This window comes from Prevotella melaninogenica ATCC 25845, from assembly GCF_000144405.1.
Taxonomy (GTDB): domain Bacteria; phylum Bacteroidota; class Bacteroidia; order Bacteroidales; family Bacteroidaceae; genus Prevotella; species Prevotella melaninogenica.
In genome coordinates, this window is record NC_014371.1 from 865,074 (window position 1) to 922,744 (window position 57,671).

General features: G+C 41.8%; 49 protein-coding genes, 1 tRNA gene, 1 rRNA gene and 2 pseudogenes (2 of these 53 cut by a window edge). 27 read left to right on the forward strand and 26 right to left on the reverse strand.

What is annotated here, in order from left to right; genetic code table 11:
* The 7 genes from HMPREF0659_RS10390 to HMPREF0659_RS10420 all read right to left on the reverse strand — a co-directional run.
* Positions 1-379, reverse strand: the beginning of a protein-coding gene (locus HMPREF0659_RS10390) for a site-specific integrase (protein ID WP_013265098.1). The gene continues 887 nt to the left of window position 1, outside the view; only the first 379 of its 1,266 coding nucleotides appear in the window; its start codon is at positions 377-379; its stop codon lies off the left edge, out of view.
* Between the two features lie 13 nt (positions 380-392).
* Complete coding sequence (locus tag HMPREF0659_RS10395; RefSeq protein WP_013265246.1) at positions 393-1,631, reverse strand: site-specific integrase; 1,239 nt, start codon at positions 1,629-1,631, stop codon at positions 393-395.
* Between the two features lie 278 nt (positions 1,632-1,909).
* Positions 1,910-6,523, reverse strand: coding sequence for a DUF2958 domain-containing protein (locus HMPREF0659_RS10400; RefSeq protein WP_013265346.1), 4,614 nt, complete (start codon positions 6,521-6,523; stop codon positions 1,910-1,912).
* A gap of 93 nt (positions 6,524-6,616) precedes the next feature.
* Positions 6,617-8,704 carry a type IA DNA topoisomerase gene (locus tag HMPREF0659_RS10405; protein WP_013265186.1) on the reverse strand — a complete coding sequence of 696 codons (2,088 nt, stop codon included), beginning with the start codon at positions 8,702-8,704 and terminating at the stop codon, positions 6,617-6,619.
* A 21-nt stretch (positions 8,705-8,725) separates the two neighbouring features.
* On the reverse strand, positions 8,726-10,135 hold the full coding sequence (locus HMPREF0659_RS10410) for a DUF4099 domain-containing protein (RefSeq protein ID WP_013265766.1): 1,410 nt from the start codon (positions 10,133-10,135) through the stop codon (positions 8,726-8,728).
* A 236-nt stretch (positions 10,136-10,371) separates the two neighbouring features.
* Positions 10,372-11,076 carry a TetR/AcrR family transcriptional regulator gene (locus HMPREF0659_RS10415; protein WP_013265702.1) on the reverse strand — a complete coding sequence of 235 codons (705 nt, stop codon included), beginning with the start codon at positions 11,074-11,076 and terminating at the stop codon, positions 10,372-10,374.
* A complete protein-coding gene (locus HMPREF0659_RS10420) occupies positions 11,077-12,309 on the reverse strand; it encodes an aminotransferase class I/II-fold pyridoxal phosphate-dependent enzyme (RefSeq protein WP_044046205.1) in 1,233 nt (410 codons plus the stop codon).
* A gap of 503 nt (positions 12,310-12,812) precedes the next feature.
* Here HMPREF0659_RS10420 and HMPREF0659_RS10425 point away from each other — a divergent pair.
* From HMPREF0659_RS10425 to HMPREF0659_RS10455, 8 genes are all read left to right on the forward strand, one after another.
* Positions 12,813-13,739, forward strand: a complete 927-nt coding sequence (locus tag HMPREF0659_RS10425) for a hypothetical protein (protein ID WP_013265695.1) — start codon at positions 12,813-12,815, stop codon at positions 13,737-13,739.
* A 131-nt stretch (positions 13,740-13,870) separates the two neighbouring features.
* On the forward strand, positions 13,871-16,465 hold the full coding sequence (locus tag HMPREF0659_RS10430) for a DUF7689 domain-containing protein (RefSeq protein WP_013265812.1): 2,595 nt from the start codon (positions 13,871-13,873) through the stop codon (positions 16,463-16,465).
* Between the two features lie 3 nt (positions 16,466-16,468).
* Positions 16,469-17,776 carry a C10 family peptidase gene (locus tag HMPREF0659_RS10435; protein WP_013265853.1) on the forward strand — a complete coding sequence of 436 codons (1,308 nt, stop codon included), beginning with the start codon at positions 16,469-16,471 and terminating at the stop codon, positions 17,774-17,776.
* 189 nt (positions 17,777-17,965) lie between these two features.
* Positions 17,966-18,793: a hypothetical protein gene (locus HMPREF0659_RS10440; RefSeq protein WP_013265776.1), complete on the forward strand. Its 828-nt coding sequence runs from the start codon at positions 17,966-17,968 to the stop codon at positions 18,791-18,793.
* A gap of 142 nt (positions 18,794-18,935) precedes the next feature.
* Positions 18,936-20,777 (forward strand): B12-binding domain-containing radical SAM protein, encoded by a 1,842-nt coding sequence (locus tag HMPREF0659_RS10445; protein ID WP_044046095.1) that lies wholly within the window; start codon positions 18,936-18,938, stop codon positions 20,775-20,777.
* 1 nt (position 20,778) lies between these two features.
* On the forward strand, positions 20,779-20,928 hold the full coding sequence (locus HMPREF0659_RS12665; protein WP_155812157.1) for a hypothetical protein: 150 nt from the start codon (positions 20,779-20,781) through the stop codon (positions 20,926-20,928).
* Positions 20,929-21,202: 274 nt separating this feature from the next.
* Complete coding sequence (locus HMPREF0659_RS10450) at positions 21,203-23,089, forward strand: outer membrane beta-barrel protein (protein ID WP_226893209.1); 1,887 nt, start codon at positions 21,203-21,205, stop codon at positions 23,087-23,089.
* 60 nt (positions 23,090-23,149) lie between these two features.
* Positions 23,150-23,812: a hypothetical protein gene (locus HMPREF0659_RS10455; protein WP_013265535.1), complete on the forward strand. Its 663-nt coding sequence runs from the start codon at positions 23,150-23,152 to the stop codon at positions 23,810-23,812.
* A gap of 157 nt (positions 23,813-23,969) precedes the next feature.
* On the opposite strand, the gene mobC is transcribed toward HMPREF0659_RS10455, so the two are convergent.
* The 3 genes from mobC to HMPREF0659_RS10470 all read right to left on the reverse strand — a co-directional run bounded on the left by mobC (position 23,970) and on the right by HMPREF0659_RS10470 (position 27,717).
* Complete coding sequence (mobC, locus tag HMPREF0659_RS10460; protein WP_013265483.1) at positions 23,970-25,973, reverse strand: conjugal transfer protein MobC; 2,004 nt, start codon at positions 25,971-25,973, stop codon at positions 23,970-23,972.
* Positions 25,974-26,039: 66 nt separating this feature from the next.
* Positions 26,040-27,314 carry a conjugal transfer protein MobB gene (gene mobB, locus HMPREF0659_RS10465; RefSeq protein WP_013265531.1) on the reverse strand — a complete coding sequence of 425 codons (1,275 nt, stop codon included), beginning with the start codon at positions 27,312-27,314 and terminating at the stop codon, positions 26,040-26,042.
* Between the two features lie 19 nt (positions 27,315-27,333).
* Positions 27,334-27,717: a plasmid mobilization protein gene (locus HMPREF0659_RS10470; protein ID WP_013265619.1), complete on the reverse strand. Its 384-nt coding sequence runs from the start codon at positions 27,715-27,717 to the stop codon at positions 27,334-27,336.
* A gap of 642 nt (positions 27,718-28,359) precedes the next feature.
* Here HMPREF0659_RS10470 and HMPREF0659_RS10475 point away from each other — a divergent pair.
* The 17 genes from HMPREF0659_RS10475 to rrf all read left to right on the forward strand — a co-directional run bounded on the left by HMPREF0659_RS10475 (position 28,360) and on the right by rrf (position 40,823).
* Positions 28,360-29,070 carry a P-loop NTPase family protein gene (locus HMPREF0659_RS10475; protein WP_394330198.1) on the forward strand — a complete coding sequence of 237 codons (711 nt, stop codon included), beginning with the start codon at positions 28,360-28,362 and terminating at the stop codon, positions 29,068-29,070.
* Positions 29,067-29,597 (forward strand): DUF3408 domain-containing protein, encoded by a 531-nt coding sequence (locus tag HMPREF0659_RS10480; protein ID WP_013265790.1) that lies wholly within the window; start codon positions 29,067-29,069, stop codon positions 29,595-29,597. The genes HMPREF0659_RS10475 and HMPREF0659_RS10480 overlap by 4 nt, the downstream gene beginning before the upstream one ends.
* Entirely contained in the window at positions 29,594-30,376 is a 783-nt protein-coding gene (locus HMPREF0659_RS10485; RefSeq protein WP_013265784.1) for a hypothetical protein, read from the forward strand. The genes HMPREF0659_RS10480 and HMPREF0659_RS10485 overlap by 4 nt, the downstream gene beginning before the upstream one ends.
* Positions 30,377-30,530: 154 nt before the next feature.
* Positions 30,531-30,830, forward strand: coding sequence for a DUF4134 domain-containing protein (locus HMPREF0659_RS10490; protein ID WP_004374803.1), 300 nt, complete (start codon positions 30,531-30,533; stop codon positions 30,828-30,830).
* A gap of 4 nt (positions 30,831-30,834) precedes the next feature.
* On the forward strand, positions 30,835-31,170 hold the full coding sequence (locus HMPREF0659_RS10495) for a DUF4133 domain-containing protein (protein ID WP_044046097.1): 336 nt from the start codon (positions 30,835-30,837) through the stop codon (positions 31,168-31,170).
* On the forward strand, positions 31,167-33,680 hold the full coding sequence (locus HMPREF0659_RS10500) for a TraG family conjugative transposon ATPase (protein WP_013265376.1): 2,514 nt from the start codon (positions 31,167-31,169) through the stop codon (positions 33,678-33,680). The genes HMPREF0659_RS10495 and HMPREF0659_RS10500 overlap by 4 nt, the downstream gene beginning before the upstream one ends.
* A 27-nt stretch (positions 33,681-33,707) precedes the next feature.
* Positions 33,708-34,337, forward strand: coding sequence for a DUF4141 domain-containing protein (locus HMPREF0659_RS10505; RefSeq protein WP_004353763.1), 630 nt, complete (start codon positions 33,708-33,710; stop codon positions 34,335-34,337).
* Positions 34,338-34,391: 54 nt separating this feature from the next.
* On the forward strand, positions 34,392-35,429 hold the full coding sequence (gene traJ / locus HMPREF0659_RS10510; protein WP_013265738.1) for a conjugative transposon protein TraJ: 1,038 nt from the start codon (positions 34,392-34,394) through the stop codon (positions 35,427-35,429).
* Positions 35,430-35,474: 45 nt separating this feature from the next.
* Positions 35,475-36,098, forward strand: a complete 624-nt coding sequence (gene traK / locus HMPREF0659_RS10515; RefSeq protein ID WP_004353758.1) for a conjugative transposon protein TraK — start codon at positions 35,475-35,477, stop codon at positions 36,096-36,098.
* A 4-nt stretch (positions 36,099-36,102) separates the two neighbouring features.
* On the forward strand, positions 36,103-36,405 hold the full coding sequence (locus HMPREF0659_RS10520; protein ID WP_044046098.1) for a hypothetical protein: 303 nt from the start codon (positions 36,103-36,105) through the stop codon (positions 36,403-36,405).
* Positions 36,398-37,666: a conjugative transposon protein TraM gene (gene traM, locus HMPREF0659_RS10525; protein WP_013265860.1), complete on the forward strand. Its 1,269-nt coding sequence runs from the start codon at positions 36,398-36,400 to the stop codon at positions 37,664-37,666. The genes HMPREF0659_RS10520 and traM overlap by 8 nt, the downstream gene beginning before the upstream one ends.
* A 47-nt stretch (positions 37,667-37,713) precedes the next feature.
* Complete coding sequence (gene traN / locus HMPREF0659_RS10530; protein WP_044046207.1) at positions 37,714-38,664, forward strand: conjugative transposon protein TraN; 951 nt, start codon at positions 37,714-37,716, stop codon at positions 38,662-38,664.
* The gene (locus HMPREF0659_RS10535; RefSeq protein WP_013265268.1) at positions 38,658-39,248 is read left to right on the forward strand and encodes a conjugal transfer protein TraO; all 591 of its coding nucleotides are present in this window, start codon (positions 38,658-38,660) and stop codon (positions 39,246-39,248) included. Before traN ends, HMPREF0659_RS10535 begins: the two co-directional genes overlap by 7 nt.
* 12 nt (positions 39,249-39,260) lie before the next feature.
* Positions 39,261-39,719 (forward strand): DUF3872 domain-containing protein, encoded by a 459-nt coding sequence (locus HMPREF0659_RS10540; protein WP_013265744.1) that lies wholly within the window; start codon positions 39,261-39,263, stop codon positions 39,717-39,719.
* A gap of 11 nt (positions 39,720-39,730) precedes the next feature.
* Complete coding sequence (locus HMPREF0659_RS10545) at positions 39,731-40,237, forward strand: glycoside hydrolase family protein (RefSeq protein ID WP_013265521.1); 507 nt, start codon at positions 39,731-39,733, stop codon at positions 40,235-40,237.
* Positions 40,238-40,355: 118 nt separating this feature from the next.
* A complete protein-coding gene (locus tag HMPREF0659_RS10550; protein ID WP_009012708.1) occupies positions 40,356-40,706 on the forward strand; it encodes a hypothetical protein in 351 nt (116 codons plus the stop codon).
* 8 nt (positions 40,707-40,714) lie between these two features.
* Positions 40,715-40,823, forward strand: a 5S ribosomal RNA gene (gene rrf / locus HMPREF0659_RS10555).
* A 625-nt stretch (positions 40,824-41,448) separates the two neighbouring features.
* On the opposite strand, the pseudogene HMPREF0659_RS13000 reads toward rrf, so the two are convergent.
* A pseudogene (locus tag HMPREF0659_RS13000) lies at positions 41,449-42,753 on the reverse strand (IS1380 family transposase).
* A gap of 174 nt (positions 42,754-42,927) precedes the next feature.
* Here HMPREF0659_RS13000 and HMPREF0659_RS10570 point away from each other — a divergent pair.
* Positions 42,928-43,554 carry a hypothetical protein gene (locus tag HMPREF0659_RS10570; protein WP_226893212.1) on the forward strand — a complete coding sequence of 209 codons (627 nt, stop codon included), beginning with the start codon at positions 42,928-42,930 and terminating at the stop codon, positions 43,552-43,554.
* 174 nt (positions 43,555-43,728) lie between these two features.
* Here the strand turns inward: HMPREF0659_RS10570 and HMPREF0659_RS12540 are convergent.
* Positions 43,729-43,950, reverse strand: a pseudogene (locus tag HMPREF0659_RS12540) (IS1380 family transposase); the annotation flags it as partial.
* Positions 43,951-44,089: 139 nt separating this feature from the next.
* On the opposite strand from HMPREF0659_RS12540, the gene HMPREF0659_RS10575 reads away from it, so the two are divergent.
* On the forward strand, positions 44,090-45,103 hold the full coding sequence (locus HMPREF0659_RS10575; protein WP_013265477.1) for a hypothetical protein: 1,014 nt from the start codon (positions 44,090-44,092) through the stop codon (positions 45,101-45,103).
* Between the two features lie 109 nt (positions 45,104-45,212).
* Here HMPREF0659_RS10575 and HMPREF0659_RS10580 read toward each other — a convergent pair whose 3' ends face one another.
* The 14 genes from HMPREF0659_RS10580 to HMPREF0659_RS10645 form a co-directional block, all read right to left on the reverse strand.
* The gene (locus HMPREF0659_RS10580) at positions 45,213-45,431 is read right to left on the reverse strand and encodes a hypothetical protein (protein ID WP_044046100.1); all 219 of its coding nucleotides are present in this window, start codon (positions 45,429-45,431) and stop codon (positions 45,213-45,215) included.
* A gap of 4 nt (positions 45,432-45,435) precedes the next feature.
* A complete protein-coding gene (locus HMPREF0659_RS10585) occupies positions 45,436-45,690 on the reverse strand; it encodes a hypothetical protein (RefSeq protein ID WP_044046101.1) in 255 nt (84 codons plus the stop codon).
* Positions 45,691-45,715: 25 nt separating this feature from the next.
* Positions 45,716-46,990 (reverse strand): PcfJ domain-containing protein, encoded by a 1,275-nt coding sequence (locus HMPREF0659_RS10590; protein WP_013265324.1) that lies wholly within the window; start codon positions 46,988-46,990, stop codon positions 45,716-45,718.
* A 4-nt stretch (positions 46,991-46,994) separates the two neighbouring features.
* Positions 46,995-47,414, reverse strand: coding sequence for a PcfK-like family protein (locus HMPREF0659_RS10595; RefSeq protein ID WP_013265106.1), 420 nt, complete (start codon positions 47,412-47,414; stop codon positions 46,995-46,997).
* Positions 47,415-47,436: 22 nt separating this feature from the next.
* Positions 47,437-47,868, reverse strand: coding sequence for a hypothetical protein (locus HMPREF0659_RS10600; protein ID WP_013265685.1), 432 nt, complete (start codon positions 47,866-47,868; stop codon positions 47,437-47,439).
* 354 nt (positions 47,869-48,222) lie between these two features.
* Positions 48,223-48,570 carry a hypothetical protein gene (locus tag HMPREF0659_RS10605; protein WP_013265457.1) on the reverse strand — a complete coding sequence of 116 codons (348 nt, stop codon included), beginning with the start codon at positions 48,568-48,570 and terminating at the stop codon, positions 48,223-48,225.
* A gap of 138 nt (positions 48,571-48,708) precedes the next feature.
* Positions 48,709-49,176 (reverse strand): DUF1896 domain-containing protein, encoded by a 468-nt coding sequence (locus HMPREF0659_RS10610; protein WP_013265915.1) that lies wholly within the window; start codon positions 49,174-49,176, stop codon positions 48,709-48,711.
* Between the two features lie 25 nt (positions 49,177-49,201).
* Positions 49,202-50,434, reverse strand: a complete 1,233-nt coding sequence (locus HMPREF0659_RS10615; RefSeq protein ID WP_013265770.1) for a site-specific integrase — start codon at positions 50,432-50,434, stop codon at positions 49,202-49,204.
* 312 nt (positions 50,435-50,746) lie between these two features.
* Positions 50,747-50,831, reverse strand: a tRNA-Ser gene (locus HMPREF0659_RS10620).
* A gap of 138 nt (positions 50,832-50,969) precedes the next feature.
* On the reverse strand, positions 50,970-52,190 hold the full coding sequence (locus HMPREF0659_RS10625) for a BaiN/RdsA family NAD(P)/FAD-dependent oxidoreductase (protein WP_013265488.1): 1,221 nt from the start codon (positions 52,188-52,190) through the stop codon (positions 50,970-50,972).
* Positions 52,191-52,283: 93 nt separating this feature from the next.
* Positions 52,284-52,790: a pyridoxamine 5'-phosphate oxidase family protein gene (locus tag HMPREF0659_RS10630; protein WP_036923119.1), complete on the reverse strand. Its 507-nt coding sequence runs from the start codon at positions 52,788-52,790 to the stop codon at positions 52,284-52,286.
* Positions 52,791-53,624: 834 nt separating this feature from the next.
* On the reverse strand, positions 53,625-54,413 hold the full coding sequence (pflA, locus tag HMPREF0659_RS10635; protein WP_052299143.1) for a pyruvate formate-lyase-activating protein: 789 nt from the start codon (positions 54,411-54,413) through the stop codon (positions 53,625-53,627).
* Positions 54,400-56,646, reverse strand: coding sequence for a formate C-acetyltransferase (gene pflB / locus HMPREF0659_RS10640; protein WP_013265856.1), 2,247 nt, complete (start codon positions 56,644-56,646; stop codon positions 54,400-54,402). The genes pflA and pflB overlap by 14 nt, the downstream gene beginning before the upstream one ends.
* Positions 56,647-56,972: 326 nt before the next feature.
* On the reverse strand, positions 56,973-57,671 hold the 3' portion of the coding sequence (locus HMPREF0659_RS10645; protein ID WP_044046208.1) for a Gfo/Idh/MocA family protein. It continues 600 nt past the right edge of the window; the window shows 699 of its 1,299 coding nt (coding positions 601-1,299); its start codon lies beyond the right edge, outside the window — the gene reads right to left on this strand; it ends in the stop codon at positions 56,973-56,975.

Sequence of the window (57,671 nt, forward strand, 5' to 3'; positions counted from 1 at the left end):
TCTTGCCCTGCAATTCCTCCTTACTTTCGCAGACAGCTTGGTAAATCTCTATGAGTGTCGGTGTGGGCTTGTTTTGATGCAGATACTGCTCTTTGAGGTATTCTGCCGTGATGTAGTTCTCTTCTCTTAACGTGAGTTCATAGAGTGCGTGAAGTCGTTTATCTATTGAGTCCAGTTGATGATTGACGGCATTCGCTCTGTTAGCTGCCACTTTTATACGTCCTATCTTTGATTGCCAATCATCGGGAGAGGTGTGCAATCCTGTTGAGAATGAAGCAGACGCACCATTGCAGGTGATACGGCAGCGGATAATGCATTCATTCCTTTCGCTTGTCTTGCTTCTATCTATATAGAATAGAATTGAAAATGTACTTTTCATTGTTCTTGGACTTTTAGTTGATTAAACGATATTGTGCGATGAGAGGGAGAATCTTCTCCACATCCCGAAAGACACGCTCTGGAGAAGTCTCTGCATACACCTGTGTGGTCTTTATTTGGCTGTGTCCGAGCATTTTCGATACGCTTTCGATAGACACGCCTTCAGAGAGTGTCATCTGCGATGCGAAGGTATGCCTTGCCATGTGAAAAGTCAGTGTTTTCTGAATACCGCAAAGCCGTGCTATCTTTTTGAGGTGTATGTTCACCGTATCGCAGCCCGGTATGGGCAGCAGATACCCTTTGGGCGGTTCGTGACGGAACGCCCTTGTATGGATACCCCTGTACCGCTCGATGATGGCGGATGCTTCGGGCAATAGCGGAATGTGGCATATATTGCCTGTCTTTATTCTCGGCTTTCGTATCCAATCCATATCGGACTCGTGGATGATATGCTCTGCCGTGAGGTGGTACACATCCGTATAAGAAAGACCAGTATAGCACGAAAAGAGAAACATATCCCTTGATACCTGCTCATAGCCTTGCAGTTCGTTATCGCTTAATGCTGCTATTCTGTTTACTTCCTCCCTTGTGATGTATCGGGGTGTACCCACGTCCCAGCGGATAGAGTGAGCGATGAAAGGATAGATGTCTATGATGTGCCGTTTGTGTAGGTCCTTGAGTAGGGATGCCAGCATAGTAAGATAACCAGCTGAAGTGTTGAGTTTAAAACCCTTTTCTTTGGCAAAATACTCCTCCAAGTCTTTGATAAGGGCAGTATCGGCTTTTTGCACGGGAATATCGTCCACATGGTAGCGATGTCTGAGAAATTTTGCCAGATGCTTACGGAAGAGCAGCAGACATTTCAGTCTTCTTTCACTGCGGTCTATGCCCACCCGATCACGGAAGCGGTCAATATACTCGTCCGTATGATGCAGCAGTCCCTGCGAACCGCTATTCAACCCGAAAATAAGTTCCTTTACCTGCTCTGCCCTTACTGAGACATTAGACTTCTTTAAAAGCATCTCATAAACTTTACAGACGCTTACTTGCAGTCGGTCAAGTTCGGTGTTTACTGATACGGCTTCGGCACTCTTGCCCACAAGTCTTTGTTTGCGACTGTCCCATAGATTGGGTGTACAGGCGCATTTGCAACTGAACTGAACCATTGAGCGACCAACGCTGATGCGTCCCATAACGGGACTTTTTCCGTTTTTGTCCTGCGTACCTCTCTTGAGATAGAAAAGCAGCTTCATTTTTTCTTTTCCATTGTTTTTTTGCTTGCAAAATTACACTTCTTAGAGGAACTTTGAGTGATGCAAAACATTGATAATGAAAGAGAAAACACCATTTTAGTTACCACTTTTAGCCGTTCTTTTCCTTTCATCGTTTCTCGAACGATTTGGTAACTGAACTCTTGCTTTTTCACTCCTTTCTTAGCCTATTTCCTTTGATGCAACTCAATGAGTAAAAAGGCAATATATCCTCTATTTCAATCAGATACGCATTCTTCGCCTTTTCTTGCTTCCAAATCCTATACTTCCGCATAGAATGAGGCAAGTTCGGGTACCTTGATGAATGTTCTGAAACGTTCCTTCTGAATAATCTCATTGGTGATGGAAAACTCATAGTCGGTGGACTTCTTGGCAAAGACTGCTGCCCAAGCGTCAAAACTGTTGATGCCCTGCTTTTCCAAGGCTTGCGGGCGCAAGTATTTGAAGAGCAAATATAATTCTGTTAGCGAATTACTGATAGTAGTTCCTGAAAGGAATGTTGCGCCCAAGTCCTTGCCCGACCGCTCCTGTATGGTGCGTATGGCAAAGAGCATATTGAGGGCTCTCTGTGAGCCGTCGGGATTGCCCAAGCCCGATACCCTGTCATGTCGGGTGTTGAACATCAGGTTCTTGAACTGGTGTGATTCATCGACAAAGAGGTGGTCGATGCCCATCATCTTGAAATCGACGGCATCGTCCTTGCGCTCGGCTATGCTGTCCTGTATATTCTGTAACTTGGCTTCAAGCGTCTGCTTGCGCTTTTCCAAGCCTTTGAGCATAGCACGGGAAATGTCCGCTCCCTGCATACGGAGCACTTCAAGATTTTCTTCTACAGAATCTTTTTCTTTCTGCAAAATCGCTTCTTGTATCTCCAATGCTTGCGGTATCATACCGAACTGCTCATGCGTAAGGATAATGCAATCCCAATCGTTGTTCTTGATGTCGTTGAAAATACGCTGGCGGTTCTGTTTATTAAAATCGTTCTTGCCCGGATAGAGAACCTTGGCATTGGGGTAAGCCTTGCGGAAGGTATCTGCAATGTCGAAAACATTCGCCTTCAGTCCGATAATCATCGGCTTGTTCGCCAATCCCAAGCGTTTCATCTCGTATGCTGCCGTACACATGATAAGCGTCTTGCCCGCTCCCACCTCGTGGTCGCAGATACCCCCGCCATTGGTTTTGAGCATCCATACGGCATCCTTCTGGCTTTTATATAGGTCGGTTATGCCCAACCGTTTCAAGTCAAGGTCGGGAAAAGTCTGATGCGTGCCGTCAAAGTTTGGTCGCACAAAGCAATTGAAAAGGCGGTTGTACCTGTCGGATAACTGCTCCTTGAACGTGTCAGGTGTTCGTCTGAGCCAATCGACAAAGCCCTGCCTGATTTCCTCAATCTTGGCATTTGCCATCTGGATGGCATGTCCGTCCCTTACTTTGATGGTCTTGGTTTCTCCCGTAACCTTGTCCGTCACCTCCTTGCTCTTGTTGATGTCGGGAATGGTATTGTGTAGGGCGTGCTTCAAGAGATTGATGCCATCATAACGGCGAAATTCTCCCTGTACGGCATACTTGTGCCAGATATTGGCATTCTTTCTGTCGCAGACAATGCTGTACTCGTCCATGTTGGAATGGTAGGATACGCCAATATCCGTCCCGAAGAACTCCGAGGCGAACCTGCCATAGACTTTGGCAGGTATCCAGCGTTCACCGAGATTAAAGTCAAGGTCTGCAAATGGAATGGGTGTTGGCGTGGCTGCACGCAAGGCAGCAAGGCTCTGTTTGGCTTCCTCATGGTCTGGATGATCCAAGAGCCACGACTCGATACGCTCCGCCTTTTCTATTACATTGCCCGAAATGAACTTGTCCGCCACTTCGTAGGCATTCTCTTCGGGATTGTAATAGATGCGACCTTCCAAGGAAGAAATAATGTCGTTTTCCTCCATATCAGGTAAAAGTGAACTCATGTAGTCAAGTTCCACCGCGCCGTACTTGTTGAGCGATGCACCCAAGGCTTCCATCGGGTCTGCGGCAACGGTCAGTTCCGTGGTAGAAAATGCTGTAGGATGGTCAAAGATGTCTGCCTTGACGTACCTGCCGTTCTCAGAGCGTTCCAAGAAGAGCATTTCCACGCCTGTAGCATCCATCTTGATGATGTCGGTGTTCGCCTTCTGATTGAAGTAGCCCCAACAGGATACATAATCATCATACAGGTGGTTGAGTCTGCTGCGGTCTTCCTTGTCTTCTGCATGGTTCTCTGCCTCGTAGTCATAGAGACGGTGATAGCACTCCCGTATCTCGATATAGGCTTTGAGACGGGAAAGCTGGGCATACGGCAAGTCCATCGGGTTAAAGGTTGGATGTCGCTTTAAGTCAGAAAGAAAGCCTACCTGCCCTTTCTGCACGACAATGGAGCCGTCTCTCAGGTGAGAGTCCGGCGAAGAGAGAAAAGGGCGTGGTGAAGTGTCAAACTCTTTTCTGACTTCTGCTATCGGCTGCGGCTTGCGCTCCTCGGCTTCATTCATGAAGTCGAAAAGGGACGGCTCACGTGGGGAGGAAGAAGCCGCTTTCCTGCTGCCACGGGTACGCCGTTGAGGAACAGTTACCGCCTTTTGTATCTTGGACTCCGATGGTTTCTGGGGAGCAGTTTGAGTTATAGGACGATGCGCCTGTGAAGTTCTTGAATCATCCTTGATTTCATTGTTCACACGGGTAACTTCTCTTGTCCAAAGACTGTATTCCTCTGGGGCAAATAGTGACAGTTGCTCCGGTTGTCCGATATCTTCCATGTTATTGTCCACCACCGGATGATGATCGTCGTCAAAGAATATTGTCTGCCCGTTCATCTCTCTCGGGGCTTCAATATCCGTACGGATTTCCTGTGGTTCCTGCTCGTATTGATGATGAAGTGTCAAGGCGGGTACGCCTTCGGGAGCAGGTTCTATAGTCATGGAAGGCTGTTCTGATACTAATTGTTGTGGGTCAGACTCTGGTGATGACGGCTGTAATGGAATTGTCTCGCCGTTGGAAATGGTATTTTCTGTTGTCTGTGCCTTGGTAATGGTAAAATCGTTCGAGTCTATGACCTGTCCGACATTAATATTTATTTCTGTTTCTAGCTCTTCCTTGGGCGTTTTGATTTCAGAAACACCGTTCACAGTCTCCTTAACGGTGTATTCTGTCTTTGTTACCACTTCTTCCTTGATTTCCTCTGCCACCACTTCTTCTTTGGTATATTGTCCTCTGACGATTTCTTCCAGTTCGGCTATCTCGTGCAATTTCTTAGGAGAGAAATACAGGTCGCGCTCTATGCCTAGTCCTCTTACCTTCACGCCTTCCATCTCATCGAGGGACATATTGCCCAATTCCCAGCCATACCCCATCGTGACGGCACCGAAACCAATACGGCTCTTGGGGTCATATTCCAAGAGATAGGCAGTGTATGCTCCCATCGGGAAGAAATAGCGTGCATAGGCAACCTTATCGCCAATAAGTTCCTTTTCTGTCGAATAGAGTTTAGGTAACTGTTTCCTGATACTGTCGGGCATGAGGTTATAGGCATCGTTTATACCCTTGTCTTCAGTCTTTGTCCTCTCTGTTTCTTCTTCTCGACTTATGGTAATACCCAACTTGCGAAGCTGTTTCTCCGCTTCTGCCTCTCGCTCTGTTTCTGTCATCGGTACACCTGTTTCATATAGTTTACGGTCGATACGTTGCCCCATTTCAAGGGAGAGTTGTGTTCGGAGACTTTCTGCCATTTCCTCAATCCCTCCTGTGAACCGATACTCCCATGCTGGTCTTCCATAAGGGTCTGTACCCATTATGCGTTCTGTGGCAATGGTGCGATGAGATATGTCCTTCCAATCTCCTACAAAAAGAGAGTTATGCTTGAAGACGACAGAAGAGCCTTCTTCCTTAGGAACGGAAACGGTTTCTACAAACTGCTGTTCAATGCCCTTGCTGATTTCTTTACCTGTTTGCTTCTGCAGGACAATGAGGTCACTGCCTACGTCCGTACCTGCATTGTCTGAAAACATACCCGATGGTAGGCGGAGGGCGGAGATAAGGCGGCTGTTCTGCATCAGGTAACGGCGTATGGCTTCATTGCGGGGGCTGTCCAATACGCCCTGTGAGGTGATGAATGCCAGTAAGCCGCCTTCCTTGATGCAGTCCAGACCTTTCACGAAGAAGTAATTGTGAATGGCACGTGTGGACGCACGTTTAAGAGTGTCCTTGCCTTTGCTATACTCTCGGTCATAGACCATGAATTCACCGAAAGGAATGTTACTTGTAATAAGGTCGTATTTGTCCTTGTCTTCCAGTTCTCCAATGGCTTCAAAAGGCTCGCTTTGTACGAATATGTTGCCTTTTCCATAAGGGTGCAGGGCTTGGCTGATACGGGCAGTGAGCAGGTCCTTTTCCATTGCATCTACAACACCCGCTTGCTTTGCAAAGGCCTCGGCAAAGGCACCTATACCCATAGAAGGGTCTAAGCATCGTCTTACCTGCAGGTTTGTGGAGGCAAGTGCGTCTGAGATAGCAGAAACGATACGGGTATCAGTATAGAAGGAGGTTAGCACGCTTGCCTTGATGCTCTCCCAATACCGTTTGGCGGTATTGGCATCTACGGATTCACGATAAATCATCTGTTTGAGCTGTTGGGTAGGTTCAAAGAGATTCTGCTCTGACTTGCTCCAATAGCGTATGTCATCGGGGTTATCTGTACGGTTGAGTACACATTTCAAGCCACCGAAGCCCTGATAGTTCCGTAAGATACTTTTCTCAGCTTCGGTGGCTTCACGGCGTTCTTTCTCCAGGCGCAAGACCACACGGATAGCTTCCGTGTTGACTTGCAGAACTTCTTTCTTATTGTATGCCATAGTGTCTTCTTTTAATAAGGTGGAGGTAAAAAGGTCGGGAGGTAATACTGGTATCTCTCGACCTATATCTGTAAATCTCCGTTTCTGTCGGGATTATTTTCCTCTTTGTTTTCCTTTCTTGTTCTCAAATTCAAAGGAAGTGGCGTAGTCTTCACCCAGAACAAGTCGGGCATTGAATTTCTTGCCAGCCTTGCTGGTCAGTCCTTTAAGGATAGGCGTACGACCAGAACTTATCAAGTCACGGATGTTATCTTCAGAGAGAAGTATGCCGCAGACTTCACGAAACACGTGGAAACCACAGGTTTCATGCCAGCATTTGGCTACCTTGGCATAGATGCCGACACTCTGCTGCCCGCATTTTGGGCAGCGGTAGACAGGATAGGACTTTTGTTCGGGAGTAAGTGAAAGGAGTTCCTCACAGATGGTATTTACATAAGAGTTGATACCCTGTGAAAACTTATCCGCAGGCATTTTTCCCGCCTCGATGGCAGCAAGGGCAAGTTCCCAACTTCCTGTCATTTCTGCATTGGTAATCTTCTTGTCCTTGACAATCTCATAGACTGCCAAGCCTTTTTCGGTGGGAATGATGGCTTTCTTGTCCCTTCGGATATAGTCACGGAGGATAAGTGTCTCGATGATGTTGGCACGAGTAGCAGGTGTACCGATACCACACTCTGCCATAGCTTTGCGTTTGTTATCTTCCTCCACTTCCTTGCCTGCGTTTTCCATAGCAGAAAGCAGTGTCGCTTCTGTGTAGAGAGGTTTAGGTTTGGTCTTATGTTCGGTTATTTCAGCAGAAACAAGTGACAAAACCTCTCCCTCCATCAAATCAGGCAATGAAGGTAAAACTAGTTCATCGTCGTTTTCCTTTTCCTTTTTCTCTGCATCAGTAACCAGCTCATTCTGCACGGCTTTCCAGCCCAAGGAAATCTGCCTACACGCTTTCCAAGTAAAGATATTGGTACCGTCAGTAAACCGCACCTGCATACGTTCTTCCTCTGAATCGGGGGAAAAGGCTTCTATGAAGCGATTAACTACCATTTGATAGATAGTTATTTCGTCTGTCGATATTCCAGAAGGCGTTTCACCTGTTGGGATAATGGCGTGGTGGTCAGTAATCTTTGCGTTGTCCACAGAATGGCGGTTAAGTGGATTTGATAGTGGCATGCCTGTCTTACGTAGCAGGGCGGGGACTTCCTCGAAGACATCCTCGCTGATGTATCGGCTGCCAGTGCGGGGATAGGTTGTGATTTTCTTCTCATAGAGGCTTTGGGCTATTGAGAGGGTCTTGTCTGCAGAAAATCCGTGGCGTCTGTTGGCTTCCTTCTGCAAGGCAGTAAGGTCGTACAAGAGTGATGGTGCAGTATGCGTTACCTTTCTTGCGACCGACTCTACCTTAAGCTGGCTCTGACTACGAAGTGTAGCGAGAGCAGTCTGTGCCGATGCTTCACTCTCATAGTCTTCTTTGCCAACGGTTTTCAGCGACACGCCCTCTTTCTCTATAAGAGCAGACAGTTTCCAATAGGGTACGGAAGAAAAATCACGATTCTCTATATACCGACGGCAGACCATAGCGAGTGTCGGAGTCTGTACCCGTCCCAATGAATAGCTGCCTTTGCGAGCAATGGACAGGGCACGGCTAGCATTGATGCCCACAAGCCAATCGGCTTCGCTTCTTGCCTTGGCAGAATGATAGAGGTTGTCGTAATGGCTTCCTGGTTTGAGATTGGAAAGTCCTTCACGAATAGCCTTATCGGTAAGTGAACTTATCCAAAGGCGGTCAAAAGGCTTTCGGCATCCCAAATGTTGATAGATATAACGGAAAATAAGTTCACCCTCCCGTCCTGCATCAGTAGCGACGATGATACGGTCCGCCTTGTCAAAGCAGGAACGTATCACCTTGAGTTGCTTCAATGCTGCAGGGTCTGATACATACTCCTTGTCCTTACGTACTTGTCGTACCACTAACTGAAAAGGATTGGGACGAATGGGCAGGTCTTCCGCTTTATAGGCAGAAAAACCATAGGCTTCGGGCATGGCAAGGGCGATGAGGTGTCCCATTGCCCAAGTAACGAGGTAGCCGTTGCCTTCCAAATAGCCGTCCTGCTTACTCTTTGCCCCAACGATACGGGCAAAATCTCTGGCTACCGAGGGTTTCTCGGCAATAATACAAGTTGTCATAGTCGATAATAGAATTAAGGGTTACATCTTACGTCCACGGGACTTCTTCTGCTTGTTCTCGTCCTGCTTTTGCTTCTGCTCAGCAGTAGGCTGTGTCTGTCCCGTTTTGAGTGGTTCTTTCACATCCTTGGTGGCTTCGTTGGTCTTGCCGTGGTTATTCACGGCTACCTGCGTTTTGTGTTCTTCGGCTACGGCAACCATCTTTTCTTTGCCAGTTTCCTGCTTCTTGTCAGGATTCCACTTGTAAAAACGTGGGCGGTTCTGTTCCTTGTCCATGCGAACGTATGCGTTGAAAGGTTGTCCCTGTTTGTCCACCATATTCTTTAGATATAGTGTACGACCACTATCCAAGGCTTCACGCTGTTTTTCTGATAACTCCAAGCCACAAAGCTTATGTGGGACGCCTTGCTGCTGAGCCTGTTTGTGTTCCTGTCGTTCTCTTAAACTTTTGTTGTCGCCAAAGATGAACTCAATACCTTTCTTCTCTGCATTGACCTGAAGCGTGGCATTAAAAGACTTACCACTCTTAGCAGTCATACCTTCAACCTTTACTGCTTTGCCCTCCACAAGGTCTTTATACTGAGTGTCAGAGAGCGTTACGCCCTTGATTTCTTTGGGGATGTTTACACGGTCGGCGCACAGGGCGATAATCTCATTGGTTTGCGGATCGATAGAGACGTAAGCAGAAAAAGGCTCAGCGTTCTTAGGTGTTACCTCAATGGTCTTGCCAAGATTACCCGTAGCAAGGAGTTGCTCCTTTTCTTCGGGAGAGAACTTGTAACCCATATAGGGAAAGTCAAGCTGTGGTTCTTTTCTCAAAGGATGAATTGCCAAACCGATATTGCCGTTATCGTCCGTGCGAAAAGCAAGGCGAGCTTCGGTGTAGATGGTTGTGTCGCCAATGGGAACGGCAATCGTCAAGAGATTGCTCTTCTGCCAATTGAGCATCTTTTCCAATTCTCCACTCTGCTCCAATCGCTCACGGGTAAGTCCGAGATTATCGAGCATCTTCCAATCAATCTTCTCCAGGTCGATAGCAGTAGCATTCTTCTGCTGGGGAAGATAGTCCTCAAAGGGAACGCCCATCTCAGCCAGCTGCTGATTGCTTTCTGGCTTCTCACGGCTTTGGAGCAGGGTACGCAGGTTGTCCACGCCCTGCTCCACATTGTTAGACAAGACCTTGTACAGCCCAAAATGAGTCGGATTGTTGAACTGTTTGAGGAAGTTGGTCATGAAGTTCTTCAGAAGTCCATCCCTGTTGTTGAACTTCAAGAATGCCGCTTGGTTGGCAGCGACAGCCTCTGTTGTTTTAAGGTTTCCCTTGTCGTCAATACCAGAAATTACGGAGAGTTTTCCCGCTTCCTTTTCGTTCGTTACCTCCGTGCGGTCTTCCAAGACCAGCACGTAATTGTCATTGCTGTTTGATTCCATTGCTTGATAATTTTAATGATGAATACTGTTATCAAGCAGCTAAATTATAGGTATATGAAGAGATGAAAAAGTTTTCGGGTAAAGTAGGAAATAAAAGGAATTTATGGGAAACAATCTATTATGTTTAGTTTATGGTAAAGCCTAAAATATCACTTTATTAGAATATAGTTTCTATAATAAGAAAATTCCCCAATTATCACGATGGATAAGTGGGGAATCTCTTTGAACTGTATGGTTTAATCCAAACACTTTTTTATGATTTCATCGCTGATGCCATTTTCTTTCATTCTTTCAGCAACTACTTTTTTATAATTATTTACTTCATGGTTGTGGAATATCATGTGTCCAAGTTCCTCTAAAGCATTTTCTATACGCTTTCTGCCTTGTTCCGTATTCAAGTCAATGTCTGAGAATTTAGAACGCTCTCTGTGAAGGTTGAGGTAATAAATGCCACCGATTATCAGGGATGATATGGCGGCTATATCAATACCAGTGTCCTTGAGTTTCTCTTCATAGATATTGACAAGAGGTAAAGTGTGCATTTCTCTGAGCATGGCCGTACGGACTGTGGTCTCATTTCCTTCAGCAATCTCCCAGCGTAATAGTTCCAACATCACTGATTTATCTTGAAGTGCTTTCTGTACATCCTTGAAAATACTGATATAACCCAATTCTGAATCTGTAGGAAATTGAATACCAGTGAGCACATCCTTAAACCAATAGTCATACCTCTTAACGAATTCATCATAAAATTCGCTAAGATTGTCATATCTGTTATAGAACACAAGCGGCTCTATTCTGGCTTTTTTGATGAGTTCTGTCACCAACATTGATGCAAAGCCTTTTTTCTTAATCAGACTTTCTGCTGCCTTGATAATGTCTGCCTGTATATCGACGTTTGTCCTTCTGTATCTTTTAGGTTTATTTTCTTCTTCTGCCATCTAAAAAGGAATTGATTTTCTGATTTCCAAAAGAGCAGTCACTAATTGCTCTAACTGTTCTATCTCGTGAGAAGCCAATACACTAACTCTAAGCCGTGCTTCTTTGGTTCTTACCGCAGGATATGTGATACCGCTTACAAAGATACATCTTTTTTGTAATTCACGTGCTATTTCATATACTTTTTTATTATCTCTTACCATAATAGGAAATATGGCTGATACAGAGCAGCCTATATCAAAGCCTTCCTCTGTCAGTCGTTTGCGCAGATAATTGACATTAGTCCACAACTTCTTGCGAATCTCTGGTTGTGTCTGTATGAGTTCCAGTGCCTTTAGGGAAGATGCTGCAACCTGTGGAGTCATTGCTGCGGAAAAGACATTACTGTCAGCATAATATCTCAGATACTGAATCAGTTTTTCTGACGCGGCAACAAAACCACCGACACATCCGAAAGACTTACTGAAAGTTCCTGTAATAATATCTACTTGTCCCAAGCAATTATAATATTCGGCTGTTCCTCTGCCGTTTTCTCCCATAACTCCAATGCCGTGAGCGTCATCCATCATAAGAAGACAATTGTGTTTCTTGCAGACCGCAATGTATTGAGGAAGTTTTGATAAATCTCCATTCTGGGAATAGACCCCATCGATGATGACCAATCGAGTCTGATATTTTCCCGTTTCCCGTTCAAGGATCATGTCAAGATAGTCAATATCGTTGTGTCCTATATGCTTTACATTGGTTCCAATTAAACCACTTGTGGCACTGGTATGGATATACGAATCAATGTAGGCTATGTCATTTTTTCCCAATATAGCACGGAGTAAACCTGCATTGGCACCAAATCCAGATGAGAAGAGAATTGCATCTTCCTGACCAACGAACTTTGCAATGCCTTGTTCCAACTGCTGATGGATGTCTAAATAGCCTCCTATGGCTTGAGCGGCACTTGCCCCTGTACCGTATTTCAGGACGGCATTTATGCCAGCCTCCTTGGTCTCAGTCCTTTGCGACATACCAAGGTAATCATTGGAAATGTATGCGGAAACTTCACCATCATAGCCCTCTATCTGCATTTTTGCTCCAACGCCTGTTCTTGCCATGACCCAATAACTCTTGCAGCCGAACTGATTCATTTGGTCAATATAACTCTGGAAGTTTTGGCTACGTTCGATAACATTCTCGTTGGGAGTAATCTCGAAATCCTTCAATGAAATAATGTTTTTATTCATATAAACAATGTATAGATAGTAAATAATACTACAAATATAAGTAGAAATATCAAGAAAACACAAATTCTTTTTAAAAAAAAAGATATTTTTCTTGTTATAAACAATTTATATATGTATATTTGTTGCGAAGTAAAACATTTATGGTTAAATTTGATTTTCATAATAAAGCAAAACGATTTGTCGACCTAAGACAAAAGGTTGGTTGGAAAGAACTATCACTAATTCGTATGTTCTCAACTATTTATATTACTTACTGTGGATATTACGAATATTCCGCTGAAAGCCATAGATATGAAACAATGTGAGATATAATCAAAGTAGCAGAGACGGTATAATAAGCAGTTAAAAGGCTAGTCTACCTAAAATAGTTGTTTATATCGTCTAGTATAATACAAAACAATTTCTTTTGACTTTTACTTTCAAAGTTTTATTAGATAGCCTATGTACATAATGAGTCTTTCTACCGAGTTTACGTTTACAATATTAATAAAAAAATAATAGTTATGAAAAAATCTAATCTTTGCAATTCTTTGCTCCAGCTTAATAGAAAAGGTACTAAGCAATTACCTCTAATTGCATTTCTATTGTTACTTTTTTGTTCTTTAATTATGGCAACTATATTCAGCAGTTGTTCTAATGAGGAATATAATCAAGAGGAATCACCAGTATTGTCCCGAACACATTTTGCAAATAATTCCGATTTAGATGCTTTTATTGCATCATTTGACAATAACTATTTGATTACAAAAACAACTTTGTATAATGAGAAAACTAGTATTATTGATATATTTAAAGAGAATACAGCTATAGGCTCTATCCTTAATGAAAATTTGGAATTTGAGGTTGCTGACACTATTTATAAATTTAGTAAGTCTGGCTATACTATTTATGCCATAGAAAAAGCTGCTTATAAAAATATCAAGAAATATCTTGCTCAGGAAAAAAGCATTTTGAATGATATAGAGTCATATCCTACGATATCTTTTGGTAAATATCAGCTTGAAAAGGGTATCTTATTATACTATACAGGGAATCCTATAATTGAGGTGACTCGAATACCAGTTCCAATTCCAACAAGAGTTGCACAAGATGGAAGAACAAAGGTTCAGGCTTTATTTTGGAAAAGTCGCACCGTTTTTAAGTCTTCATGTGGAGTTCAAGTGGAGGCGTGGTCTAGAGAAAATGTGAACATGGATTTCACTTCCGCGGATACGGATCTAGAATTATTCTGGGATATATATTTTAACATTCCTGTAGCTCCACTCCCAAGTCCTTGCCAAGGAAGTAAAGTTGGGCATGGAAACATTATTAGGCAGCAGCTCTATTGGTGTTCAGGATATTATAACATGAACTTAATGTCTCCAAGCCATATTATAGGCCGTGCTAAATGTTGGGACGGGAGTTGGATTGCTGCAAATGTAGATAAGTAAACGATTTCTACAAAATATATAAAAGTTCACTTGGTAATAGATTATTGGTAATCTGTCTTGTACGGTATTCCATCCATTTCATGGTGAACTTTTATATAGAAATAGTCTTTAATTAAAATCAAAAGAGAATTATGAAAAAACTATTGTTTGTTATATTCATTTTACAATCTATATGCAGTTTTGGACAACCTCAAGGTTTTCAAGAGAACAGGAGTGGATTGGGGGTAGCTAACAAAAATATGCTTTCTGATACTGAGGCTTATTTCTTTACTAATGGAAGGACTAGTAAGAGAACCTCAAGGGCATTTAATGCCGCAAAGAGCATTACAAAAAAAGATAATATTGCTCCTATTCTTGAAAAGTCATTTAATATTGAGGTACCACAAGAAGGAAATTATTATTTTTTGGCTAATGTCTTATCCACATATTTGTCGGACGGAACTTTTCAGGAAATTTCCGTCTATGTCAATGGTAAGTATCAAGGAAAGTTAGACTGCAAAAAAGCTTCGTGGGAGATTACTGACATTAAGGGGGTACCTATGGTCTTTTGCGAGAAAGGGAATAATACAATTTGTTTTTCTTCTGCAAGTCCATTCTATCCAGAAATAGACGTAGTTCAGCTCGCAAAGGATTCTTGTCAATTAAAAAAAACTATAGAGCCTTCTTTTACTACATTGCAAAATAAACAAATACGACGTTTAGAGCAAATTTCCACCCAGGCAGATAAAAGCAAAAGTGCGTGGGAGGTCACCCCTGAAAATATAGAAATAAAAGACAATAACAAGGTAACTGCTTGGAAAAATGTCCCTGTTACATATACATATCACCGAAAGATATCAGTTCAAACTACAGAAAGAATAATACTTCACACTACACCTGTAGAAGGAGAAGATTATAATGACGTAGATACTTATATGTACTTTTATAATATAGATAATCCCAATAAGTATTCGTGGAGTAATGACAATTACGATGGTCTACAATCAAGACTGGACGTAACTGTGCCTGCAGGAGATTACTATCTTGTTATTTGTTCTAAATATAATTCATATGCCAGTATGGAAATTCCTAGAGCTGGGTTAGTTAATGTTTATTACAATGGAACTATATTAAATGAAAAAGTTTCAGTGGCAGGTTTTATGATAGATGCACCTGTGAATTTTTCAGAGACATTAAACTATTTTACATCAAAAACAAATGCTAGCGTCCGCTTATTTTTACTAGATGGAAACAAAATGCTCTTTAATTCTGAACCATATACCTATTATTCGCCTGCAGACTATCAATGGTTAGAAGGCGCAAGAAAAAAAATACAGCATAGAAGGACTAATTCAAATTGGAAAGTATTGGTTTCGTCTACAAGTGCATGGTGGATTACATGGGGGCATTGCGATGTCTATTGCGGATTTAAGGATGCACCATCTAAATATCTATCAAAATTTCCTAACTTAAAATCTGGAGATGCTGTTTTAATGGCAGAGGATAATGTCAAATATAATTCCGCAGCTTGGGCTGGAGGTATAACAGATCGAAATATATGGATTGGGAACTCTGCTTATGGTTCTCCATCTGTTTGGAAAACATGGGATGATTATTTTGCTAATAAACCCTATAGATACAATAATGCTGAAACATATAAGAGGGATGTGGTAGGTCCGATGGTTGTTATGGTATACTCCAAAGACAGTACAATGACTGGCATAAGTCATTTCGCAGTGACTAACTACGCTAATCAACTTTTACATGGATATGCCTTTGAAAGTAAAATTGGGACGTGGGGAAGAATAACTCATGAGCGCAATTCTTTGAATGGGAATGAATTTGGTAAGCCGTTTATATATTATTATAAAGAAATACCACTACCTTATCGATATATGGCTAATACTGCACAAGGAACTTTATTACAAAGTATCCAAAGCAGATATACCCTAAAAGAGTCTATAAAAGACGGATTAACTAGAGAACTTCAGGTAACTCTTGACGACAACCAGAAAGCTTTAATTAGAAAACGGCTTTCGCAAGATAGCAAGGGTTATCAAACTTTTGATAGGCTATTTGAAGAATGGTCTAATTATGTGAATGAGTACGATAGTAACCAAGATGCTGTTTCCGTAGAGAAAATCCTAGACAATCCTGCAGGCGAAGAACTTGTTAGATATAGTAAAAAACATCTACAAGAAAGCATTTGCTATTTAGCCAATTTATTATTTTCGCAATTAGACAATAATGAACTCGTTCATGATAAAGAACTTCTTTCTTTTCTGTTTTGCAGAATAGCTGCTGAGAAATATGGTAGCATAATTGAAAAAATAAAAGTGGAATGGGCTAACTCCTCTTATACAAGTGATGGTGCATATATATATCCATCTTGTGAGTATTTTACAAAAAAATATATCAAAGAGATTTTAGAACAGAATCATAAAAATATAAGTGAGGATGACTTGTCGTCAGATTTGGAAGACAACAATAATTTATTTACTCTTACCCAGGCTATAGTAAACGAAGAAGGTACTGATATTATTTTGCAGGTTCCAACAGGAAAAACCTTTTCTTTGAGCGTAGCTGGAGTAAATATGAACTGGCAAACTACAATCGTTAAAAGTAAACTTGCCGATGCACAAAAATTCACATATCATATTGATGCAAATCGTCTTCCAAAGGGTATGAGCGTATGTATTCTAGAAATAGATGGTAAGATTTATAGCAGAAAAATAGTAAAAAAATAAATTATGAGACAATTCAGATATTATTTTGGGGCCATCTTTGCTGTGATAATATTGCAGGGATGCACAAAAAACGATTTAGTAATAAACAATAAGGAGAACGGAACCTTAGTTAACAAGGAGCTGTCTTATTATGAAAGAGTAAGTTTGCAGGATGATTACATTATTCCAGAAAGCGAGGTGTTGAATATTTTAAAAAACTTTCAAAATTCAATATCAACAGATTTGAATTCGAGGAGTAGTCCAAATAATTCGGTATTTAGCGTTATAGAGAGGCATAATATTCCGTTATATTCGCAATCACAAACAAGAAGTGGAGTGCGCGAAAGTCAGACAGGATGTACTCTTATTTATAAAATTCAAATACAACATGACCATAGTTGCGGATACGCTTTAGTAGCGGGTGATCTAAGGGCTCCCAATATTATTGCCTATATACCAGACACGACAGAAGTCTTTACAGATGAAAGAAGAGAATTCAAGCATGAACTTCTGAAGATAAGTATTAATGCAAATCTTAACAGAATAAAAAAATTTGAGAGCATCAAAGACTCTTTGAAGAACTCTGCTATAAATAAGAAAGATAAGATAGCGACTAGGAGTACAGAAACTAGTGATTTAAATGATTTTTACAAAAGTGCTATTTCCTATGAAAAGTCTACCGATTATCTTCCTCTTTCTACTACAGCTTGGGATCAAGACGCTCCGTACAATTGTAAACTTGCCCAAAATTGTCCTCTAAAGTCAGACGGTAGATATGATACAGGCTGTGGGGTGGTGGCTATTGCTCAGGCAATAGCATACTATGAGCCTTCATTGACTATCAATGGAACATCTGTTAATTGGAAAGAATTAAAGCGCACTAATACAATTTCCAACAGTTCTCCCAAGGCAGTTAAGAATCAAGTTGGTTATCTCATGAAATGGATTGGAGAAAAGGTGGGTGCTACTTATACTTGTAGCGGGACTACTACAAAGCGTAATTCAATTGTCACTGCATTGAATTTAGTAGGAATGAAATGTGACAATAGAATAGATTGGAACTGGAATACAATTTATCAATCTCTTAAGCAAGGGAAGCTAGTTCATGCAGATGCTATAACAGAAAAAAATAAGGGGCACGCTTGGATTATTGACGGTTTCTTGATTGGAAATATGCCAGATTCGACAGATCTCGTATATGTACATAATAATATGGGCTGGGGTGGCTCTGATAATGGATACTATGAGATAGAACCAGAGATGTCATTTGAGGGGGGAGGACATACTCTAAAGTATAAATTTGGGATAAATCCACATATAGCAAAGAAATAGTTATTTAGAGGAGACATGAGAGACTGGAACCTGTTTCTTATGTTAATTATGATGTAGGTGCTATTTTCTGAATGGTTCAACAATAATTCCTAACTATTTTTTCTCAAAAAGATTGCGCATAACTTATTTTCCCCTATCTTTATGCAGCCTCTATGTAGCAAATAATAAACTAAATAAAAAACAATGCGAATGAATAAAATATTAATCATTAGGAACCTTTGCTCAATATTAAGAGCAAACCTTCCGTTGACAAGTATATTAATTACAGGGTTCTTGGCTATATTATCGTTAATTTCATGCAGCGAAGATAGTGAACCCGAGAGTAATATTTTTAATGTCCAATATTCTGTTGATTCGATAGGACAGGTAACAACTATTGAGCACATTATTGGTAAATCAAAGTTGGATGAATCACAAATACAAGTGAAAGATAATAGTGTTTTAACCATTGAAAGAAAAGGCGATGGATTTCACTACATTATCCCTCAACATGTGGGTTATACTCAAATTTTAGTGAATGCTAACGATAAAAGCTATAAAATTATAATCAGAGTCCTGAGCGAAGGATGTGAGAGTTGGGAAATAAGAAATGTTGTTTCTCAAATCATTTGCTCTTATGATGTGAAGGATAGTATCTTAAATGATCTTAACAAAAGAAACATATTTTCTGAGATGCAAAAGGGAGACAAAATGCATTTTGGTACAGATCCTCGTCATGTTGAAATTTGGCATGATAAATATTTTGGAAAAACTAATGAGAATAACCCTAAGTATTTGATGTTTTCCTATGAGCAAACCCCTCCCAATTATTTCTTCAAAGAAAGAAATAATGCAGGAAGAGAACAAAGAATATCTTTTATTCTGACAAGAAAGGAGTTTTATCATGATGATTTTTACAATAAAGAAGGTATTTTCAGATATGCCCCAACCCTCATTTATCAAGAGCTATATGGGAAGGATAAAGTTAAGCAAGTAGTTATTGATTACGAGGTTAAAAACATATATTACCCTATATAATCCATGATATCAGAATACTGGGAGTATTCGATAAATGAAGATTAGAAAGTGTATAATAGAACTCGTAAATAAACATTCATCGCATAAAACTACGAAACAGGTCTGTATTTTTAATTTAAAAGACAAATTTTAATTGATATTGATGAAAAAAGCAAGAATAACATTATGTTGGCTGCCACCAGCTAAACCATATTTACCATCTCCTTCTATGACCGTATTAAAGCAAACTTTATTAGATTCAGGCTTTGATGCACAGATCATATATTGGAATATATTATTAGAAAAAATATTATTAAAGTATTTTTTTAACGAAAAAAAGGTATTAAATGATGAAATTGCAATATTAGGTCCATTTTATGCCTATATTGCAATTGAATGCAATGATAAAAATACGTTAATTAAGCAAGAACTATATTTAAGAGCTTTAAAACCCCAATATACAAACAATAACTTTAATTTTCAAAAACATATTCGCGAATGCGTATCCGAATTAGAAACTACCATAATTAATATATGCAATGAACATAATGTGAAGGAAAGCTTGTTTGTTGGCATGCATATGAGCCTGTTTCAATGGGTTCCAGCATATGTCTTGGGGATAATTATAAAAAGGTTGAACCCTGATACATTTATTGCAGCTGGTGGCATAGGTAATCCAAAGCAAGCAAAAGCATATATCAAAAATTTCAAATATATAGACCTCTCTTCTTGGGGAGAGGGTGAAAGCATCATTTCTGATTTAGCAAACAAAAAATTAAAAGGAGAAGATTTAAGTACTTTATCTCAGTGTTATATTCGCAAAGATGATAGTATTGTTCGAAGCACTGTCATAAAGAAAGAATATGCAGATTTAGACAAATTACAATATTCTGACTTTTATGATTTTTTTAAAAGCTATAAGGGAAGATTAAAAGATGTAATGATACCAATAGAGGGCGCAAGAGGTTGTCATTGGAATCGGTGTCATTTTTGTTTTTTGAATCAAGGATATAAGTATCGTCGAAAGAGTGCTGAGGTTATAAAAGAAGAAATCTTGTATAACATAAAAAAATATTCTGTTTACGATTTTACTTTTCTGGATAATGATGTTATTGGTAAGGATAGAGAAAAGTTCAAAAACCTCTTAGACAAACTTATAGAAATAAAGAACAATCACCCTAAATTTCGAGTTATGCTTGCAGAGATAATTACTCGTGGGATTGATTTTGAGACAATAAAGAAAATGCACATAGCAGGATTTTTTCATGTTCAAATTGGATATGAATCACCTAGTGATACTCTTCTATACAAAATAGATAAGAAAAACTCATTTGCAAGCAACTTGTTTTTCATAAAATGGGCACATGAATTAAACATAAATGTTGGCGGAATGAATGTGTTACGAGGTCTTTTAGAAGAGAATTTAGAAGATATTAAAGAAAGTGTACAAAACCTTCATTTTATGCGATTCTACCAATTAGGAAATAAATATAAACATGAGATATCATCGCTAGCAATCAACGATGCCTCTAGATATTTTAATCGTGTAAGTAAATCAGAAATTCAAATATCATATTCAGATGCTGTAAAGGAAATGCTGCCAGATGACTTTTTGCCATTTGAAGAAAGTTTAAGTATTTATCAATATGTGAGAAAATTTCAGGCTATAGCATGGGATTATTTTGTTAGTATAGAAAGCCACTATGCCCAAAACAAATATTCATACGAGCTCACAAAAGTATCTAACGAGATTATCAGATATACAGAATATTATAATTCGAATTCAATTAGAATTATAGATTTTAATCGTTCAGATTTGGCTTGGAAAGTCCTCGAATTATCAAACAAAAGTATTATAACGATTGAGCAATTAGGTAAGATTTTAGGCGTTGATATTGATATGATTAAAAAACAAATTAACGAATTAAGAGATGTAGGGCTTTTATATGTCGGAAAACAATCCAAAGAATGCATCTCAATTATTAACACTTTAAATATTTTATAAAATGAACATTATTAGTGATTCTTCGTTGGATTATCTTGATGAGATGACTAACGGTGGACTTAATGAGTCCGAAAGTGATGCTGTTCTTTATGTCCAACCTACTATCAGAGATGTTGGTGATATTGGAGTAACAAATGGTGTAAGATTTTAGTAATAACAATTTGTTAAATAGTATAAGATGGTGTACCTTTTCGATACACCATCTTATAGAGATTTTAGTAAAGTAAGTAAATGGGAAAGTGAAGATGAGAAAGGGTGTAATCATATTTGTATCTTCGATAATATTTATATATTGTCAATCAGTTTCTGCACAAAACGTAGTAGATTCGCTGGGGGCTGATAGTCTTATCAGGCAGCTTCCTGAAGTAATGATAAAAGGTGAGCACCCATTGGCAGTGGTTCATGGAAGTGCTATAACTTATGATTTGCCTCGCATAATTGAGAAGAAAGGTGTGGATAATGTATTTGATGCAATCAAAGAACTTCCAGGAATTACTGAGAAAGACGGCAAATACCAGTTGGCAAATAGAAATGTGACTATAGCTTTGAATGGGAAAGTTATGTCTTTGACTTCAGACCAGATAACTCAGCTATTGAGGAGTATGCCTGCCAGTCGACTTGAAAGGGCTGATGTAATGTATTCTGCTCCAGCAAAGTCGCAGATTCGCGGCGCCCTAATTAACATACAATTAAAAAATGGTGCCCAATCAGAAGTGCCTTTGCAAGGTGAATTTAATGTAGCCTATAATCAGACACATCATGCTATGTTCGGTGAGCGTGCATCCTTTCTTTACCACACAGGGAAGTTTACAATGGATGCAATGTATCTACATAGTCATGGCAGAGTTTTTAAGATTACTGATGAAGATTCTCGGCACAGCCTCAATAATGGAACAATCCATGAGATAAAAGATAAGCAAGCACAACTTGTCAAGCAATTTGGGCACGACTATCGCATAAGCACTGAATATGAATTTGCAAAAAATCATAATTTGTCACTGTCATATCTGGCAAATTACAGTAATCGTGACATCTATGGTAACTATACGGGTGACATCGTTGGTAGAACCTTATCAACACGCCGTACATGGCTACACAATATCAAGTTAGACTATCAGACTCCATTTGGTTTAAAAGCAGGTATTGAAACTACCTATTATCATGATCCCGAGAAACAAGATCTGCAAAGTGTTACACCTACTGGGAATCTTAATTTCCTCGTCGATAATGACCAGCGTGTAAATGTTTGGCGTTATTACTTATCTCAGGAACATCAATTAAAATATAATTGGAACTTGAATTATGGAGTTTGGTATAAACAGTCTCTTAACCATAGTTTACAGTTTTATCAAAACCTATCTGTAATCAACTACATACGCCAAAGAGAAGATATAGCCAACACTTATATAGGAGTAGGGAAGAATTGGAATAACAAATTTATCTTAGACGCTTCTTTAGCAGCGGAATATTATCATTCACCGCAATGGCATCAATGGAATATATATCCCACACTGAACCTGACATATGTTCACAATCCAAGCAATATATGGATACTAAGTTTCTCAACCGACCGAACTTATCCAGAATATTGGACAATGAATAATTTTACAGTATATAGTAATGGTGGATATGATGAGATTACGGGTAACCCATATCTTAAACCTGCTAAATCATACCAAACAAATATAGTATGGGTACTGAAAAACAAGTATCATTTTGTGGCAGGGTTCAACTATGTTGACGATTATTTCATACAGACACCATATCAGCGTCCAAACCGTTTGGTTACAACTTTTAAGTATGTAAATCTTAATTACCAGCATCAAGCCTTCTTGCAGGCTGTTATTCCTCATAAGTTCGGTTCATGGTTAGATTCCCGATTAACATTAACAGGGCTTTGGATGCATGAGAAATGCGATGACTATTATGATTTACCATTTAATAGAGCCATATTATATGGAATGGCACAGATGAGCAATGTTATCACACTAAATACCAGGCCCAATTTGTCGCTGACAGTTGATGGGATGATACGTAGCAAAGCTCATCAGGCTATTTATGATTTACCTGGATCTGGTAACTTAGATATTGGCCTTCGCTGGCAATTTTGGAAAAAACAAGCTATACTGCATATTTTCTGTAATGACTTGTTCAAGACTTCTTCCGTCAATCCCCGTATTGATTTCAAAGGACAGTATATGAAGATGAACTTTAGCTGCTATCGTGAATTTGGAGTTTCCTTGACAGTCAAGTTTGGAGGATATAAAGCTAAGAATAGTGAGGTAATTAATACGTCTAGGTTCCGTAAGTAATCATAGAAGTGAGAAATCTGCAAAGATCATAATTTAGGAGTTTATAAAAAATTGAGGTTTATGGTAAAGGATAAGTTAACATCATATAAGTTTCCTCCACCAAAGGCTTATATTCCTGCTCTTTCAAATCAGACTAAGAATACTTTATTCAACAAGGTCAGAATCTTCACATTGATATTATGTTTGATTTGCTCCTTCTCATCAGAAATAAATGCTCAGAAAATATTAATTTGTGATGCTGTTACTAGATTCCCAATAAAAGATGTGGAAGTAAAGGCTGATAGAATATTAGTTGGAAGAACATCTTATTTAGGAGAAATAATTTTACCAAAAACATTTAATGTTGTGAGTTTTAGATCTAATGGTTATTTACTAGAAACTCTCTACCGAAATGAAGTACCACGCGACACAATGTTCCTATATCCATCAGAAAATACTCTCAACGAAGTAGTAGTATGGGGGAAATATAGGGTTAATGTTGACCAAATTTCAAGTAACATGCCAAGGAGAGATTTGAAAGATTTTGGTTATATAGCACCAGTAAAGAAACTTATAAATGGAGGTTATGATGTTGCTACAATGCTTGATAAGCGCCTAAGACGAGACCGTAAGCATGTGACAAAACTTAGAGAGATCTTTGAAAAGTTAGATGGTAAAGATCCTATAGAGCGAGCATATACCAAGGAAGTTGAAGAAAACAGTGTTAGAAATTTCAATCAATAGAACCAAAGATAAACTTATCGAATTTACGGCATTCTAAAAAATATAAAATTAAATAATAGAATTTATAATATGAAATATAATATTTGGACTATTTTTAAATTTATAATATGAGCAAAAAATAAGTCTTAACGTTATTAAGTTGACAAATCATTATATCTTATTCCTTTATTAAATGACAGAGACTCGGATCGTTCTTTATTCTCACCATTTCAGAAGCAACCAAATCTAATATATTCTGCTTCACGCATTTATAGTTGGCTTCGATGGTCTCTTTGAGATTATCAGAGCTAACTTCATTTGTAAAGTCTACTATCACAGGTATGGGCTGATAGGCTTTCATTTCAGCAGAAACCTTTGCACTATCCACCACTATCTCTGCATGGAAAATCTTTTGATCGATACGTTCATCATAGTTGTCGGATACCGCACCCACGAACATCCCCTGTGTAAGGTTTGAAATCTTACTTGCAGGGATAAGACTATCCATCTGTGTAGAGATAGAAGTGGATTTATCATTGCGATTGATGGTCATAGACTGGCGTTGTTGAAGCACCTTGCCGAAACGCTCAGAGAGTGTCTTAGCTGTTTCTCCTACCACCTGACCACTAAACACATTGCCCACCGTATTTTGTATCACTTTACTTTCTTTGTCCCCATAATCGCGAGTGAGCTGTGAGAAGTCCTGAAAACCCAAACACACTGCTACCTTGTTGCTTCGGGCGGTAGCAATAAGGTTGTCCAGCCCACGGAAATAGATAGTCGGCAACTCGTCGATAATCACAGAACTTTTGAGTTGTTTCTTCTTGTTGATTAGCTTCACAATACGGCTATTGTAAAGTCCGAGTGCTGCCGAATAGATATTCTGGCGGTCGGGGTTGTTACCCACAACAAGGACTTTCGGCTCATTCGGATTATTGATGTCAAGTGAGAAATCGTCACCCGTCATCACCCAATAAAGGGCAGGGCTTATCATACGAGACAGTGGTATTTTGGCACTGGCTATCTGTCCCTGCAACTGGTCCTGCGCTCCACCCTCCCATGCGTCCATAAAAGGAGAAAGGTAGTTGGCAAGTTCATCATAGGAAGTGAGTATCGGGAATATCTGTGCGTAGGGACGGTTCAGAAATTCGATGGCATGAGGGAAGGTGCAATACTTGCCATTCTCATATATCTTCAGAAACCAAATGATGGCAGCAAGCAAGATGATAGGCGACTCCACAAAGAAGTCTCCCTGTTTCTGTATCCACGAGCGGTTGAGGTTAAGCATAATCGTGTAGGCACTCTCATAGGCATCCGATATATCCGTCATAAAGGATGGATTGATGGGATTGCAGCGGTGTGATTTGCGTGGGTCATCGAAGTTAATCACAAAGAACTGCGGCTTTACTTGGTAGGCATCAAGGTGGTTGAGCAAATGGTTGTAGGCAATTTCCGAAAGGTCGGGAAACTTGTAGTCGTAGATATACATGACAAAGCCTTTCTCTATCTGTTGCTTGATGTAGTTGTTCACGATAGCGTATGACTTACCCGAACCCGGTGTGCCGAGCACCATCGAGGCACGGAAGGGATTGACTACATTAATCCAGCCCTTGTTCCACTTCTTCTTATAGTAGAAGCGTGTAGGAAGGTTTACCGAGTATTCGTTTTCCATCAACCTTGTTTCCTGCATGAAACTCTCGTTCTCTGTGTTGAATACATCGTCCATCAAGTTATTTTTGAGCAGTCGGCTCATCCATACGCCACCCATCAGCAGACAGATATAACCAATGGACAGCGTAAAGATATAGAGCGAAGCAGCACCCACCTTACCTATGGGCAATGCCAACAACCGCCAATTCAGAAAGAAGAACACAAATCCAGCGAAAAGCACCGTCCAAATCTTTGGCCATGTGATTTTCTCCTCTTTCACACCCTTTGTCCCCAAGCAGGAGAGGGCAAGAAAAACCACGCAAAAGAGTTTTGTCCAGAGGATAGACGAAAATAACCCTGTGGTACGCTGGAAATTCATCAGTATCTTATCAATGATTCCAAGCGTAACCCCCCAGACATGAAATGCCTCGTAACAGAACCAATAACAGTTAACGAGGAGGAATATCACGGATATGCCCCTCATAAAGTCCATAACCTTACCTAATGCTCTTAAATCATCTTCTTGTGCCATAATGCAATGTTTTTGAAGCCTCCCCCAACCCCTCCGAAGGGAGGGGAGATAGAAATGCTCGTTTATTTAATGTTTTCTTCGTCTAAGTTTTACCTTACTTTGTCTTCGGAGCTTACGCTGCCATGCTGCTTCCTTCCAATCATCGTTGCCCGAAGAAGAGAAAGATTCTCCCACCATATCGTCAATAAGTTCATCGACAAGATTGTCGCTTTCCTGCTCATCCGACTGTATTGTCTGCATCTGTTGTTGAAAGGTGGTATCAATCTTACCATAAAGCGATTCATCCAAGAATGGATTTTTCTCTGAGTTAGAGAAGTACTCGTTAAACTTATTGGCGGCATATCCTTTACCCAATCGAGAACCATTGAGCGCAATGCCTTTTTCATCATCAATGAATGTAATACCATAGATGCGCCCACCCTCATTCTTGCGGATTATAACACGCAAGCCTTGTTCCTCCAATCTTTGTCGAAGTCTTTCCTCCGTTTGGGGAGAAGTACGCATTACTTCTAATACCTTTCTTCTGACAGTTGGGATTAATGGCTTAACTATCTGCTTCGATTTCAGCATATTGTTCTGAACGGCAGTATAGCCCATACCTCTGCCAATGTCCGAGGCGTGAATGGGCGTGCTCACCTTATTTCCTTTGTCATCGGTAGGTACATAAACCAGTCCATCATACTGTTTACCCCTATACTCGGTCTTTACCTCTTCTACGGCGAGATTATATCGGGAGAGTATGGCGTTTAGCTCACCCAAGGAGCAGAATGAATAATGCTTCATAGCAGAACGAACAGTGTTTGCCACCTGTTCCTTGATATTCCCTTGCATAACATCGACTTTTGGCGTTTCTGTTGTCGGCTTCTCACTGACCTTTGAACTTGGAATGAGGTTATATTTCTTTTCCAAAGCATCAGTAATCTTTTTGCTTCGTCTGCCCTCATACTTGTCATTGATTTTTCTGCCTTTGCTATCCACTCGAAGCGAAACAATGTGAATATGCTCACGTGCAATATCATTATGTTTGAACACGATATAGGGTTGCTTGCTGTAGCCAAGTGCCTCCATATACTCCTTCGCAATCTGCACGAGCCTTTCATCAGATAATTTCTCATCCGGGTGCGGATTGAGGGAACAATGGAACACGGCTTTCTTCGTTCGGCATTTCTTCGGTATCAATGCCTCCATATCGACAAGCACGTCTTCCATCGTATAACGTCCCTCTCTGTCCTGATACAACTCAGCGACAAGGAGAATACTTGCTTCCCCTTTCTCCACCTTTTTGAAGTTATAGCCGAGTGCCCCTCCAAGGTTCTCCGTTGCAGAAATTTTTGCTATCATTTTTCTAACTAAATTCTCACTACTTCTTCTTTCTATAATCAATGGTTAGATTGATTGCCTGCTCCTGCAAGGTGATGATTTGAGCAGACACTTTCTCCAATTTTTCAAGCATAATCTGTGCGGTCTTCACGCTGTGATAGCTGTTGATGGCACGCACAACTTGGTTGTACAGCACGCCAATCTTATGTATCTGTGCTGTCAGTTCTGAGAGCTTTCGGTAATATTCCACGGCGGATTTATCCACCGTGATAACCTTAAAACTCTCCCCAAGAATACGTCCACGCACGAAATCCGACTTGGTTTCCGCACCTGATTTATGGAACAAATCAATCGCCCGTTGCTGGTCTTTGGGCTTGGGAAGACGGGTATCCCATCTGTCCCATCGTTCTATCTTTTCGTTCATTGTTTTTATCCTTATCTAATTACGACTTTGGAGTAATTCTTCCCCCTTCGAGGCAAGGGTCTTTGTCGGCAGAAACGAAGTTTGTCGGACAAAGACACACCTTGCCAATATCAAGAGTTGATACGATTGAAGTATCCACCCTTTTGGGGTGTCTGCTTCGTGATATTACCTCCATGTATTATTCTCGCCTGCAAAGTTACGGCAAGTTTTCAAATATCTCATTATCAATGATATTCACTCTTTTTCCTCGCATTTCCCTGTACTTCACAGGTAGTTGAAACTTAGGATAAAACCTTGTTATTTTGCAAGCAGATTCAGTTGAAAGACAGCTTGAAACCTATATGGATGAAGAGTCCAAAATAATGATTTCAACTTCAAAAATCTCAATCAAGAAAGGTTTGAACTGCGGATGGTTTTATGTTTTTGAGCTGAGTCAAAATTGAGCTGGGTCAAAACCAGACTTTTAGGTCGAGTCAAAAATATGGTTTCAACAACAAATATGACATGACTTGTCAGTCAAGATATACATCAACTTATAACATAAGTAACAACCGACTATGAATATGGAAAAGAAAAAAAAATCCCATCTATCTGGGCTTCGCCTCACAGAAAGGCGGAGTTGACAAAAGCAGCCTTGCCGAAGTGCTGGCTTCCATACTATATTACGAGAAGAACATCTCCCTTGCCGTCGTGGACTGCGACGGCACACAGGAATCGTTCTTCAAGCTACGCGAACGGGATAGAGATCTTATCGAGTCCTCCCCCGAACTGGGCAAGGAACTTCACGAGCGCCTGTCCCACTACGGCAAGAAATCGTATCATATCATCAGAAGCAAACCAGAAAGGGCCGTTTCCGATGTCATGAAATACCTTCGTAAAATGAAGACGGAACCGCAACTGATTATCTTTGACTTTCCTGGTCATGCCCTTACCAGTGCCATGATGGATTTGTCCATTACGATGGACTACATCATCTCACCTATAGAAGCCGACCCACAGTCGCTGGCATCGAGTTTTGCATACGCCAAGACAATCAGAGACTTGGGTGTAGGCTTTGAAGGCTCACGCATTCAGGACTTCTTCCTGCTTTGGAACAAAATCAACCGCAGTGCCAGTACCACGGTCATCGACCTGTTCAGTCAGAATGCTGAGGAACAGGGACTGCCGATTTTCGATACCCGTATCTACAACTCCGTCCGATTCAGCAGGGAATTGGCACAAGGGGGTGTCAAAGGTGTATTCCGCTGCTCCTACCTGCCCCCTGCACCTGCTCTCCGCCCTCAGACTGGAGTGGATGAGTGGGTAAAGGAGGTCATGGAGAAACTCAACCTGAAAACTGAGAACGGCGTATGAAATCACTGAAAGAGCAACGTGAAAAGCTGCTTCAAGCGAAATTGGAGGAGATGGCAGACATTGGTGTCAAGAAGCGCACAGAGGAGAACACACCAGACTTTGACGACCCCATTGATTTGGATGATGATTCAGACTCTGTGGAAGAAGATGCAAGTGCCTCTCTTTCTAAAATTGACGAACAGGAAGAAATACCGGAAGAAACTTCGTTTAATGGCAACAATGCCCAAACAGCGCAACCCTCGAAAAGAAAGAGAAATGCCAGAACGAAGGATTCTTCCCCAGTAATGGACTTTCCTGAATACGAACAGCGATTTCTGACGGGTGTCCGCAACGGGCGCAACAAGTCGGGCTTCAGTATCCATACTGAGATACTCCAGATACTGCGTGATGTGCTGAACGACATCAGATCGGAGGCTTCCATCACGGGATATATTGAGAATATCCTTCTTGATCATTTGAAAACGTATCAGGATTTGTTGAACCATACCGCCTCACAACGCAGGCGCGATAAAACCATAGACTTATGATAATCAATTTATTGTTAGGTGTATTGCTTTTGCTGGGTATAGCATGGCTGCTACTCGGCATTACATACTTTTGGAGGTTATTTCAAGATTTGGCAGCCCAATCAGGGAAGAATACACCGAAACAGAAAGGAAACGGGCACGGCACAAGTCTCAATACATCCGTTTCCCAAGAGCAGATTGACAATGCACGTCACGTTTTGGTGGGTAGGAGCAAGCCTTTTCATTCCCACTCTATCTCCAAAGTTCCCGCTGTTTCCTCCTCTGAAAATCCAGATGAAAAACCTAATACTTTTGCAGAGAAAAACTCATCTGTGTCCGAAGAAACAAAAGAAGCGGAAGGTACAGAAGATGACAATGAAATGCAGGTTGACTACACAATGGACGAATCTGACGAAGACACTATCATCCGTGAGGAACTGCAGATTGCAGACGATTCCTTACCCGAAGTCTCACCATCCGCTATTCTTACAAGGGACTTGTCCCGTATAAACGGTTGGTACAGCAATGACGATGCATTTGATGAGGAAAACGAAACCGAAGTGCAGGATACGCTGCAAAGCATACAGGGCACACAGCTAATGGACTATATCAAAGAGACAACGCTTAAGCAGGAGAAAGACCATCAAAAGCTGCTTGCTGCCATTCGTAAAGCAGAGGAAGCAGAATTAGAGGAAAGTAATATAGATACTTCTCCTCATTCAGAAACGAACTCAAACGTAGAGAGCAGCGACAGCGATGCATCGGAAGAAGCCGACCGTCCACTATCATACTATCTGTAAGACTAATGTTTTTATTCATATTGTAAAGTGATCAAGGGGTGGCTCAAAAGTAAAACAATCAACCAATATCAGTCATACGATAAAACCGAGCCACCCCTTACCATCTCTACCCAAAAGAAAACAATTCATTTAACAACTTAAAATAAAAAGAACAATGAACAACAAAAAGAAAATCACAATGCTTCTCCTGACGGCTACCGCCATAGGAGCATACGCACAAGGCAACGGCATGGCGGGTATCAACGAAGCCACAAAAATGGTAACCTCTTACTTCGATCCAGGTACAAAGCTTATCTATGCTATCGGAGCCGTAGTAGGTCTGATTGGAGGAATAAAAGTCTATAACAAGTTCTCAAGTGGTGACCCCGATACGAGCAAGACCGCTGCCTCTTGGTTCGGTGCGTGTATCTTTCTCATTGTGGCAGCCACTATCTTGAGAAGTTTCTTCCTGTAAGGCGATGGCAGCATTTGAAATCAACAAAGGTGTAGGTCGGACGGTAGAGTTCAAGGGCTTGAAGGCGCAGTACCTCTTCCTCTTTGCAGGAGGACTGCTGGCTGTCTTCATTCTCGTTGTCGTGCTCTATCTCTGTGGAGTCAGCCAAGTAGCCTGTCTTGTCATAGGTGTAGTGGGTGCCAGCCTTGTGGTATGGCAAACGTTCACCATGAATAGAAAGTATGGGCAATATGGGCTGATGAAAAAAGGAGCAATACGTATGCACCCACGCTACCTTGTAAACCGCCGTACGGTCTGCCACCTTATCTGTAACCTTCAATCAAAGAAAGCGAAGCAATGAGAAATAAAAGCAAGATAACCACCTTGGAGTCTAAGTTTCCACTGCTCTCCGTAGAGCAGGGTTGCATGGTGAGCAAAGATGCTGACATCACCGTGGCTTTCCGTGTGGAACTGCCCGAACTCTTTACCGTCACTTCTGCAGAGTATGAAGCGATGCACTCTGCCTGGCATAAGGCAATCAAGGTGCTACCCAATTACAGCATCGTGCACAAGCAGGACTGGTTCATCAAGGAGGACTATCAAGGAAAGCTCTCCGATGGCGGACTGAGCTTCCTTGCCCGTTCCTCTGAACGGCATTTCAACGAACGTCCGTACCTGCACCACAGCGTTTACTTATTCCTGACCAAGACCAACAAGCAGCGTATGGCACAACAGAGCAATTTTTCCTCGCTCTGCCGTGGACACCTCATTCCCAAGGAAATCACCAACAAGGACGAAGTGATGAAGTTCATGGAAGCTGTAGACCAGTTTGAACGCATCATCAACGATACCGAGCAGATAAGGATTGTCCGCATGACTGAAGATGAATTGATTGGTACAAAGGAAAAAGGCGGTCTCTTGGACCGTTATTTCTCCCTCTCGGAAGAAAGACACGCCTCGTTGGAGGACATCCGCTTGGGCGCAGACCTTGTACGTGTGGGCGACAATATGATTTGTCTGCATACGCTCTCCGACACGGACGACCTGCCTACAACGGTCAGCACAGACAGCCGATATGAGCGATTATCGACCGACCGAAGCGACTGCCGTCTTTCCTTTGCCTCTCCCGTGGGTCTGATGTTGCCCTGCAACCATATCTATAACCAGTATCTCTTCATCGAGGACAGCGATGCCAACTTGGAACGCTTCGAAAAGCAGGCAAGGAATATGCACTCACTGGCACGCTACAGCCGTAGCAACCAAATCAACGAGGAGTGGATACAGGAGTATCTCAATATTGCCCATTCACAGGGGCTGACATCTATCCGTGCCCATTTTAACGTACTGGCATGGAGTAGCGACAAGGAAGAACTTCGCCAGATTAAGAATGACGTGGGCTCTGCACTTGCTCTTATGGAATGCCACCCTCGCCACAATACCATTGATGCGGCAACGCTCTACTGGGCGGGTATTCCCGGCAATGCGGCAGACTTTCCTGCAGAAGAGTCATTCTATACTTTCATCGAGCCTGCCCTCTGTTTCTTTACGGCAGAGACGAACTATAAGGACTCACTCTCTCCCTTCGGTATCAAGATGGCAGACCGCCTTTCTGGAAAGCCCGTCCACTTGGATATATCGGATTTGCCGATGAAAAAGGGAGTTATCACCAATAGAAACAAATTTATCTTGGGTCCTTCGGGTAGTGGCAAGTCTTTCTTTACCAACCACATGGTACGCCAGTATTACGAGCAGGGGGCGCATGTCCTCTTGGTCGATACAGGTAACTCATATCAAGGTTTGTGTGAACTTATCCACCGCAAGACCAAGGGTGAGGATGGTGTGTATTTCACCTATACCAATGAAAGTCCTATATCTTTCAACCCTTTCTATACGGATGATTACTTTTTCGATGTAGAGAAGAGAGAGAGTATCTGTACGCTACTGCTTACGCTTTGGAAAAGTGCCGATGAGCATATCACAAAGACCGAGGCAGGTGAACTTGGTTCAGCCGTAAACTCCTATATCGAACTGATATGTGCAGACCATAGCGTTACGCCCTGTTTTAATACCTTCTATGAGTATCTGCGGGACGTGTACCGCAAGGATATGGAAAAGCGTGACATCAAGGTAACGCTCTCGGACTTCAATATTAACAACCTCTTAACAACATTAAAGCAATACTATCGTGGCGGTCGTTATGATTTCCTGCTGAACTCGGACAAGAACATCGACCTGCTCTCTAAACGCTTCATCGTCTTTGAAATCGACCAAGTAAAGGATAACAAGGACCTCTTTCCTGTGGTAACGATTATCATCATGGAGGCCTTCATCAACAAGATGCGCCGATTAAAGGGTATCCGCAAGATGATACTCATTGAGGAAGCGTGGAAAGCCATAGCTTCGGCAAACATGGCAGACTACATCAAGTATCTCTACAAGACGGTGAGAAAGTATTTTGGGGAAGCCATTGTCGTAACGCAGGAGGTGGACGATATCATCCAGTCGCCTATAGTCAAGGAAAGTATTATTAATAACTCTGACTGCAAGATACTGCTCGACCAGCGCAAGTATATGACCAAGTTCGACGGCATACAGGCGATGCTCGGTCTTTCGGAAAAGGAAAAGAGCCAGATTCTCTCCATCAACCAGAACAACGACCCGAACCGACTCTACAAGGAAGTTTGGATAGGTCTGGGAGGTATGCAGAGTGCTGTCTATGCTACGGAAGTGAGTATGGAGGAGTACCTGACCTACACCACAGAGGAAACCGAGAAGGTGGAGGTGATGAACAGGGCGGCACAGCTCGGTGGTGATATCGAAACGGCTATCCGTCAGCTTGCCATAGAGAAAAGAAACAATAAAAAGAAATAAGTACAAACCATCAAAACTATAGTAACAATGAAAAAGTACATTTTCATGGCTCTCTTAGGATTGAGCCTTTCTGTTCCCAAAGCCCATGCACAGTGGGTAGTAACCGACCCTGGCAATTTTGCCGGCAACATCGTCAATTCGGTCAAGGAGATAGCAACAGCTTCGAAGACAGTGAAGAATACCTTGGACGGGTTCAAGGAGGTGGAGAAACTCTACAACGACACCAAGAAGTATTACGATGCACTCAAGAAGGTGAACAACTTGATTGGTGATGCCTATAAGGTCAAAGAGTGCATCCTTATGGTGGGCGACATCTCTGAGATTTACGTCACCTCGTATAAGAAAATGCTCTCGGACAAGAACTTCCGCCCTTCGGAACTCGCTGCGATGGCTTCGGGATATGCCAAACTCTTGGAGCAGAGTGGTGAGAGTCTCAAGGAACTAAAGTCCATCGTTAAGAGTAATGTCTTCTCGATGAACGACCACGAGCGAATGCAGGCAATAGACCGTATCTATACTACGCTTAGGGAAAATCGCTCACTTGTATCATACTACACAAGGAAAAACATCTCCGTAAGCTATGTGCGTGCAAGGGAGAAGAACAACCTTGCCTCCGTTAAGGCACTCTATGGTAATACGGCAAGCAGGTATTGGTAAATCCACAGACAAAAAAAGAACTTGAAAGAACTTTCATAAAAAACACTTTTGCTTATGGATTTTGCCAGTTTACATGAGCTGCTACGCTCAACCTATGCCGAGATGATGCCGCTCTGTGCCCAGATGACGGGCATTGCCAAGGGCATTGCGGGCTTGGGTGCGCTCTTTTATATTGCTCTTCGGGTATGGGCTTCCATTGCCCGTGCCGAGGCGATAGACGTCTTTCCGCTTCTCCGCCCCTTCGTGCTGGGCTTTTGCATCATGTTCTTCCCGACAGTCGTACTGGGTACGATGAATGCCGTTCTCTCGCCCGTAGTGCAGGGAACGGAGATGATGGTACACCAACAGGAGGGGAACCTTGCAGAGCTTACTGCCAAGCGGGACAAGTTGCAAGAGGAAGCCTACCTTAGAAATCCTGAAACAGCCTACCTTGTCTCCAACGAGAAGTTCGATGAGAAGATAGAGGAAATGGGCATCATCGGACCTGAAGATGCTGTGACGATAGCAGGTATGTATGCCGAGCGTGCTGCCTATCAGACCAAGCAGTGGATCATGAAGATGGTACACGACCTTTTAGAACTCCTATTCCATGCTGCAGGGCTTATCATCGACACGCTACGCACCTTCATACTCATCGTTCTTGCCATTCTCGGTCCGATAGTCTTCGGCATTGCAGTATGGGATGGTCTTGCTGGCTCACTTACGGCATGGTTCTCACGCTATATCTCTGTCTACCTGTGGCTACCTGTCAGCTCTATTCTTACGGCACTGCTTACAAAAATACAGGTGCTGATGATAGAGAAGGATATTGAAGCACTCAGTGACCCTAACTATCTGCCTGATTCGGGGACGTGGTACTACATCGTCTTCTTCCTTATCGGTATTGTAGGCTACTTCTGTGTACCTACCGTGGCAGGCTGGATTATCGAAGCTGGAGGTGGTATCGGCTCATACGGTCGTAATGTCAACCAGACAGCACAGCGTGGTGCGCAAGGCGCATATACTGGTGGCAAGGCTGCTATGGCTGGCGCAGGTGCTACTGTGGGAAATGTCGGTGGACGTATCAAGGGTGCACTGCTCAAAGGAAAATAGAAATCGAACAACTATGCTTAATTAATCAACAGATATAAAAGAAAAATGGAATTCAAATCACTTGGTAATATCGAGACCTCATTCAGGCAGATAAGGCTCTACGCCTTTGTCTTTGCCATCGTCTGCGTGGCGGTAAGCGGTTATGCCGTCTATGCCTCATACAGCTTCGCCAAGGAGCAGAGGGAGAAAATCTATGTGCTTGACCAGGGAAAGTCGCTCATGCTTGCCCTCAGTCAGGATGCAAGTCGTAATCGTCCCGTAGAGGCAAGGGAACACGTGCGTCGTTTCCATGAGCTGTTCTTCACCATTGCGCCTGACAAGGATGCCATTGAGAAGAACATGGAGCGTGCCTTTGTGCTGTGTGACAAGTCGGCTTTCAACTATTACAAAGACTTGGCAGAGAAGGGCTATTATAACCGTGCCATATCGGGTAATGTCAATCAGCGCATAGAGGTGGACTCTATCCACTGCAACTTCAATACTTACCCTTATGCGGTAACGACTTATGCACGGGAGTTTATCGTCCGTCAGAGTAACGTTACAGAGCGCAGTCTTGTTACGACCTGCACGCTGCAGAACTCTGTCCGTTCGGACAATAACCCGCAAGGTTTTCTTATGGAGAACTTCCTTGTGAAGGAAAACAGGGATATACAGACTTATAAACGATAAGGCTATGGCAAGGAAAAGAAACTTTTTACTCTCACGTCAATATCTGCGCTTTCACCTGTGGCTCCGCCATCGGTGTGAAAGACTCACGATAAGGCAGAGAAAGGAAATCGTCTATGGGCTGAGTTTCATCTATCTGCTCTGCTCGCTCTGGATGATAGCACAGTTCTTCCTTCCTCCAAAGAAGGAGAAACTACCCATCCCCACGGGAAAGCTGACGGACAGTCCGATACAGACGGACAGTACTTTACAAGAGTTACACGGCAATTTTTACCTACAACATCATCAAACAATCAAAGAAAATGGATAATAAACAGAAAGAACAAATGAAGAAAGGCTTGGTCTTCGGAGGTCTGGGACTGCTGTTTGCCCTTTCAATGTGGTTTATCTTCGCACCTTCGGGCAAGGATAAGACTGCAGCGGAACAGGGACTCAATGACAGCATACCGCAGGCAACGACAGAAAAACTGACGGAGAACAAACTCAAAGCCTACGAATTAGGCGACAAAGCACACGAGGAAGAACAGACCCGCGAGGAGATGGGCAGACTATCGGACTATTTTGCACAGAACACTGCTCCATCAGAGGAGCAGCGTGCAGAAACAGCTGCTTCTACGGCAAAGATAGAAAGCTCCATGCATCGTTATGAGGAGAACAATCGGCTTTTGAACTCTTTTTACGCTCCCGACCCACACGAGCAGGAACGTGAAGCCTTGCGCTCGGAAATAGATAACCTTAAAAAGGAACTCTCTGTCAAAGACAGCAGGGAGGACAATGAAGAGAAACGACAGCTTGCCTTGATGGAAAAGAGCTATCAGATGGCAGCGAAGTATCTTCCTAAAACATCAACTCCACCTACTTTCAATAGTGGTTTGACTGCTGAAAAAGAGAAGACGGAAGATACAGCAGGTGGCTCTGACGCCGCTAAGGGCAAGACCATGCAGAAGGAAAAGCCTGTAATGGAGGTGCTGCCGGAGCGTAGGCAGATAGTTTCTTCACTTGACCAGCCTATGAGCGATGTGTACTTTATGGAGGAATACGGCAAGAAGGCTCGTAATATGGGCTTTCATTCGCTCACAAGTATGGCTGCTCATACGATGCGCAATACGCTTAAAGTTGTAGTGGACAGGACAACGACAATCAAGGAGGGTGACAATGTCGTGCTTCGTCTGCTTGAAAGTGCCAAGGTAGGGGGGCTGCACATTCCACGACAAAGCCGACTCATAGCCGTTGCTAAGATAGAGGGCAACCGTATGCACCTGCTTATCAAAAGCATTGAGGTGGACGGGCATATCATAGCCGTCAAGCTCTCGGCATACGATATGGACGGACAGGAGGGTGTGTATATACCAGGTTCGGAGGACATCAATGCGCTTAAGGAAGTAGGGGCGAACATCGGTGGTTCAATGGGCACCTCCTTTACCTTCGCTTCCTCTGCCAAGGACCAGATTATCTCCGAGGCTGCTCGTGGGGTGATGCAAGGCGCAAGTCAGCTGCTTCAGAAGAAACTGCGCACCATCAAGGTAACGCTCAAGGGTGGCTACCGCCTTTTCTTGGTTCAGTCCAAATGAAACAATCGAAAATGATAAGTAAAAATAACATCAAATCAAAAGGAACAATGAAGAAAATTATTTTATCAATGGCTATGCTTGCCATGGTGGGAGCAACAGCCACAGCACAGGAAAACAATGATGGTCTGACACCAAGCCGTCCGCTTACTTCGGGCGAACTCTTTCAAGGTATGAGCCGTGCTATTCCAACGGGACGTGTCGTACTGCCGTATGGTCTTGACGTTACCTTTGACAAGACCGTGCACCTTATCTTCCCTTCTGCCATCCGCTATGTAGACTTAGGTTCGCAGAACATCATCGCGGGGAAGGCGGAGGATGCAGAGAACGTGTTACGTGTAAAGGCTTCAGTGAAGGACTTTGAAACGGAGACCAATATGAGTGTCATCTGTGAGGACGGCTCTTTCTATGCTTTCAATGTAAAGTATGCCGATGAGCCTGAGAAGCTCAGCATAGAGATGAAGGACTTTCTCTCCACGACGGAAGGCAGGCTGCCAAGCAATCGCTCTGATATTTACTTTAAGGAACTCGGTAACGAGTCGCCCGTATTAGTAAAACTGATGATGCAGACTATCTATCAGAACGACAAGCGTACCATCAAACATATCGGTGCACAGCAGTTTGGTATGAAGTTCCTGCTTCGTGGCTTGTATGCCCATAACGGCTTGCTGTATTTCCACACTCGTATGGAAAACGGCACGAATATGCCGTACTCTGTGGATTTTATCATCTTTAAGGTGGTTGATAAGAAGATGGCAAAGCGCACTGCCATTCAGGAGCAGGTATTGCAGCCACTTCGTGCCTATCATCAGGTAATGCAGGTGCGTGGCATGGGAAGTGAACACACTGTGTTTGCGCTCGAGCAGTTTTCTCTTGCTGAAGACAAGCAGCTTGAAGTGACACTCTATGAGAGAAATGGCGGTCGTACGCTGACTTTCCATGTAACGGCAGAAGACCTGCAGTTGGCAAAGAAGATTGATAACCTCAAACTGAAATGGTAATGAAGAAGAACAATATCATTCTAACAGTATGCGTTGCGGTGGCCATGACTTTCAGTCTGCCATCGCAGGCACAGCGACTGATACCCAAGCAAAGGGGAATAGAGGTCGTAGGGGCTGTTCCACTCATCAAGGGTGAAAAGTTCCTTGCTGCTGACAATTTCGGCATGGGAGCATCACTCACACGATATCTGGGACGTGAGAATTATACCTTTGTTATGGCAGAGTATGAACAGCAGAATATGCCGTACAGAAGCTATAACGTAAAACTCAAGGATGCTCTCTTGCAGGTGGGCTATATGCACCCTGTTCTCTCCGACAGAGGTAAGAACGTGTTTCTTTATGGTGGCATATCCGTCTTGGGTGGCTATGAGCAGCTGAACGAGGACAAGAAGCTGCTGCCCGATGGGGCGACGCTGCTCGACCACTCCCGCTTTGTCTATGGCGGTGCCGTACATGGTTCGGTGGAAGTGTTTCTAACAGACAGGGTCCTCTTTCTTGTAAAGGCGCAGGGACGTTTCCTCTTTGGCTCGGACGTGCATTGTTTCCGTCCGGCTGTTTCAGCAGGACTAAGGTTTAACTTTTAAGTAGAAGAAAAGATGAAGAAGATATTGAATACGATTTGGGTAATGGGTGTGCTGACCCTTGCCGTGTTTTGCCTATCTGCTTGTGATAGGGATTTGGATGTTCAGCAGTCTTATCCGTTTACGGTGGAGACAATGCCGGTTCAGAAGGACATCATAAGGGGGCAGACGGCTGAGATACGCTGCACGCTCAAACGAGGTGGTGAGTTTGCCGACACTCGCTATACGATACGTTATTTCCAGTCTGACGGCAAGGGCTTGCTAAGAAATGATAACGGCACAGTATTCAAGCCGAACGACTGCTATCCGCTTACAAAAGATGTGTTCCGCTTATACTACACCTCGCTCTCATCTGACCGCCAAACGATTGATGTATATGTGGAGGATAGTTTTGGGAAAGTTCAACAGCTGACCTTTAGTTTTAACAACGAGCGAGAAGAGGGCAAGGACAAGCCTGCATCTTCTCGCCACTAAAAGCGTAATTGATGCGAACGATAAATTCTTTCATTTTACTTTGTGTATTCTGCCTGTTCTGTCAGCCGACCCTTGCCCAGCAGAGGGTGCGGCTGGCAGACTTGCCACCTTTTGAGCGTGCTGTGGTCGTTGTGAAATATTTCGAGGGATTGCACGGCTGGAAGAATTATCCGTATGTTGGATATGGGCATCAGCTGCAACGGGGAGAGCATTTCACGGCGGATATGACGGAACGGCAGGCGGACTCACTGCTTCGTGCCGACCTTTGGAAATGCTTTGAACACTTCAAAGGCTATGGTAAGGATGCGCTGCTGCTCAGCCTCCTTGCCTATAATGTGGGAGTAGGACGACTGCTTGGATATGGTAAGCACTCCAAGAGTAGGCTGCTACGAAAGATAGAAGTTGGAGACAGAAACATCTATCGGGAGTATGTTTCGTTCTGCCGATATAAGGGGAAAGTTTTGAAAGAACTGGTGAAACGGAGACAGGTAGAGTTTGCATTGTTTTATATATCATGATTGTCAAAAACGCCTCTTGCGATATTTTTATGCTTGCAAGGGGCGTATTCTGCCCGTTTTATTCGTCTTCCTCGTTAAGAATGAGTAACTTTGCAGGAAAATTATTAAACTACATATTATGCTTCAAGGAGATAACATAACAATACGAAAGGTACACGGAATTGCAGATACTGACCTGCAGAAAATTAAAGCATTTCTACAAGGAGCAGTGTATTCTTGGTGTATAACTCGCAATGATGAATGGTTCTGTGCGAGAAATTTTATAGGAGGAGATAATTATTACTGGGAACATTATCCTTTGGGAATCCTCTATTTTCGTCATATAGATGCAGGTTATGACCATGATTATGCTTTTGACCAGGCTGCAAAAGATGCCGGTAAGATATTGAAAAGTGTTCTGCAAGAAGATAATCGGCTCTTTGAAACTGAGGGCGGTTATACTCGCCGTTATCGTTGGAAGAAACAATAAAAATATAAAATGGTAGCTATAGCATAAGTGTACACCTCTTCCCATTCCGAACAGAGAAGTTAAGCCTTATTGCGCCAATGGTACTACACTAAGTGGAAGAGTAGGTCGCTGCCAACGTCCACTAAATGAGTTCGGGACGTAAAGCCAATAACGGTAGAACTCTTTACTTTATAATTCAGCGAAAATGAAAAAAAATTTATTTTTCAAAAAGTAGGTGATTGATTTAAGTAAAAAACTTAGTCAATCCCTACAAGGATTGTCCTCTGACAAGTCTGTGATGATTGTATGTAACAATATAATTCCACTAATTGTCGGACTATTTAATCCAATAGCAGGTATAATAGCTACGGCTGTTGTAATGTGCTATTAGTTGTATAACAGTAAGGATGCCAATAAGAAGGTTGTGATAGTATCTAACAATATGATTCCTCTGATTGTTGGTTTGATAAATCCAATAGCAGGTATAATATCAACAATGATTTTGACTTGCTATTAGTTGTTTAGCAACAAAAAAGGAACAGATTAAGTTTCCGGAGCGGAGCAACGTGTTTGTTCCGCTTTTTTCATAAGATACCTCAATTCCGCAGTATTTTTTCTTGTGAGAAAATTTTATATGTTGAAATGTCTTTTTGGGGCTCTATATGTTGATATGAGGTGCGTCGGTGTTTCTTGGGTCTTTTCTAAGCATACAATCCCCCTCCCAAACCAATGGGGAAGTATGATAACCACAAAGAAATACTGTTTATTCAATGAAGACCTCAGAGTAGTAGGTTTTATTTGTATATAGGTTCAGAACGTTCTGCCTTCCAGTGCGCACCCATTTTGCTGGTACGCTGACAAAATGTAGGATAAAGGCTTTCAGTCTGCTTGTCTTTTTCAATGGCTTGACCTTATCGCTGATATGACGGACGAGATAGAGATAGAAGTTCTTCAGCATGGCGGTAACCATCATGAAAACCATGTTCTCAGCCATAAAGGAAAAGGGCAGATGCGACCATCCGAAGTCATTGTTCTGTATGTCGAAGTTCTTTTCGCTTGCTCCACGCTCATTATAATAATGTAATGATGTCCTTCTCGGTAGATGTCCGGTTATTGGTGAGGATACAGCGGTATGTGTATATTACTCCGAAGATATCTGTCTGCCCCCTGCCATCCTTGTCTTTCAAAGGACTACGCTGTACGACAAGCCTGTATGACTTTCCTTCTATTAAGTTGTCTATGCTGACGGAGGTGACATCGCATCTCTCATAACCAACCTCAACACTCTTCCATTCTTTCAGCTAGCGGAAGTTCTCATTGCGACTGCCACAGTTGGCAGCACGTATGTAGAACGTGTTGCAGTGCGACTCTACGGTTTGGATGATTTTCTTTGAGAACGCCCCACAATCAGCACGGAAACGCTCTATTACCACACCAAGTTCTGAGGTTACACGGTCCATAATGCGACGGAGCGTGTCTTCTTGATGGAATCTCACATTGGTGTTTCCGTCACGATTCTCACCTCCGACTATGATTCCCCCAATGGAAGCCCAACCAGGGAAATAGCCAAAATCCTGCTTGTAAGAATACTTTGCATCGAACTTGTGGGCTGGTGGATAAACTGATGATCAAAGTCTAAGTCAACATGACTGCCCACCTTTATAAGCCCCATTCTTCGTATCATCCGTAAAAGTAAGGTATTCAACTTTTCTGCTGTGTTGAAACTGTAAGACCTGCCGGAGGTTTCGCTCTTATAGACAATATTCTTTTCGGCAAGCTCCTTTAGTCCGCGTCCCACAGTGCCGGCACCAGGTAATAGCGTGTCAGGTCTCTGCTTGAACTGTCCTATAAGCACATTGATGTCCTCAAGGCATTCTCCACCACAAAGGTAACTGAAGAAGAGAGAGCCAAAAATACTTCTATAACAGAATACTTTGCCGCTACTTCCACGTTTGCCCAATACAGATTCGGTAAGTTTTTCAAAGCCCAACTTTGAAAAAATGTCCATAATGTGATAAATTCTACCGAAGGAAGTGATATTCTCGCTTTTAATTGCTACCTTTGCCATGTCAGTTTTTTGCTTACTTATTATGTTTGCAGCACCAAGATAGGTGAATTTTCTGACATATCCAAGTGTTTTGAGAACTTTGTTTCTCAGGCACTTGGAGTTCTTACAAGAATTTATGCTGCGGAATTAAGGAATTTTATGTATTACCATAACTTAATACTTGTTCAAGATAAAATGAATGAAATCATCGAATATATTTTAGGAAAAGAGAATCTTCTTTTGGATATCTTCACCATTGTTTTCACTGTTATGTATTCATTATCTGTAATTCGCTTGTTAGGAAAGCTGAAAGCTCGAAAATTAGAACGGAAAAAGATATTTATTAATACTTTTATCAAGGGTATATCAGATAATACTATTGCAAATTCAACTGATTTATTGAATATATATTCTGGAATAACAAAATTGAGTCCCGAAGATTTAACAAACAGACAGGACTTAAATAAATGGCTTAGGGAGATTCTTGCTAAACTTATAAATAAAGAAGTTGGACAGGATTTAGTACAAGATAAAGTAATAGAAATAAAGGAAAAAATTACGAATTTCATTAAAGAAAACGAAACCACTAATCCTTATACAGACTTGCCAGATACAGAGCGAAGTATAATTAATGATTTGAGTGCATTTAATAAATTAGGTGACCAAAATTCTATAAATAGAAAACTAAGCGAATTGAGTAGTGTTATTATTACTAGACATGAACAACAGAAGAAAATTGAAAATTTGAATAAATGGTCTATTCCGTTAGCAATTATAGGAATGGTTTTGACTATCATATTTGGGATTTTATCTATAATCTAACGTTAGTTTGATTAATTTGAACAAGTCTTGACTATTACAATTAATTCAATTTACCAAATTATTAACAACAATGTTTTCATCGAGTTCACGTCAAATATGTACTTTTTGATTATTGATTAAAGTATTTGGTATGCAAATAGAGTTTTGCAGAGTTCAATATTATAGAGATTTCGTAATCAAATGAGTAGTGATATCCTTGGGTACATGAGAACCACCACAGAAGTAGATACTCATGAGAGAACGGATGATTTCGCTGTACTGATAACCGAACGATCTACACCTTAGACCGAGGGTTGAGTCGATTACAGATGATAATGTGGAGTCAAATTGCTCCATGATTGAAAATAATCCCCCAAAAGGAGTGAGTCTCTCAGATTTAATTTGTATCTTCGCCATGTCTATCGTCGGATCCTCTTGTTTTTTGCAACACTAAGATAAGTGAAAATTCTGACATGGCAAAATCCTGAGCAACTTTTTGTTGCTCAAGTACTTAAAAAGTTTAATTTATAATAGTGTTGCGGAATTAAGAAAAAATATGAATTCACAGTTTCCAATACTTGCATTAAACAGTAACATTACGCAGCTCATCAAAAAAATCCCTTCCGCTGGCATTTTAGAAAATATCAAGGAAGGACTTAACAATGAAATTCGTTTTATAGACCAAGATTGTCCTATTTCAGATGTTGCTAAAATAGTAAAGTTTCCAATGGATGGAAAAAGTTATGTTAGCCTGTCTGCAGCATACTGTCAATATCTATGGCTAATGTGCAGCATAATTATAAGAGAAATCGATTTGTCTGTGGTTATGGAGGAGTGCAAACGATGTGGTGTTACTTTAGAGCAATTTATAGAAGGCACAAAGCAAGCGGTAAGTCTTTCTCAAGAACAATTTTTGGAACAGATTCCTTTAGAATATAAAGGGATAAATATAGAACAGTATATTGATTACTTAAAACGAATTCCTGAACTATTAAATATCGAAGAGTTTTGTAAACTACAAAAATATTATATAAAATTATTGGTCGAATTAATGAGGCAAGAAACGTTTAATTTAGGTGATTTCTCTGCAATTGATGTCAATACACCGTATGGGGAGAAAATCAACTCTGTTTATTGCTTTGGAATTTGTTTTATTCTTCTACACGAGGCATCACATTTTGCTCTTGGGCATCTTGATAAAGTAAGCCCTGCTATACAAGATGAAGTAGAAGCAGACTTTTCATCTTTTGGGAGTATTTACTCTGACATATCTGAAAATGAAAAGTTTTCTGCAAATTGTGGGGTCCTTTGTGCTCTGTTCTCACTTCTTTACCTAAATCCAACAATTGAACCTGATAATATCCACCCCACAGAGGACGAGAGAATTTTTAAGGTCTATGAGTGTATAAAAAATGATAATCCAAAATACATAGTAATATTGGTTCAGTTTTTTAAGTATTGGGCAGAAATTTATCAGATAATCGATTTTCCTCCCAATCTACAAAACACAGAGGATTCCGTAGATAGGATTAAGGATTTTCTTGCAGAGTATAAGAAGATAAAAGCGTGATATTATTGATGTTTCTGCGACTTTCTTTTGCTTCTTTTCTTTGGTCGCCTACTCGTTCAAAGAAAAAGAAAAGAAGCCACGCAAGTTTGAGGTTGCGTGGCTCATTGTGTTAGGATTTTTCAATAGTTTCAATTATCCGTTCTTCGGGGTGGGTATCAAAAGCCCAGTTGATTTGTTCATCGGGCAGGATGCTGTGTACTCCTCTGCCCATCACCATACCACAATCTTCAAGGATTTTACGCTCGGCTTCCTCTCGGTTTGTGGCTGCTACCTCAAATACTCCTTCAAAAATGTATTGGGTGCGTACTCTGTAAACATTCCTTTCCATATCTTCAAAATTCAGCAATGAGTAATCTGTGTTCCATTGGCTCACCATTGTATAACCTACGATGGGTGAGCCAAAAATGGTGCGCTCCGTAACCATAGACAAAGAACTTGTCAAGTTCCGTTTCTTGGGAGATTTGGAGGAGTGCGGTCTGCAACTCCTCCTTGTTCTCGGCTATGCTTATGGCGTTGATAACTCTCACGATAATATTGGGGATTTCGTCTGCCCAATTATGAATAATGTCTTCTATCTGTACTTTCATACTCCTTTATTTAATGGTTCATACTTTATGCTGTCGCTTTCATTCTTCGGCTTATAAGACCTCGATTGGCATTGACAAGGTTTACTATCTGCTCGTGGTATTCCGTATTCTTGTTGCATACCCCACGACTTTGCACCACTTCCAAAGTTCGTAATGATACTTCAATAGTTTCTATTCGCTTGCCTTCAATGGTAGCCGAAAGGATAAGGGAGTCCTCCTTAAGGTAGTATGCATTAGAAAATACGCAATGGTGCATTGATACACCTTCTTCTAAATGTTCCTGCACACTCTCTAATACGTGGACTTGGATAGTGCCGTCCGTGAAACAGATACCGAAAAACTTGGATTTAAGTTCCTTGAAACGCTTTTCGTCTTCCATTGCCTTCTTTTGCTTCTGTTCTATCTCCTCCTTTTCACGCTGCCTGAGAAGTTCCTCGTGTCTGCGGTCGTGTTCGCCTTTAAGGTCTGTGGGGCATAAATATTTTGGATTATGAATATCCTTACCTAATCTTCTAAGTGTATCTACATAATCACTCCAAAGAGAAATGTCTGCTATCTCATAGCCGTTACGGACTGCAATCTTGTAGGACTGCCATAGTTCCTCAAAAGTTCTCTTGTTGCCAAGAAAGTAACGTAAATGGTCTGTGCTACCTGCCTTTAGCAATGTTTCCACACGGCTGTCTGTAAGCAATGCAGGAATAAGATGAGTAGGCACGATGCCATAGAAATTATCCTTAAAACCATTTCTTTGAAGTTTATTTGTAACCTTGAACTTCGGATATATGGGTGAGTAGGCAATATGCTGATAGGCTTCATTATCGTTGCGTATCGCCATAGGACTATAATAGGAAAAGGTATCAACATAGTGTCCCAATACCCTCTGTATAGCAACCACAGCTTTTCGTCCCTGCATATTCCACCAATATTGCCCAATCTCAATTATAGAAGTCTGTGCTTTGTAACCTCTCTCCATACCCACAATAAGTAGGAACATACGCAATACTTGAAACTCTCCACAAGTAGTAAGTATGGTGAAATACTGCTTTTGCTGCAACTTGCGTTCGTAGGTTTCCTTGACCTGCAACTTTGACCTGCAATGAGGGCAGGTGCAAGTTTCTCTATGTTTGTTCATTACCCAACTATGCCCACAATCCATACAAGTGGTGCGACCTTGTGGTAAGCGGTAGGCGAAGTGGTCAATGCACTCACGGAATGCCCATCTGCTTTGTGTCTTGGTTATCGGGCGAAGGTGCCTGCTCTCGGCAAGGACTGCCTTCTCAAACTTGTTTCTCGGTTTCATAGGCTTAAAAATCGAATAGTGATGGTTGTACTTGGGTTGTCGCGTTCTCAGTCTTTTTCACTCGTGCGTTACGGCTCTGTATCTTGGCAAGTTCCTCACGCTGATATTGTTTAATGGCTTCCTGCCTTGCTTCGGCTTTTTCTTCCTCTGTGAGTTCTACAATGTGATTAACGGCTACTTGGCAAGAAATAGCCTTACCCACCTCTATATCGTCCTCATCGTAGTAGTGAACAGCCATAGAGAAAATTTCATCATCATCAAAGCCATTGCAACCGCTTTTCTGCACTTCATTAAGAATGTAGGTGATGCACTCCTCGATATTCTTGTTTGGCTTCAACAAGTTAGGGGCAAATAATGGGTCTGTCATAGCACGCTGATTAAGATACTCGGCTATTGTCCGTGTGAAATGTTCTGTTCCTTTCATTGTCGTATATGTTTTGATGTTGTTAATACTTGGGAATTTCAACTATTTGATTGATACGTCCATACAGGTAGGCTCTTAGGCTTGTTCTATCGGGTGCGTAATACTCTGTCCATTGTCCGTACTGATTGACAAGGTATTTCTTCAGCACGTCAAAGAAGTCAAAGCGATAGCCTTGTAGGGGAACGGCAGTACGGAAGTAGGTATTAGAGTTCACCGCTTCACATAGCCAATTCTTTTCCTCACGGCTCATACGCTCGCCACAATAGAGTTTCACACGTAGGAGATATACTTTGCTATTACAAAGGCTCTCCAAAGGGGGAACGTCCCATTGTACAAACTTAATTGCCAACACTTGCTCACTTTTTCCAACCACAGAGTTAATGCGGTAATGAGAGGAGGAGCTATATCCTTTTCTTTTCATCGAAGATGTTGTATTTACTTTTTGCTTATCCATAGCGACATTTTTTTTATGCGTCCAAAGATCGGAGTATGCTGATTCCTTTTTGTAGCAAAATAGAGGTAGCGGGGCGGGCTTACACAAGGTTTTGGCGGAAAATACAACCCGTAGGTGTGGAGATTTTCCAGACAAACCAAGTGGCTTAGGACCTTGGGAAAGCCACATGCCCCGTACTACCTTTGCGGATAAAAAGGGAACAGCATCCGTCTTCTTCATTTCGCATATTGTGGAGCATTGGAAAGGAAGCGAAAGTGCAACGCCCATAGTGAGAAATAGAAAAGGTGGCTATCTCGAAATGTGAGATAACCACCTAATGAACGATAAATGAAAGGTATTACAGAGCTGTGCTTCTCAAAGCATGCATAGCAGGAAGGCACAGAGAATAGCTAACCAAAATAAAATGCTCAGCAGCGTAATTGTCACTTTTAGAATGACTCTGACGATAAAGCGTAGTATCAGAAAACCTGCAATGACAGAGACGGCAGTTACGACTTGCGGCGTTACAATCTTCGAGATAAGCCAAATGGCACCGATAACGACGGAAAGCAAGGTAGTGAGTTCGATGAAGCTTGTCCAAGAGAAGCGGCGGACTTGCTTGGGAGAAGTCGGCTGCTGCTTGTTCTTATCGGTTTTGTTCGATGCGTCTGCCTTGATGAAGACTGGTGTGTGGACATCTTCATTCATGATGATTGTATTCATATCGGAGCTTTTTATAGTTTCAAGAGCAATAACAAGATACTCTTCCACACAAAGCCAAGTGTTTGTAAAACTATTGGTGTGTGGAGAAGAGTGGTTATCTTGGCTCTTGAAACTACAAAAGCTCCCGATGGTATTACATCAAGTCATGTTCTCACTATCGACAGTTGGCAGACCATTGACCTCAATGAGCAAAACGATTGTCCCTGTCAGTTCGGTGTAGAGTTTCTCATACTCTGGACTTGCACCAAAGTCGTCCGTCAGCTCATACTTGTCGAAAACACTTTGCACAGCCTTATTCTTCAGAAGCATTGGTGTTAGTCTTTCAGGAAGAGGAGAGGGCAGTTCTTTCTCGAACTCATTCTCTAAGACAGAAACAAGGGTGTCGTACTTGGAGAAATGCAGTCCTTGATACAGAACTTCGCTTGCCATCGTCTCCGCCTCTGGGTGAGAAAAGCCTTGTGCTACTGCATCACAGTAGGCAGTAAGGGCTTCATCGGCTCTTGCCGTTATGAATGGTTTGTCACTCAGCATTTCAGGGAAATGCTCACTAAGATAAGTCTCTAACTTCAAACGGAAGTAAGAAAGCTCTTTCTTTGTTGTTGTCATAATTTTCTTGGTTTAGGGTTGTACATTATTTTGAGTTGATGCCCATAGCAACTTTGAACTTGTCTAACTTGCCAGCCAACTGTTCCATATCGTGTTCTATTTTCTTATTGGTAATGCGGGCATATATTTGTGTAGTTTTAATATTGGTATGCCCCAACATCTTCGACACACTTTCCATAGGAACGCCCTTGCTGAGCGACATGGTCGCAAATGTATGCCGGGCAAGGTGAAAGGTCAGGTTCTTCTTGACACCGCAAAGGTCGGCTATTTCTTTTAAATATGCGTTGGTTTTCTGATTCGTTAGGATGGGAAATAGTTTGCCGTCCCGATAGGTCTTATGACTGTACTTGGCAATGATACTCTTGGGAATGTCAAGCAATAAAACATTTGTCTCCACATTTGTTTTCTGTCTCTTGGTCATAATCCACTGCTTATCATCAAGTGTTACGATATTGTCCGGTGTGAGATTGGAAACATCAATATATGCCAGACCTGTGAAACATGAAAAGATGAAAACATCCCTTACTAACTCCAAGCGTTGAATAGCAAGATCCTTGTTGGCTATCTTCATAATTTCCTCATCCGTGAGAAAACCACGATTAACTGGCTCCAAGTGAAAACGATGATTGAGGAAGGGGTCGTGAAGAAGATAACCACGTTTTTGCGCATAGATGGTTACAGTCTTGAGTGCCTTCATTTTCTTGACTGATGTGTTGTAAGCGCAACCAGCCACGGTACTCAGATATAACTCAAAGTCTTGTACCACGGATGGTGTGAACTCTGTCAGTCCTACATCCTTTCTTCCATACTTATGAATAAGAAATTCTGAGAAATGTCTTCTTAAAACGCTGTACTTTTGTAGGCTGTCTTTGCTGATGGTGTGTCCGACGCGTTGCCTGATGTCTTCGTTGAATCTGTCGAATACAGGGAGGAAAGTTATATACTCCCTGTCTTTTCCCACAAAATAAGATCGGATTTTCTCCAATGACATGGAGGAGTCGTCCTCAAATTTGTGATAGATGTTATTCAGGGTAGCAGAAATAGAGTCCAATGCGGCATTGGCGGATAAAGCTTCAGTCGTCCGACCTTTGAGCCGACTTGTGGCATTGTTCCATACAGTCTTGTCCACGAAGATTTTCGTAGATCCGAAATTTGCCATCTCTCCGTTAAGGAATACACGGAGCATTACAGGCGACTTTCCTTCTTTGTTCTCATAGTTTGAGCGTAGGTAGAAGGACACCTTGAAATTTGTTCTCATAATGCATCATTCTTTTGTGTAGCACTCGGCTGCAAAGTTAATATATAACATACTGAAACAGAAAGAATTGATGCCTTCAATTTGGTATTCAAAATCCCGTCACTGCTACATTTTTTGCTGCTACAATTTTTGTGTAGCAGTTTATGTAGCAGAATTTGACCGAATGATGATTGTCAAAACATAGGGTTATGCCGTCAGGCGATAAAGGTATATACAAAGAAAAATCGTTGTAAAACCTTGATTTTACAACGATTATCTAATTTTTGAAGGCTAAAATGAAGACTCTTGTGAAGACCTTTTAAAGCCTATTAGCGGAGAGAGAGGGATTCGAACCCCCGGTACCTCTCGGTACGACGGTTTTCAAGACCGTTGTAATCGACCACTCTACCATCTCTCCAGAAGGTTACTTTGTAGTCAACCTGCTTCCTTGTTGAAAGCGAGTGCAAAGGTATAGATATTTTTTGAAACTACAAAATGTATGGGGAAGGAATTTGAAATTAAAACACTTTTTAACTAAAAGCAAAATGGCAAGATGCTAACTACCTGCAGCACATTGCCCAGCCACAACACCTGTTGTCCATGCAGCTTGAAGATTAAAACCACCAGTAATAGCATCAATGTCTAACACCTCACCCGCAAAGAAAAGATTTGGACAAACCTTACTTTCAAGTGTTTTAGAATTAACAGAGTTAAGACTCACACCACCACACGTCACAAACTCTTCACGAAAGGCACCTTTACCAGCAATGGTGTATTGATCATTGACCAATGTTTCAATCATTCTGTTTAGTGTTTTACGTCCAATCTCAGCCCATGGTTTCACAGCATCTATGCCAAGTTTACTTAGTATATAGAGCCACAGACGACTCGGCAAACCAAATGGATGTAAGGTAGCAACCTGCTTACGTGGATTAGCAGTTTGCAACTTCAGAAGATTCTCCTCCACTTCTTGCCGTGTTAGTTCGCCAGTCCAACTGATTGCAAGCGGTGCTTTATAATCATTTTCAGCAAGCAGACGAGCCGCATAGGAGGAAAGTTTCAAGGCAGCAGGACCACTTACGCCCCAATGTGTCACCAACAATGGACCCTTCGCACGTAGTTTTGTTCCAGGAATAGTCGTCACAACAGGATCAACAACCGTTCCCATAAGGTCGCAAAAAGCACGATCTTTTATATTAAAGGTGAAAAGTGAAGGTACAGGAGCCTCTATTTCATGTCCAAGCTGGGCAAGGTATTGTAAGCCACGTCCATTCGGTGAGCCTCCAGTTGTTATAATAGTACGATGAAACACACGATGTGCACCATTCTCAAACTCCAGTTTTAATCTTCCATCTTCCATCTTATGGATATTCACCAAACGGTGTCGACAACATATAGTCACCCCCAACTCATTAGCCTGCCGCACCAAACAATTAATAATGGCATGAGAATCTTGCGCCTTTGGGAAGACACATTCATCTTCTTGCGTTACCAATGGCACACCATGTTGCTCAAACCATCTATAAGTATCTTCATGGCTAAACGTCTTCATTAACCGTTTCATGAGTTTATGCCCACGTGGGTAAGCCTGCTTCATGTCCGTAATGGCTGCAAAACTATTTGTAACATTACAACGTCCACCTCCGGTTATTTCAACCTTAGCCAACACCTTCTGTGCACGTTCAAAGATTGTCACCTTACTTGCAGGGTTTGTCCTGCGAGCCACGATAGCAGCCATGAACCCTGCTGCTCCTCCGCCAATGATAGCTATATCCATTCGCTAAAAACTAATACTTAGGTCCTGAGAGATGCCGACCTTTGCTATGTGAAACATTTAATGTGTGGTGAATATCATTCTACGAGTATTCCTTTAATCTCCGGTTGGCGTACCTGATGAGTGCACCTTCTTTCGTTTACCACTGAATTCAGAGAAATCAACACGGATAATTTCAACGCGATGAAAACTCATGTGAGCGTATTTGTCGCCAAGCTCTTTGAAGTCAGGTGATAACTTATCTATCAATAGATGCAGTGCATGCATCTTCTCCTCCTCAGAAAGATGAATATGTGCCTCACCAAAGAAGATAGCACTCTCGTACTCAGTGGTGAAATTGCGTGGCAACAAGTTTACTTTACCAATGACACAGAGCGAAACTTTAGGATTCTGCTCAATAGCCACCAACTTACGCCCTTCAGGTGCACAATGGATATAGATACTATTCTTGCCGTCCCAAACAAAGTTTACAGGAATACCATATCCCATATCTTCTGAGACCATACTCAAAACTCCGTATTCTCCATCTCGCAAAAGTTCTATCGCTCTTTCCTCATCCATCAGACGATCTTGTCTGCGTATGCGGTCATTAACATATTTCATATCGTACATAATTAATAAAAAAATGATTAGTTGAAACTGTGAATTATCTGTTATGAGTTAATCTTACCTATACAGGAATCTTTGTATAAGACTTCCAATATATACAAAAAAAGACCTTGACTGATTCACATCACCCAAGGTTTAAATACTAAAACTAAATTAACCACTAAAAAAACTTGATGCAAAGATACGCGTTTATTTTTAAATAACCAAATTTTTGGAGAAATATTTTTTATTATTTAAAAACACTATTAACCTTTATTGTTGATTTTTTGAATGGACATAACTATAAAATTAAGATTATTATTATACGGATAATGTGTATCAATCCATTTGATATAATAGCCTTTAACATTTTTATTATCGTAATTTATTACGTAAAAAATAAGGTTAAAAAAACTTTAGCGCATAATTTACTTCACACGAGTCAGCATCTTGCTTATATAACCAACCTCTATCATTTTACAAACTCATAGCAAGATTATCTTGCATGCCTATCATATCCTTACCTTCAACATAGAGATTCTCATAACTTTAAAACCAACTGTTCAGGCTCTGAAAAATTATTACACAATTCCAAGTAAAAACCTCGGAACAAAGCTAAAAAACAAACACGCAGCTCAAGTTTACAACCATCAAGAAATCAGCAAGTTACAAAAATGTATTTTAAAAGGTGCTTAATTGGACTCCAAAAGGGCGTTAATAAGACCTCAAAAGAGCACCTATTGGAAGCTAATTAAGGCTTAATTCGAATGCAATTAAGCCTTAATTAAAAAGCAACAGAGGAAAAATATTTACATCGAACGGTTCTAAAAGACTTTATAACAGTCCCAATTATCTCCCCTCTGTTAATATCTTTCGCGCATGAAGAACACTTTCCTCCGTAGGCGATTCTACATCTTTGAGTGCGTAAGGAATACCTAACTGCTCCCATTTATAGACACCTAACGAATGATAAGGCAGAATCTCCACACGCTCAACATTGCTTAAAGTATCTATGAAAGCACGAAGTTTATAGAGAGATTCGTCATCATCATTAATACCAGGAATCAAGACATGTCTTATCCATACAGGTTTCCCGATGTCAGAGAGATAGCGAGCACAGTCGAGGATATTCTCGTTTTTCCAACCAGTCAATTGCTTATGGGCATCGCTATCAATATGCTTTATGTCCAACAATACTAAATCGGTATATTTCATTAACTCCTCAAAAGCAGAGAAGCTACTCGACTCCCGATTGAAAGGTTGGGCTGAAGTATCAAGGCAGGTATTGATTCCTAAAGCCTTAGCTTTACGGAACAGTTCCGTAAGAGGTTGTATCTGCAACAGAGCTTCACCCCCACTCACAGTGATTCCACCTTTCGTTCCCCAATAACTCCGATAACGTTGGGCTTGAGACAAGACATCATCAACAGAGCGGAGGTTGCCCCCCGCCCTGTCCCATGTGTCTGGATTATGACAGTACTGGCATCGCATAGCACAACCCTTAAGGAAGATAACGAAACGAATACCAGGTCCATCAACCGACCCGAACGACTCTACAGAGTGTACCCGTAGCATCATTTCGGAAGTCAGCGAATCCGATAAATTGTTATGTTGATTATTCACTTTACATTGAACCATGCGCACGACGTGCAATAACATCCATCTGCTGTTCGCGTGTAAGGTCGATGAACTTCACAGCGTAACCGCTCACACGGATGGTGAAGTTTGCATACTCTTCCTTCTCTGGATGTTCCATACAGTCAATCAGTTTATCTACACCAAAGACATTCACATTCAAGTGGTGTGCACCACGGTCGAAGTAACCATCCATTACACCCACGAGTGTACTGATACGCTCCTCATCATTGTGACCAAGAGCATCTGGGCTAATTGTCTGTGTATTAGAGATACCATCAAGCGCATACTCGTATGGAAGCTTAGCTGTTGAGTTCAACGATGCCAACAAACCATTCTGCTCTGCTCCGTAAGATGGGTTTGCACCAGGAGCAAGCGGTGCACCAGCTGGACGACCATCAGGCATATTACCTGTAAACTTACCATATACCACGTTTGAAGTGATGGTAAGGATACTTGTTGTAGGCTCTGAATTGCGATAGGTATGGTGCTTGCGAATCATATTCATAAAGGTCTTCAACAACCATACAGCGATGTCATCAGCACGATCATCGTCGTTACCATAACGTGGGAAGTCGCCCTCAGTCTTGAACTCGATAGGGAAACCAGTCTCATCACGTATGATATTAACCTTTGCATACTTGATAGCAGAGATAGAGTCAACCACATGGCTGAAGCCAGCGATACCCGTTGCGAAAGTACGACGTACGTCAGTGTCAATGAGTGCAAGTTCTGCAGCCTCATAGAAGTACTTATCGTGCATGTAATGGATGAGGTTCAATGTGTTTACATAGACACCAGCCAACCACTCCATCATATCCATGAAGCGAGGCATGAACTCATCATATGTTACGACATCACCCTCTATTGGACGATAAGCAGGTCCACACTGCTCACGTGTCTTGCTGTCAACACCACCGCTGATTGCGTAGGTAAGACATTTAGCGAGGTTTGCACGTGCACCAAAGAACTGCATCTCCTTACCCGTCTGTGTTGCAGATACGCAGCAGCAGATTGAATAGTCATCGCCCCAGATTGGTCGCATCACGTCATCATTCTCATACTGAATAGAACTTGTAGAGATAGAAATCTTCGCAGCATAGTCCTTAAAGTGCTTTGGAAGACGTGAGCTATAGAGCACAGTGAGGTTAGGTTCTGGTGAAGGACCCATGTTCTCAAGTGTATGGAGGAAACGGAAGTCAGTCTTTGTTACCATTGAACGGCCATCCATACCCAATCCCGCAACTTCGAGGGTAGCCCAAACAGGGTCACCAGAGAAGAGCTGGTTGTATGAAGGGATACGTGCAAACTTAACCATACGGAACTTCATTACCAAGTGGTCGATGAGTTCTTGCGCCTCAGCCTCCGTAAGTGTGCCTTCCTTGAAGTCACGCTGAATGTAGATATCGAGGAAAGTTGAGATACGACCAACTGACATCGCAGCACCGTTCTGTGTCTTAATAGCTGACAAATAACCAAAGTAAAGCCACTGTACAGCCTCACGTGCGTTGTTTGCTGGTTCAGAGATATCATAGCCATAGATGGCTGCCATCTCCTTCATCTCCTTCAAAGCCTTCATCTGCATAGAGATTTCCTCACGCAAACGGATAACCTCTTCAGTCATAGTACCATCACCACAGTTGCGGAGATCCTTTGCTTTTTCGTTGATAAGGAAGTCTACACCATAGAGTGCAACACGACGATAGTCACCCACGATACGACCACGACCATAGGTATCAGGAAGACCTGTGAGGATATGATTGTGTCTAACGAGTTTCATCTCGTCTGTATAAGCATCGAAGACACCCTCGTTATGTGTCTTACAATACTTCGTGAAAATCTCATGAAGTTTCTCAGATGGCTCATAACCATAGGTTGTACATGCCTGCTCAGCCATCTTGATACCACCATAAGGCATAAAGGCACGCTTCAAAGGCTTGTCTGTCTGCAGACCAACAACCTTCTCTAACTCCTTTGTTCCTTCACCAATATAGCCAGGACCATATGCAGTCATACTGGATACCACCTCGGTCTCCATGTCTAAGACACCACCCTTAGCACGCTCCTGCTTCTGTAGTTCTTTGAGCATACCCCAAAGTTTGTCTGTTGCTTCTGTTGGCTTCTCAAGGAAGGAAGCATCACCATCATAACTATCATAATTATCTTGGATAAACTGACGCATATTGACTTCATCAAGCCACTTGGTTCCAGTAAATCCTCTCCATGCTTTTTTCATGACTGTTTATTTGTTATTATGTGAAACGAATTAATTAATATGCTTGTTAATTGTTATACTGATTGAGCATTACTAATTACCGAGGACAAAGATAGACAAAAAAAACGTAATATCAAGTATTTAGAGATACTTATATTTAAAATATGCATATAAATACCTATAAATAGTGAGAAGAAATCTACTCTTGCAAATATTCCAAACTTATAGGTATGAGATTTGATTATTGATAAGGCTAAACAATAAAGGTAGAATGGTAAGTATGAAGCCTCAACACCAAGAGGGAAACGCATACTTACCATTCTACCCGACAAGAATAGCCACAGCCACTAAATACTTTCCGTATCAACTGAAGACCTACGATTTACGAAGTCGGGAATCATCACTGGCATTGAACCTTGTTCAATAGAGCGTTTGGATAGCTCAGCAATGCAACACCACTCCGCTAAATCATACACATCCATATCTAAAGGCAAACCTTGTTGTAGGCATTGAGCAAGCCGTAAGTCCATAAAATAAGACATTCCGCCACGTGCGTCGAGCTCTTTGGCTAAGGCAATTGTTTCTGAAGGGAAAGAAGGCGCATAATGATTGAGTAGCGTCTCTATCTGAGATGCGTCCAAAGGTAGCTTATCATCCTCCATTTCAATACCCGCTTTGGCTGCCATCTCTGGGCTTAACAGCACCTCTGGGACAGGATATTTAGCTGCATAACCCGCTGTTCCGACCGCTTGAAACATACGACTATATGGGCGTGGCGTCATAACATTGTGTTGAATAAGCATCGTCTTCCCTTTTACGGTACGTATCATCGTTGAGGTCTGGTCGCCATTAGCAAAGCTATCACACGCCTTTCCCATTACCGCTTGATACATCTCTGTACCCAGAAAAGCGTTGGTTTGCATGGCTGTGAGGTAGTGCATACGGTCAGTACGATGAATATCAAGCAATCGACAGACGGGTCCGATGCTGTGTGTTGGGTAGACATCGCCAGCATTCAGACGGCTATACTCCATACGCCAAGGTGT

Excerpts from the sequence above, each read along its gene's own strand:
- HMPREF0659_RS10580 (WP_044046100.1), bottom strand. The coding sequence starts at position 45,431 with ATGGAAAGGAATGTTTACAGAGTACGCACCCAATACATTTTTGAAGGA.
- HMPREF0659_RS10615 (WP_013265770.1), bottom strand. The coding sequence starts at position 50,434 with ATGAGAACAAATTTCAAGGTGTCCTTCTACCTACGCTCAAACTATGAG.
- HMPREF0659_RS10445 (WP_044046095.1), top strand. The coding sequence starts at position 18,936 with ATGAAAAAAGCAAGAATAACATTATGTTGGCTGCCACCAGCTAAACCA.
- HMPREF0659_RS10470 (WP_013265619.1), bottom strand. The coding sequence starts at position 27,717 with ATGAACGAAAAGATAGAACGATGGGACAGATGGGATACCCGTCTTCCC.
- HMPREF0659_RS10520 (WP_044046098.1), top strand. The coding sequence starts at position 36,103 with ATGGCAAGGAAAAGAAACTTTTTACTCTCACGTCAATATCTGCGCTTT.
- mobB (WP_013265531.1), bottom strand. The coding sequence starts at position 27,314 with ATGATAGCAAAAATTTCTGCAACGGAGAACCTTGGAGGGGCACTCGGC.
- traM (WP_013265860.1), top strand. The coding sequence starts at position 36,398 with ATGGATAATAAACAGAAAGAACAAATGAAGAAAGGCTTGGTCTTCGGA.
- HMPREF0659_RS10485 (WP_013265784.1), top strand. The coding sequence starts at position 29,594 with ATGATAATCAATTTATTGTTAGGTGTATTGCTTTTGCTGGGTATAGCA.
- traN (WP_044046207.1), top strand. The coding sequence starts at position 37,714 with ATGAAGAAAATTATTTTATCAATGGCTATGCTTGCCATGGTGGGAGCA.
- HMPREF0659_RS10535 (WP_013265268.1), top strand. The coding sequence starts at position 38,658 with ATGGTAATGAAGAAGAACAATATCATTCTAACAGTATGCGTTGCGGTG.
- HMPREF0659_RS10545 (WP_013265521.1), top strand. The coding sequence starts at position 39,731 with ATGCGAACGATAAATTCTTTCATTTTACTTTGTGTATTCTGCCTGTTC.
- HMPREF0659_RS10435 (WP_013265853.1), top strand. The coding sequence starts at position 16,469 with ATGAGACAATTCAGATATTATTTTGGGGCCATCTTTGCTGTGATAATA.
- HMPREF0659_RS10415 (WP_013265702.1), bottom strand. The coding sequence starts at position 11,076 with ATGGCAGAAGAAGAAAATAAACCTAAAAGATACAGAAGGACAAACGTC.
- HMPREF0659_RS10490 (WP_004374803.1), top strand. The coding sequence starts at position 30,531 with ATGAACAACAAAAAGAAAATCACAATGCTTCTCCTGACGGCTACCGCC.
- HMPREF0659_RS10585 (WP_044046101.1), bottom strand. The coding sequence starts at position 45,690 with ATGAAAGTACAGATAGAAGACATTATTCATAATTGGGCAGACGAAATC.
- pflB (WP_013265856.1), bottom strand. The coding sequence starts at position 56,646 with ATGAAAAAAGCATGGAGAGGATTTACTGGAACCAAGTGGCTTGATGAA.
- HMPREF0659_RS10590 (WP_013265324.1), bottom strand. The coding sequence starts at position 46,990 with ATGAAACCGAGAAACAAGTTTGAGAAGGCAGTCCTTGCCGAGAGCAGG.
- HMPREF0659_RS10625 (WP_013265488.1), bottom strand. The coding sequence starts at position 52,190 with ATGGATATAGCTATCATTGGCGGAGGAGCAGCAGGGTTCATGGCTGCT.
- traJ (WP_013265738.1), top strand. The coding sequence starts at position 34,392 with ATGGATTTTGCCAGTTTACATGAGCTGCTACGCTCAACCTATGCCGAG.
- HMPREF0659_RS10500 (WP_013265376.1), top strand. The coding sequence starts at position 31,167 with ATGAGAAATAAAAGCAAGATAACCACCTTGGAGTCTAAGTTTCCACTG.
- HMPREF0659_RS10605 (WP_013265457.1), bottom strand. The coding sequence starts at position 48,570 with ATGAATACAATCATCATGAATGAAGATGTCCACACACCAGTCTTCATC.
- HMPREF0659_RS10540 (WP_013265744.1), top strand. The coding sequence starts at position 39,261 with ATGAAGAAGATATTGAATACGATTTGGGTAATGGGTGTGCTGACCCTT.
- HMPREF0659_RS10425 (WP_013265695.1), top strand. The coding sequence starts at position 12,813 with ATGAAAAAATCTAATCTTTGCAATTCTTTGCTCCAGCTTAATAGAAAA.
- HMPREF0659_RS12665 (WP_155812157.1), top strand. The coding sequence starts at position 20,779 with ATGAACATTATTAGTGATTCTTCGTTGGATTATCTTGATGAGATGACT.
- traK (WP_004353758.1), top strand. The coding sequence starts at position 35,475 with ATGGAATTCAAATCACTTGGTAATATCGAGACCTCATTCAGGCAGATA.
- HMPREF0659_RS10405 (WP_013265186.1), bottom strand. The coding sequence starts at position 8,704 with ATGACAACTTGTATTATTGCCGAGAAACCCTCGGTAGCCAGAGATTTT.
- HMPREF0659_RS10610 (WP_013265915.1), bottom strand. The coding sequence starts at position 49,176 with ATGACAACAACAAAGAAAGAGCTTTCTTACTTCCGTTTGAAGTTAGAG.
- mobC (WP_013265483.1), bottom strand. The coding sequence starts at position 25,973 with ATGGCACAAGAAGATGATTTAAGAGCATTAGGTAAGGTTATGGACTTT.
- HMPREF0659_RS10430 (WP_013265812.1), top strand. The coding sequence starts at position 13,871 with ATGAAAAAACTATTGTTTGTTATATTCATTTTACAATCTATATGCAGT.
- HMPREF0659_RS10600 (WP_013265685.1), bottom strand. The coding sequence starts at position 47,868 with ATGGATAAGCAAAAAGTAAATACAACATCTTCGATGAAAAGAAAAGGA.
- HMPREF0659_RS10575 (WP_013265477.1), top strand. The coding sequence starts at position 44,090 with ATGAATTCACAGTTTCCAATACTTGCATTAAACAGTAACATTACGCAG.
- HMPREF0659_RS10630 (WP_036923119.1), bottom strand. The coding sequence starts at position 52,790 with ATGAAATATGTTAATGACCGCATACGCAGACAAGATCGTCTGATGGAT.
- HMPREF0659_RS10595 (WP_013265106.1), bottom strand. The coding sequence starts at position 47,414 with ATGAAAGGAACAGAACATTTCACACGGACAATAGCCGAGTATCTTAAT.
- HMPREF0659_RS10455 (WP_013265535.1), top strand. The coding sequence starts at position 23,150 with ATGGTAAAGGATAAGTTAACATCATATAAGTTTCCTCCACCAAAGGCT.
- HMPREF0659_RS10400 (WP_013265346.1), bottom strand. The coding sequence starts at position 6,523 with ATGGCATACAATAAGAAAGAAGTTCTGCAAGTCAACACGGAAGCTATC.
- HMPREF0659_RS10550 (WP_009012708.1), top strand. The coding sequence starts at position 40,356 with ATGCTTCAAGGAGATAACATAACAATACGAAAGGTACACGGAATTGCA.
- pflA (WP_052299143.1), bottom strand. The coding sequence starts at position 54,413 with ATGGTTCAATGTAAAGTGAATAATCAACATAACAATTTATCGGATTCG.
- HMPREF0659_RS10495 (WP_044046097.1), top strand. The coding sequence starts at position 30,835 with ATGGCAGCATTTGAAATCAACAAAGGTGTAGGTCGGACGGTAGAGTTC.
- HMPREF0659_RS10480 (WP_013265790.1), top strand. The coding sequence starts at position 29,067 with ATGAAATCACTGAAAGAGCAACGTGAAAAGCTGCTTCAAGCGAAATTG.
- HMPREF0659_RS10440 (WP_013265776.1), top strand. The coding sequence starts at position 17,966 with ATGAATAAAATATTAATCATTAGGAACCTTTGCTCAATATTAAGAGCA.
- HMPREF0659_RS10505 (WP_004353763.1), top strand. The coding sequence starts at position 33,708 with ATGAAAAAGTACATTTTCATGGCTCTCTTAGGATTGAGCCTTTCTGTT.
- HMPREF0659_RS10570 (WP_226893212.1), top strand. The coding sequence starts at position 42,928 with ATGAATGAAATCATCGAATATATTTTAGGAAAAGAGAATCTTCTTTTG.
- HMPREF0659_RS10420 (WP_044046205.1), bottom strand. The coding sequence starts at position 12,309 with ATGAATAAAAACATTATTTCATTGAAGGATTTCGAGATTACTCCCAAC.
- HMPREF0659_RS10410 (WP_013265766.1), bottom strand. The coding sequence starts at position 10,135 with ATGGAATCAAACAGCAATGACAATTACGTGCTGGTCTTGGAAGACCGC.
- HMPREF0659_RS10395 (WP_013265246.1), bottom strand. The coding sequence starts at position 1,631 with ATGAAGCTGCTTTTCTATCTCAAGAGAGGTACGCAGGACAAAAACGGA.